Annotated in this window: 46 protein-coding genes and 2 tRNA genes (2 of these 48 cut by a window edge); 39 read left to right on the top strand and 9 right to left on the bottom strand. The window is 34.8% G+C overall.

Annotated features, from left to right (window positions below):
- From QY331_10230 to QY331_10130, 21 genes are all read left to right on the top strand, one after another.
- Positions 1–1,433: the 3' portion of a Ppx/GppA phosphatase family protein gene (locus tag QY331_10230; GenBank protein ID WKZ68329.1), read on the top strand. It extends 121 nt beyond the left edge of the window; 1,433 of the gene's 1,554 nt are visible here — the last part of the coding sequence; the start codon falls outside the window, past its left edge; it ends in the stop codon at positions 1,431–1,433.
- A 138-nt stretch (positions 1,434–1,571) separates the two neighbouring features.
- On the top strand, positions 1,572–2,861 hold the full coding sequence (gene asnS / locus QY331_10225; protein WKZ68328.1) for an asparagine--tRNA ligase: 1,290 nt from the start codon (positions 1,572–1,574) through the stop codon (positions 2,859–2,861).
- Positions 2,862–2,863: 2 nt separating this feature from the next.
- Positions 2,864–3,379, top strand: coding sequence for an NADH-quinone oxidoreductase subunit J (locus QY331_10220; protein ID WKZ68327.1), 516 nt, complete (start codon positions 2,864–2,866; stop codon positions 3,377–3,379).
- A 6-nt stretch (positions 3,380–3,385) separates the two neighbouring features.
- Positions 3,386–3,694 (top strand): NADH-quinone oxidoreductase subunit NuoK, encoded by a 309-nt coding sequence (gene nuoK, locus QY331_10215; protein ID WKZ68326.1) that lies wholly within the window; start codon positions 3,386–3,388, stop codon positions 3,692–3,694.
- Between the two features lies 1 nt (position 3,695).
- Positions 3,696–5,636, top strand: a complete 1,941-nt coding sequence (nuoL, locus tag QY331_10210) for an NADH-quinone oxidoreductase subunit L (GenBank protein WKZ68325.1) — start codon at positions 3,696–3,698, stop codon at positions 5,634–5,636.
- 3 nt (positions 5,637–5,639) lie between these two features.
- Positions 5,640–7,166: an NADH-quinone oxidoreductase subunit M gene (locus QY331_10205; GenBank protein ID WKZ68324.1), complete on the top strand. Its 1,527-nt coding sequence runs from the start codon at positions 5,640–5,642 to the stop codon at positions 7,164–7,166.
- A 91-nt stretch (positions 7,167–7,257) separates the two neighbouring features.
- The gene (locus QY331_10200; GenBank protein WKZ68323.1) at positions 7,258–8,553 is read left to right on the top strand and encodes a sodium:proton antiporter; all 1,296 of its coding nucleotides are present in this window, start codon (positions 7,258–7,260) and stop codon (positions 8,551–8,553) included.
- Between the two features lie 3 nt (positions 8,554–8,556).
- Positions 8,557–8,922, top strand: coding sequence for a hypothetical protein (locus QY331_10195; GenBank protein WKZ68322.1), 366 nt, complete (start codon positions 8,557–8,559; stop codon positions 8,920–8,922).
- Between the two features lie 2 nt (positions 8,923–8,924).
- Positions 8,925–10,355: an NADH-quinone oxidoreductase subunit N gene (locus QY331_10190; GenBank protein WKZ68321.1), complete on the top strand. Its 1,431-nt coding sequence runs from the start codon at positions 8,925–8,927 to the stop codon at positions 10,353–10,355.
- Between the two features lie 56 nt (positions 10,356–10,411).
- The gene (locus QY331_10185; GenBank protein ID WKZ68320.1) at positions 10,412–11,989 is read left to right on the top strand and encodes an NAD(P)H-hydrate dehydratase; all 1,578 of its coding nucleotides are present in this window, start codon (positions 10,412–10,414) and stop codon (positions 11,987–11,989) included.
- Complete coding sequence (locus QY331_10180) at positions 11,970–12,392, top strand: VanZ family protein (GenBank protein WKZ68319.1); 423 nt, start codon at positions 11,970–11,972, stop codon at positions 12,390–12,392. Before QY331_10185 ends, QY331_10180 begins: the two co-directional genes overlap by 20 nt.
- An 88-nt stretch (positions 12,393–12,480) precedes the next feature.
- Entirely contained in the window at positions 12,481–13,134 is a 654-nt protein-coding gene (locus QY331_10175) for an energy transducer TonB (protein WKZ68318.1), read from the top strand.
- 139 nt (positions 13,135–13,273) lie between these two features.
- The gene (locus QY331_10170) at positions 13,274–13,912 is read left to right on the top strand and encodes a TetR/AcrR family transcriptional regulator (protein ID WKZ68317.1); all 639 of its coding nucleotides are present in this window, start codon (positions 13,274–13,276) and stop codon (positions 13,910–13,912) included.
- Between the two features lie 11 nt (positions 13,913–13,923).
- Positions 13,924–15,267 (top strand): TolC family protein, encoded by a 1,344-nt coding sequence (locus tag QY331_10165; protein ID WKZ68316.1) that lies wholly within the window; start codon positions 13,924–13,926, stop codon positions 15,265–15,267.
- Between the two features lie 12 nt (positions 15,268–15,279).
- Positions 15,280–16,320, top strand: coding sequence for an efflux RND transporter periplasmic adaptor subunit (locus tag QY331_10160; protein ID WKZ68315.1), 1,041 nt, complete (start codon positions 15,280–15,282; stop codon positions 16,318–16,320).
- Positions 16,321–16,331: 11 nt separating this feature from the next.
- Complete coding sequence (locus QY331_10155) at positions 16,332–19,715, top strand: efflux RND transporter permease subunit (protein ID WKZ68314.1); 3,384 nt, start codon at positions 16,332–16,334, stop codon at positions 19,713–19,715.
- Between the two features lie 17 nt (positions 19,716–19,732).
- The gene (locus QY331_10150) at positions 19,733–20,512 is read left to right on the top strand and encodes an ABC transporter ATP-binding protein (protein WKZ68313.1); all 780 of its coding nucleotides are present in this window, start codon (positions 19,733–19,735) and stop codon (positions 20,510–20,512) included.
- A gap of 31 nt (positions 20,513–20,543) precedes the next feature.
- Positions 20,544–21,548 (top strand): YdcF family protein, encoded by a 1,005-nt coding sequence (locus QY331_10145; GenBank protein WKZ68312.1) that lies wholly within the window; start codon positions 20,544–20,546, stop codon positions 21,546–21,548.
- A gap of 30 nt (positions 21,549–21,578) precedes the next feature.
- Positions 21,579–22,691 carry a Glu/Leu/Phe/Val dehydrogenase gene (locus QY331_10140; protein ID WKZ68311.1) on the top strand — a complete coding sequence of 371 codons (1,113 nt, stop codon included), beginning with the start codon at positions 21,579–21,581 and terminating at the stop codon, positions 22,689–22,691.
- 118 nt (positions 22,692–22,809) lie between these two features.
- Positions 22,810–23,286, top strand: a complete 477-nt coding sequence (gene nusB, locus QY331_10135; protein ID WKZ68310.1) for a transcription antitermination factor NusB — start codon at positions 22,810–22,812, stop codon at positions 23,284–23,286.
- Positions 23,258–24,568, top strand: coding sequence for an MFS transporter (locus QY331_10130; GenBank protein WKZ68309.1), 1,311 nt, complete (start codon positions 23,258–23,260; stop codon positions 24,566–24,568). The genes nusB and QY331_10130 overlap by 29 nt, the downstream gene beginning before the upstream one ends.
- Here QY331_10130 and QY331_10125 read toward each other — a convergent pair.
- Positions 24,561–25,226, bottom strand: a complete 666-nt coding sequence (locus QY331_10125; GenBank protein ID WKZ68308.1) for a M50 family metallopeptidase — start codon at positions 25,224–25,226, stop codon at positions 24,561–24,563. The genes QY331_10130 and QY331_10125 overlap by 8 nt on opposite strands.
- 77 nt (positions 25,227–25,303) lie before the next feature.
- Here QY331_10125 and QY331_10120 point away from each other — a divergent pair.
- The 3 genes from QY331_10120 to QY331_10110 all read left to right on the top strand — a co-directional run bounded on the left by QY331_10120 (position 25,304) and on the right by QY331_10110 (position 25,886).
- A tRNA-Gly gene (locus QY331_10120) sits at positions 25,304–25,376 on the top strand.
- 98 nt (positions 25,377–25,474) lie between these two features.
- A tRNA-Val gene (locus tag QY331_10115) sits at positions 25,475–25,549 on the top strand.
- Positions 25,550–25,679: 130 nt separating this feature from the next.
- Positions 25,680–25,886: a PGPGW domain-containing protein gene (locus tag QY331_10110; protein ID WKZ68307.1), complete on the top strand. Its 207-nt coding sequence runs from the start codon at positions 25,680–25,682 to the stop codon at positions 25,884–25,886.
- A gap of 49 nt (positions 25,887–25,935) precedes the next feature.
- Here the strand turns inward: QY331_10110 and QY331_10105 are convergent, their stop codons facing one another.
- The gene (locus tag QY331_10105; protein ID WKZ68306.1) at positions 25,936–27,120 is read right to left on the bottom strand and encodes a hypothetical protein; all 1,185 of its coding nucleotides are present in this window, start codon (positions 27,118–27,120) and stop codon (positions 25,936–25,938) included.
- A gap of 13 nt (positions 27,121–27,133) precedes the next feature.
- Positions 27,134–28,477 (bottom strand): multiheme c-type cytochrome, encoded by a 1,344-nt coding sequence (locus QY331_10100; protein WKZ68305.1) that lies wholly within the window; start codon positions 28,475–28,477, stop codon positions 27,134–27,136.
- Positions 28,478–28,721: 244 nt separating this feature from the next.
- Here QY331_10100 and QY331_10095 point away from each other — a divergent pair, with 244 nt between their 5' ends.
- The gene (locus QY331_10095; GenBank protein ID WKZ68304.1) at positions 28,722–29,900 is read left to right on the top strand and encodes a TonB family protein; all 1,179 of its coding nucleotides are present in this window, start codon (positions 28,722–28,724) and stop codon (positions 29,898–29,900) included.
- A gap of 16 nt (positions 29,901–29,916) precedes the next feature.
- Here the strand turns inward: QY331_10095 and QY331_10090 are convergent, their stop codons facing one another.
- A complete protein-coding gene (locus QY331_10090) occupies positions 29,917–31,569 on the bottom strand; it encodes a peptidase (protein ID WKZ68303.1) in 1,653 nt (550 codons plus the stop codon).
- A 212-nt stretch (positions 31,570–31,781) separates the two neighbouring features.
- On the opposite strand from QY331_10090, the gene QY331_10085 reads away from it, so the two are divergent.
- Positions 31,782–33,059: a hypothetical protein gene (locus QY331_10085; protein WKZ68302.1), complete on the top strand. Its 1,278-nt coding sequence runs from the start codon at positions 31,782–31,784 to the stop codon at positions 33,057–33,059.
- 60 nt (positions 33,060–33,119) lie between these two features.
- Here QY331_10085 and QY331_10080 read toward each other — a convergent pair whose 3' ends face one another.
- From QY331_10080 to QY331_10070, 3 genes are all read right to left on the bottom strand, one after another.
- Entirely contained in the window at positions 33,120–34,520 is a 1,401-nt protein-coding gene (locus tag QY331_10080; GenBank protein WKZ68301.1) for a M20/M25/M40 family metallo-hydrolase, read from the bottom strand.
- A 100-nt stretch (positions 34,521–34,620) separates the two neighbouring features.
- A complete protein-coding gene (rpmB, locus tag QY331_10075; protein WKZ68300.1) occupies positions 34,621–34,860 on the bottom strand; it encodes a 50S ribosomal protein L28 in 240 nt (79 codons plus the stop codon).
- 96 nt (positions 34,861–34,956) lie between these two features.
- The gene (locus QY331_10070) at positions 34,957–35,445 is read right to left on the bottom strand and encodes a ferritin (GenBank protein ID WKZ68299.1); all 489 of its coding nucleotides are present in this window, start codon (positions 35,443–35,445) and stop codon (positions 34,957–34,959) included.
- Between the two features lie 100 nt (positions 35,446–35,545).
- Between QY331_10070 and QY331_10065 the strand changes: the two genes are divergently transcribed.
- The 4 genes from QY331_10065 to mtgA all read left to right on the top strand — a co-directional run bounded on the left by QY331_10065 (position 35,546) and on the right by mtgA (position 39,191).
- Positions 35,546–37,303 (top strand): M14 family metallopeptidase, encoded by a 1,758-nt coding sequence (locus QY331_10065; GenBank protein WKZ68298.1) that lies wholly within the window; start codon positions 35,546–35,548, stop codon positions 37,301–37,303.
- On the top strand, positions 37,293–37,919 hold the full coding sequence (locus tag QY331_10060) for a LysE family translocator (GenBank protein ID WKZ68297.1): 627 nt from the start codon (positions 37,293–37,295) through the stop codon (positions 37,917–37,919). Before QY331_10065 ends, QY331_10060 begins: the two co-directional genes overlap by 11 nt.
- A 167-nt stretch (positions 37,920–38,086) precedes the next feature.
- Positions 38,087–38,479 (top strand): hypothetical protein, encoded by a 393-nt coding sequence (locus QY331_10055; GenBank protein ID WKZ68296.1) that lies wholly within the window; start codon positions 38,087–38,089, stop codon positions 38,477–38,479.
- Positions 38,480–38,489: 10 nt separating this feature from the next.
- Positions 38,490–39,191: a monofunctional biosynthetic peptidoglycan transglycosylase gene (gene mtgA, locus QY331_10050; protein WKZ68295.1), complete on the top strand. Its 702-nt coding sequence runs from the start codon at positions 38,490–38,492 to the stop codon at positions 39,189–39,191.
- Here mtgA and QY331_10045 read toward each other — a convergent pair.
- Positions 39,186–39,611: an SET domain-containing protein gene (locus QY331_10045; protein WKZ68294.1), complete on the bottom strand. Its 426-nt coding sequence runs from the start codon at positions 39,609–39,611 to the stop codon at positions 39,186–39,188. The two genes, mtgA and QY331_10045, sit on opposite strands and share 6 nt — an antisense overlap.
- The gene (locus tag QY331_10040; protein WKZ68293.1) at positions 39,598–40,044 is read right to left on the bottom strand and encodes a hypothetical protein; all 447 of its coding nucleotides are present in this window, start codon (positions 40,042–40,044) and stop codon (positions 39,598–39,600) included. The genes QY331_10045 and QY331_10040 overlap by 14 nt, the downstream gene beginning before the upstream one ends.
- Positions 40,045–40,292: 248 nt before the next feature.
- Here QY331_10040 and QY331_10035 point away from each other — a divergent pair, with 248 nt between their 5' ends.
- From QY331_10035 to QY331_09995, 9 genes are all read left to right on the top strand, one after another.
- Positions 40,293–40,709, top strand: coding sequence for an ATP-binding protein (locus QY331_10035; protein WKZ68292.1), 417 nt, complete (start codon positions 40,293–40,295; stop codon positions 40,707–40,709).
- An 11-nt stretch (positions 40,710–40,720) separates the two neighbouring features.
- The gene (locus QY331_10030) at positions 40,721–41,083 is read left to right on the top strand and encodes an STAS domain-containing protein (protein ID WKZ68291.1); all 363 of its coding nucleotides are present in this window, start codon (positions 40,721–40,723) and stop codon (positions 41,081–41,083) included.
- Positions 41,084–41,092: 9 nt separating this feature from the next.
- Positions 41,093–42,709: a PP2C family protein-serine/threonine phosphatase gene (locus QY331_10025; protein ID WKZ68290.1), complete on the top strand. Its 1,617-nt coding sequence runs from the start codon at positions 41,093–41,095 to the stop codon at positions 42,707–42,709.
- Positions 42,710–42,772: 63 nt separating this feature from the next.
- Complete coding sequence (locus QY331_10020) at positions 42,773–46,573, top strand: SpoIIE family protein phosphatase (protein ID WKZ68289.1); 3,801 nt, start codon at positions 42,773–42,775, stop codon at positions 46,571–46,573.
- Positions 46,574–46,585: 12 nt separating this feature from the next.
- On the top strand, positions 46,586–50,332 hold the full coding sequence (locus tag QY331_10015; protein WKZ68288.1) for a two-component regulator propeller domain-containing protein: 3,747 nt from the start codon (positions 46,586–46,588) through the stop codon (positions 50,330–50,332).
- Between the two features lie 39 nt (positions 50,333–50,371).
- Positions 50,372–50,740 carry a response regulator gene (locus tag QY331_10010; GenBank protein ID WKZ68287.1) on the top strand — a complete coding sequence of 123 codons (369 nt, stop codon included), beginning with the start codon at positions 50,372–50,374 and terminating at the stop codon, positions 50,738–50,740.
- Positions 50,741–50,787: 47 nt separating this feature from the next.
- Positions 50,788–56,394: a GAF domain-containing protein gene (locus QY331_10005; GenBank protein ID WKZ68286.1), complete on the top strand. Its 5,607-nt coding sequence runs from the start codon at positions 50,788–50,790 to the stop codon at positions 56,392–56,394.
- Positions 56,395–56,404: 10 nt separating this feature from the next.
- Complete coding sequence (locus QY331_10000) at positions 56,405–57,556, top strand: SpoIIE family protein phosphatase (GenBank protein ID WKZ68285.1); 1,152 nt, start codon at positions 56,405–56,407, stop codon at positions 57,554–57,556.
- A gap of 24 nt (positions 57,557–57,580) precedes the next feature.
- On the top strand, positions 57,581–57,671 hold the beginning of the coding sequence (locus QY331_09995) for a SpoIIE family protein phosphatase (protein WKZ68284.1). Its footprint extends 3,584 nt past the window's final position; 91 of the gene's 3,675 nt are visible here — the first part of the coding sequence; the start codon lies at positions 57,581–57,583; the stop codon falls past the right edge of the window.

Genomic DNA, 57,671 nt, shown 5'->3' with positions numbered 1-57,671 from the left:
GTTTAGGTGAAGGTTTTTCCGGTGATATAAAAAAGTTATCGGCCGAAGCGATAGAAAGAGCTGTAATTGCAATTAAACGTTTCAAAGGAATTGCCGAACTTCATAGTGCAAATGTAAGAGCTGTCGCTACAAGTGCAGTACGCGAATCGTTAAATAAAAATGAATTCATTGAAAAAGTCTTGAATGAAACGGGGATTGAAGTTGAGGTAATTTCCGGACAAGAGGAAGCTAGATTAATTTATTTAGGAATATTGCGTGCCGTTCCGGTTTATGAAAAACGAGCACTATGTATAGATATCGGTGGTGGAAGTACCGAATTAATTCTCGGTATAAACGGTAAAATTGAATTTTCCAGAAGTATAAAAATTGGTGCGGTAAGATTAACACAAAAGTTTTTTCAAAAAGAGAAACTATCCAAATCGGCAATTAAAGAATGTAAAAAGTGGATTGAAGGTGAAATCTATCATGTAACTAATTACATAAATAAATATAGGTTTGAAGTCTGTGTTGGTTCGTCAGGTACAATTCAAACTGCCGGCAATATAATTGCAGAACTTTCCAACAGGGAAGTAACACCAAACCGCATACTTAACAATTTTGAATTCACAAAAGATGAACTAAACAAAGTTGTAAATGAGGTTCTTAATTCTAAAACATTATCGGATCGTAAAAAGATAAAAGGAATGGATTCCAAACGTGCGGATATATTCCCGGCGGGAATATTAATTTTACAAACAATTTTTGAGCAGCTTAATATTGACAAACTGACAATTTCGGAATATGCACTTCGTGAAGGAATAGTTGTTGATACATTACAGAATTTGAACATAGAAAAACATCGTCCGCGGTTGAGTGATATTAGATATGAAAGCGTTTTGCAGCTTGCCAAAAATTGTTACTTCGATAGTGAACATTGTTTTCATGTAGCTAATTTTTCAGCTAATCTTTTTGATGATCTAGAAGACTTACACAAACTTGACGGAAGCACACGTGAATATTTAATTGCTGCATCATTACTACATGATGTTGGTCATCATATTTCGCATAATCAGCATCACAAACACAGCAATTACATAATTCGCAATAGTGAGTTAATGGGATTTAATGAAAACGAAATTAATATTATTGCCAATGTTGCAAGATATCACCGCAAAAGTCATCCCAAACAAAAACATCAAGAATTTGCTTCACTTTCTTCCAAAGATCAATTAGTTGTAAAGAAGTTATCGGCAATTTTAAGAGTTGCGGATTCTCTCGATAGATCGCACAAACAAAAAGTAGAATCAATTTCCGCAAAAGTTGTTAATAATACTGTTGAGCTTCATCTTAAGCTTAAGGATAAGTCAATCGAAATAGAGCTTTGGAATTTAGATAGAAGAGAGAAGTTATTTGAGGATGTGTTTGAGAAAACTCTAGTTATTCATAGAACTTAAATCAGATTTAATGTACTATTAATTGCAGCTTTATATCAGAATTCATTAAAGCATTCATAAATAGAAATCTTTTGCTTTTATAGCACACCCTCTTTATATTTGAAAATTCATATTTCAGAAAAAATTTAGACATTTCTTATGATTTATATCAAAAATTTAGCAGATCATGTAGGTGAATCAGTTACTCTTAAAGGTTGGTTATACAATAAGAGATCGAGTGGAAAATTACAATTTTTAGTCCTCAGAGACGGAACCGGAATTGTTCAATGTGTTGTCTTCAAAGGCAATGTTTCCGAAGAATTATTTGAAGAAGCTAAAAAACTTACACAAGAATCTTCATTTGAAGTTACCGGAACAGTCAAAAAGGATGATCGTCAAGTTGGCGGACATGAAATTGATGTTACCGATTTAAAAATCATTTCTATCGCAAACGAATATCCAATCACACCGAAAGAACACGGAATTGAATTTTTAATGGATCATCGTCATCTCTGGTTACGTTCGCGTAAACAGTGGGCGATTATGAGAATTCGACACAGAATTGTAAAAGCAATTCGAGATTTTTATGATTCTCGTGGTTTCACTCTTTTCGATCCTCCGATAATCACACCAAACGCGGTTGAAGGTACCTCGACTCTTTTTGAAACTCCATATTTCGATCTTGGGAAAGCTTACTTAACTCAATCGGGACAACTTTATGCGGAAGCCGGTGCGATGGCGCTTGGCAAAGTTTATACATTTGGACCGACTTTCAGAGCAGAGAAATCAAAAACTCGTCGTCACTTAACCGAGTTTTGGATGGTCGAACCTGAAATGGCATTCTATGATTTGAACGACGATATGAATTTAGCCGAAGAGTTTATTGAGTATATAGTCCAAACTATTTTAGAAGAACGAAAAGAAGAATTAGAAATATTAGAACGAGATACAACAAATTTGGAGAAAGTTAAGAGACCGTTCCCAAGAATATCATACACCGAAGCTGTTGAGATTCTTAAAAAGAAAAATCACGCATTTGAGTGGGGAAATGATCTCGGCGGTGCTGATGAAACCGTTATCTCCGAAGAGTTTGATAGACCGGTAATGATTCACAGATATCCGGCTGCTGTAAAGGCTTTTTACATGAAACGAGATCCCGATGACGAAAAATTAGCACTTGCTGTTGATGTTATTGCTCCGGAAGGTTATGGTGAAATTATCGGCGGTAGTCAAAGAGAAGATGATCTTGATAAATTGTTGGAAAGAATAAAAGAACATGATCTTCCACAAGAATTTTTTGAATGGTATTTGGATTTAAGAAAATACGGTTCTGTTCCTCATTCGGGTTTCGGATTAGGACTTGAAAGGACAGTTAGTTGGATTTGCGGTCTTGATCACTTAAGAGAAGCAATACCATTCCCACGAATGATTTATAGGAATACGCCTTAATTATGATTTTAGAGTATATCCTTTTTGGCATACTTGGCTTAGTCGCAGTTGTTGCATCGGTTGCAATGATAACACGACCAAACCCGGTAATGAGCGCTATCTTTCTTGTTCTAAATTTCTTCGCACTAGCGGGTTTATATTTATTATTAAATGCACAATTCATAGCAGTTGTTCAAGTTATTGTTTATGCCGGTGCAATAATGGTTCTATTTCTATTTGTACTTATGCTGCTTAACACCGAGAGTGAACATTCATTGCTTAAGGAAAAGAAAACTCTCAAGTTGATGGCTATAGCAATAGCGATTTTGGTTTTTGTCCAACTCGGTTATATCATTTTTTATTCCGCTCCTTCGCAAGGATTACCTCAAGAAGTTTCAGAAAGTATTGCAGCAGGAAAGATTGAAACAATTGGAAGAGAACTATATACAATTTATGTTCTTCCGTTTTTAGCTTCGGGATTTTTATTGTTAGCCGCTACAATCGGTGCTTTAGTTCTCGCAAAGAAAAAATTTGAGTAAGGTGTTATGAGTTCTATACCAATGGAATATTTTTTACTGATCAGTGCTTTCATGTTTTCTGTGGGAGTTACGGGGGTATTGATCAGAAGAAACGCGATAGTTGTATTTATGAGTATCGAGTTAATGTTGAATTCCGCAAACCTAGCACTCGTTACTTTCTCATCTTATTTGGGTGATCCAGCCGGACAAGTTTTCGTATTTTTTGTGATGACTGTTGCAGCAGCCGAAGCAGCAGTCGGTTTAGCAATTATCATAGCAATTTTCAGAAACAAATTAACTGTCAATATTGATGAAATAAATATCTTCAAGTGGTAGAATGATAGACCTAATTTATTTGACAATAGTGCTGCCTTTAATCGGATTTCTTATCAACGGATTATTCGGTAAGAAAATCGGTAATGAAAAAGTTATTGGAATAATTGGAAGTGCTACGGTTGGAATATCATTTGTCATATCATTGTTGGCTCTCATAGAAACAATAAATCTTCCCGTAGATCAACGCACTAATATTGTCACACTCTTTACATGGATGACTGTCGGTTCGCTGAATATAAGTTTTTCTTATTTAGTTGATCAATTATCTTTAGTTATGGCACTGATTGTAACGGGTGTTGGATTTCTAATTCACGTTTACTCAATCGGTTACATGCATGGTGACAAAGGGTTTTTTAGATTTTTTGCTTATATGAATTTGTTCATCTTCGCAATGATGAATCTGATACTCGGTGATAATTTTGTAGTTCTCTTTTTAGGTTGGGAAGGAGTGGGACTCTGTTCCTATTTATTAATCGGTTATTACTACGACCAAAAATTTGAAAAGGGGACAGTACCCGAAGCAGCAAAGAAAGCTTTTGTTGTAAATAGAATTGGTGATTTTGGATTTTTACTCGGTATGTTTCTTATTTACCAGACTTTTGACAGCCTCAATTTTCTTGAAGTATTTGCCCACGCAAAAATTATCTCGGGTGCGGAAACTACATTTAGTTTTATCGCTCTGTTTTTATTTATCGGTGCAACAGGTAAATCCGCGCAGATTCCATTATTTGTTTGGTTACCTGACGCAATGGCGGGTCCAACTCCCGTATCTGCTTTAATTCACGCTGCTACAATGGTTACCGCGGGTGTTTACATGGTTGCTCGTGCTTCAATCATTTTTGCATCGGCTCCGGCGATACTAATAGTTGTCGCGGTTATCGGATTATTAACCGCAGTTTTTGCGGCAACAATCGGTTTGGTTCAAACAGATATTAAAAAGGTTCTTGCTTACTCTACTGTAAGTCAATTAGGTTATATGTTTTTAGCTGCCGGTGTTGGTGCGTTTGGGGCTGCAATCTTTCACGTTATGACACACGCATTCTTTAAAGCTCTTCTCTTTCTTGGTGCCGGTTCGGTTATTCATGCGATGCATCATCAACAAGATATTAATAGTTACGGCGGTTTAAAAAAATATATGCCGGTTACTTTTTTAACCTTTATTATTGCCGCGTTTGCAATATCCGGATTCCCCGGACTATCAGGTTTCTTTAGTAAAGATGAAATACTTTGGTATTCTTATGCAAACGGAAATTTTGTGTTTTGGTTATTGGGTGCATTAACAGCTGTGTTAACTGCATTTTATATGTTCAGATTGGTTTCACTTACATTTTTCGGAAAAGAGAAATTTAGTCACGATAAATATCATCCGCATGAATCTCCGAAAGTAATGACAATCCCTCTAATTGTTCTGGCGATTCTTTCCGTAATTGGCGGATGGATAGGAATTCCCGAAGTGTTCTCCGGTGAACACGGAAATATTTTTCATGGTTGGCTAGCTCCGATATTCAAAGATGCGGAAGCTAAATTAGCATTATATAGTTTGCACAGTCATTCCGAAGAATTATTATTAATGGCGATATCGGTAACCGCAGCTTTACTAAGTATGTTTGCTGCTTACAAAATTTATACTCAACGAGCTGAGATTGCTGATAAAGTTGCCTCATCATTTAAGGGTATTTACACTTTGCTTTACAATAAATATTATGTTGACGAAGTTTATGAAGCAACAGTAATTCAACCGATTCAAAAAACATCGGAAAAGTTTTTGTGGAAAATTGCGGATAATAAAATTATTGATGGTTTAGTCAATGGTGTTGCACAACTAGTTGATTCAATTTCAGATGTTATTAAAAAAATGCAAACCGGTGTTGCACAATTTTATGCATTTATAATGATGGGTGGAATTGCCGTTGCCTTATTCTGGATAATTATAAGTTTATAGATTATGGAAAATTCTCAGATACTTACATATTTATTATTCACACCAATCATAGGTGCTCTCATAATTTTATTTATGAAAGAATCTCATGCCAGGTTCATTAGAATATTCGGTCTGGTAATCACGGTTTTTGCTTTCGTTATTTCACTTTTCCCGTATTACTATTTTGATTACACAAATCCCGATTTCCAGTTTCTTCATAAAATAACATGGGTTGAGAGTCTCGATATTAGTTATTATGTAGGTGCCGATGGTATCTCAATCTTACTAATTTTATTAACAACATTTATTACACCAATCACATTGTTATCAAGTTGGAAATCAATTAAAAAGAATATAAAACTTTTCACAATGATGATGCTGCTTTTAGAAGCGGGTATGTTGGGAGTTTTTGTTTCTTTGGACGTGTTTTTATTCTACGTCTTTTGGGAAGCAATGTTAATACCTATGTATTTTATAATTGGTATTTGGGGTGGAGAACAAAGAATTTATGCATCGGTTAAATTTTTCATTTATACGATGTTCGGTAGTTTACTGATGCTTGTTGCAATTATTTGGCTAACTGTTGAAGCTTCGGAATCACTTGGAGTTTTCACTACAAATTTAATTACACTTTACCAAGAAGCACCAAATTTTTCATTTGAAATTCAGAAGTGGATGTTTCTTGCTTTCTTTTTCAGTTTTGCAATCAAAGTTCCGATATTTCCGTTACATACATGGTTACCCGACGCACACGTTCAAGCTCCAACCGCTGGTTCGGTTATACTTGCCGGTGTTTTACTTAAGATGGGTACTTACGGTTTAGTTAGATTCAATCTACCTCTGTTTCCGCAATCGACAGTTGAATTTGCTCCGTATATTTCAGTGTTAGCTGTGATTGGAATTATATACGGTGCACTTGTTGCCATGGTTCAAACAGATATGAAAAAACTTGTTGCCTATTCATCCGTATCGCACTTAGGCTTCGTTGTACTTGGAATTTTTGCTTTAACTATTGAATCAGTTCAAGGTGCTGTTATTCAAATGGTAAATCACGGACTTTCTACCGGAGCTTTATTCCTTTTGGTTGGAATCATATATGAGCGAACTCACAATCGTGAGATCGCATATTATGGAGGCATAGCTAAAATTGTTCCTCTTTTTGCTGTTGCTCTTATGTTTGCATCACTTTCTTCTGTTGGATTGCCTGGTTTGAACGGATTTATAGGTGAGTTTTTAATTTTACTAGGTTCATTTCAATCACAAGTTTTAGATAGTTGGTGGTTTACAATTTTTGCTGCGACCGGAGTAATTTTTGCAGCAGTATATTTATTATGGATGTATCAAAGAGTAGTATTCGGTCCTATAAAAAATGAGAAACTTAAAAATGAATTAACGGATCTTACTTCGAGAGAAGTTATTGTACTTTTGCCAATTTTCATTTTTATTGTTTGGATAGGAATTTATCCCAACACATTTTTAAGTTTATCTGAAGCACCTGTTGAAGCAATACTTACTCATGTAAAGAACTATACTTTTAATTTTCTGAATTAATTTTTTATTCATGCTAAAGAAAAGTTTTTATCTGCTCTTATTTATTTTTTTTGGAACACCAATTTTTGCATCCGAAGGATCTGGCGCCCAATTGTTACAATACTGGTATATCGTTCTTCCTTTTGTAATATTATTATTGATGATAGCAACCGGTCCTTTGTTTTATCATCATTTTTGGGAGAGAAATTATCCAAGGATTGCAGTTTCATTAGGATCGGTAACTGTTCTATTCTATTTAATTGTGTTAGAAGACACTCACAGTTTAGTTCATACACTTGCTGAGTACTTGTCTTTCATAGCATTGCTGGCGTCGCTTTTTGTTGCTTCCGGTGGAATTCTAATTAAAGTAGATAGAAAAGCAACACCAATGCTTAATGTTCTCATCTTAGTGTTTGGTAGCGTTATCTCCAATGTAATTGGAACTACAGGAGCTTCAATGTTATTGATTCGTCCTTTTATTAAAATTAACAAGGATAGAATCAAACCTTATCATATTGTTTTCTTTATATTCTCGGTAAGTAATATTGGCGGAGCTTTAACACCAATTGGTGATCCACCTTTGTTTCTTGGTTTTTTACGAGGTGTTGAGTTCTTTTGGGTAATTCAACATGTATGGTATATATGGTTGCCAACTTTATTTGTTATTTTGGGAATATTTTTTGTAATTGATTCACAAAATAAACTTGGGGCTGACAAGGAAATAAATCACACTGGCAAAATTGAGTTTAAGGGATTAAAAAATCTATGGTTTCTTCTCATTATTATCTTGTCAGTATTTTTGGACCCGGGTGTAATAAGCTGGGTGCCAAGCTTAGCACCGCTTCCTTTCGGTCTAAGAGAAATAATAATGTTCACAGTTGTATATTTCTCCTATAAAAAAGCTGATCAGGAAGCTCTAAGAGGAAATGAATTTGATTTTGAACCGATTAGAGAAGTTGCTTATTTATTTGCGGGTTTGTTTGCTACAATGATTCCGGCGCTTCAATTAATTGCTTACGAAGCAAATATTTTTGGCGATAAATTAGATGCTGGTTTGTTTTATTGGGCAACCGGTTCACTTTCTGCATTCTTGGATAACGCTCCGACTTACTTGAATTTTTTGAGTGCCGAAATGGGTAAGTTTGCCATGAACGTTAATGATAAGTCTGAAGTATTACGTTTTGAATTCGAACATCCGATTTATCTTCAGGCAATTTCGGTGGCTGCGGTATTTTTTGGTGCAATGACGTATATTGGTAACGCTCCAAACTTTATGGTGAAATCTATTAGTGAAAAAGCTGGAATTAATATGCCAAGCTTTTTCGGATATCTGGTTAAATATTCTGTTCCAATTTTACTTCCGGTATTTGCGATTATTTGGTACATATTTTTTTACGGTAATGGGTAAAAAATGAAAACAATTAAAGATGCAATTCATGCTAATAGAAATGCTCTTCACTATGGCAATAGACTTATTTTACCTTTCCCGGTTGATATACTAAAAATTGCTATAGAGAAAGATATTATCACCGACTTTAGTTCAAGTAATAAAGGAGCGGAATACATAGTACATGAAGATTTCACAGAATTATATTTTCATGATTATGATTCGCTTGAAAAGATAATCTCAAAATATGAACTTATAAAAATGGTTGTGGTTGAAAGAGGAAAGGATATCTTTATTAAAGATAACAGGAGAAAAATAAGCATAGATATTCTTGAAAATCATCAAACAGAAATTAAAGAACTAGGGGAAGATCAAATTTTTATTGACTAATTATGACAGCTAACACAGAAATATTTCAACTTTTACCGCACGTTGTTCTAGGCATTGGAATTATCATATCGATAGTTATCGAAATCTCAACCAAGAAAAGTGAAGTTATCCTCCCTTGGCTATCAATAACTCTCTTTCTATTTGCGGGAGCTCATTCCATTATAACTGTTCATGATAATCAAGTTTTATTTAATGGTATGTTTGCAATTGGAGGTATAGCATCGATATTTAATTTTATTTTTAATATCGGCGCGGCAATAATGGTTCTGAATGCCGTTGATTATATTAAAAAATACGGAAGTTATTTTGGTGAGTTTTATATTCTTCTCCAATCATCTGTTTTAGGTATGATGTTGATGGCTGGTGCAAGAGATTTGTTTATGATTTTTATTGGATTAGAATTAATGTCTATCTGCTTTTATGTTCTTGCCGGTATTAATAGAAAAAAAGTTGAAAACAACGAAGCTGCATTAAAGTATTTCTTGCTCGGGTCATTTGCAACCGGATTTATAGTTTTTGGTATTGCATTGATCTACGGTTCAACTAAAACAACAAGTATTGATCAAATTGTTTTTGCATTCGAGTATTTCAGCGGAAAAGTATTGTTTATTACCGGGTTTGTTCTTTTCATTGTTGGGTTTCTATTTAAGATTGCAGCGTTTCCTTTTCATATGTGGGTCCCCGATGTTTATCAAGGTGCAGCAACACCTGTTACAGGATTAATGTCCACAGCCGGTAAAGCAGCTGCCTTTAGTGTTTTAATAATTATTCTTTCCGCAATATTTACTCAAAATCTCCCGAATAATTTTGAAACTATTTTTGCTGTCGTTGCAACATTGTCAATGTTGTATGGAAGTATTGTAGCACTAGCTCAGAATAACTTAAAGAGAATGCTTGCTTATTCTTCAATATCGCATGCAGGTTATATGAGCATAGGTTTAGCCGCAGGAAATATTGAAAGTGTTGCCGGAATAATATTTTACCTAACCGCGTACACTTTTATGAACCTCGGTGCGTTTGGAGTAATTGGTTTAATCGAAGGAAGTAACGACGACAATACCAATATCGAATCTTACTCCGGACTAAGTTCAAAAAGTCCTATACTTGCCGGATTAATGGCTCTGTTTATGTTTGCATTAGCAGGGATTCCGCCAATGGCCGGATTCTTTGGTAAGTATTATGTGTTTATTGCAGCAATCAAAGCTGATTTGACATGGCTCGCTGTTGTTGGGGTCATTGCGAGTGCAATCAGTGTTTATTTCTATTTAAGAGTTGTTGTTTATATGTATTTCAAAAATACTGCTTCGGAAATTAAAATCAATAACAGTTTTACCGGACTTTTAGCGGTAATTATATCAGGTTTACTAGTCCTCGTTTTTGGAATTTTACCCGATACTTTGATGAGCATTATCAGTTCGGTTTTATCATACTAATAAATTATTCCCCGCAATATTATTATTTTTGTGATATAACAAATTAGGTATATATCATGATACCACTTTATTCAACAGATCATGTTAGAAAAGCCGATCATTATGTAGTCGAGAAGTTAAATATTCCAAGTATTGCGTTAATGGAAAATGCCTCAAGATCAATTTTTCAAATTGTACTGGAAAAATTCCCTGAACTAAATCGAAATCATTTAATCGGAATTTTATGCGGGTCAGGGAATAACGGTGGTGATGGTTTTGTACTGGCTCGTCATCTTATCAACAATGGATTTAATGTAAAAGTTCTTGTAATATCAAAAGCAACTAACTTCTCGAAAGATGCTAAGATAAATTTCATTATCTTAAAAGAGCTTATCAGAAGAGCCACCGGTTCTTCAATTGTACAATATAGATCGCAAAGAGATTTAACAAAATTTAGAGACTGCTATATAATTTTTGATGCTCTGCTAGGTACTGGGTCAAAAGGTAAGTTACGTGAACCATTGAGAAGTATAGTCAGCTCTGTTAATGATTTTGATTCATATCGAATTGCAATCGATGTTCCTACAGGATTAGATTTAGATTCTTCAAGTGGAGATCCAATTTTTAATGCTGATTTAACTATAACTCTTGCAGAATTAAAAAGCGGGTTATTTTATGGCAAAGGCTATGTATATTCTGGTGAAATTGAAAAAGGTTACATTGGGATTGGTGACGAGTATTTTTCAAAACTAAATGTAGAAAATTATTTGATTGAACCGGAGGATGCATTCATTGGCTTACCAGTTAAAAAATTGGATGTTCATAAGTATTCCTCGGGAAAAGTTCTTACAATTGCGGGTTCCGGAAGTTTGCCCGGAGCAGCTTTTTATACTGCTAATTCGGTTATCAATTCCGGCAGCGGTGCATCGATATTAGCTTTTCCAAAATCGATTAAATTATTAGCACAATCAAAACTAAAATCTTCTGTAGTAGCAGCTTATGAAGACGATAGTAGCGAAATATTTCGTGAACAAAATATACAAGAACTTAAAGATCGTTTAGATTGGGCAGATTGCATTGCAATTGGACCGGGTTTAGGTCGTGATGCTAAGACAGTAAAAGCGCTTCATGTCTTATTGAAAAAGTATTCCTCTAAAAGAATTGTTATTGATGCTGATGCAATTTTCGCTTTATCGAATAATGAGTATAAAAAGTTTAAGTTGAATTACAAAGTTCTAACTCCACACCATGGTGAGTTTGCACAACTACTCGGAATTGAAATTGCAGAATTACAAAATGACATCTTAGGTTATGGTAAAAAGTTTGTTAAAGAAACCGGGGCTTATCTTGCATTAAAAGGCTCTCCGACAATGATTTTTAGTCCTTCGGGTGAAGCCTTAATTAATACAACAGGAAATCCCGGAATGGCTACATTTGGTTCAGGTGATATCTTAACCGGGATTATCGCATCCTTCATAAGTCAGAATAAAATTATCGAAGAAGCTGTTGTCAGTGCAGTTTATGTGCATAGTTTAACCGCAGATTTATTGTTACAAGAAGTTTCCGAAATAGGAATTAATGCAGATTTAATAATGAATAATATTCCCCATACAATTAAATTTTTAGAGGATTCATTTGCTCAAATTATTGATTAGAAACAAGAAGTGGTTTATATATATTCCTCTTACGGTTCATTGGATTTCGATATTTATATTAACGAGCTTACCAGATAAAGATTTACCATCTGTTAATTTTGATGATAAAATAAAGCATTTCATCGCCTATTTTGTACTTTCTTTCTTTTTGTCCCTTGCCTTAAATGTTCAAAACAAATTTAAGCGGATGAAAGAGAGTTACATTAAATTTGCTTTATTAATAACTCTTATTTACTCTACTTTTGATGAGATTCATCAAGTATTTATTCCCGGAAGAAGTGCTGAGTTTTGGGATTGGCTTGCAAATATGTTTGGAATCTTGCTTGGGGTTTTTCTTGTAAAATCTCTCGTTGAAAGAGATAAAAGTAAGCAATTAAGTAAAAATGGAACAGAAATCGGCTAAGAATTGTAAAATTAATTGCCTATTTATTGACAATAAAGTATGCTTTTTTTAAGTTAATTTCGATGAATTTCGAAACGTGGAGGAAAAAGTGGCATTAAAGAAAAATCCTAAAGTTGACCTGAAAAGAAAGTATAGAAGGTTATTTGAAACGAGCTTAATTATAGCTTTAGCCGTCCTTATAATTGCTTTTAAGTATTTCCCTGAATTTGAAAAAGAAACTTTAGCGTTGGACGGACCGCAAGAATTGGTGCAGGTAGAGGATGTTGAAGCTACCAAACAAGAAGCTGCTCCACCTCCGCCGCCTAAACCTCCGATTCCAATTGAAGCTCCATCCGATGAAGTATTAGAAGATATTGAAATTAGTGATACAGAATTGGATATTGAAGCAGAAGTCGCGGCTCCTCCTCCTCCGGTTGAAGAAGAAGAAGAGGAAGCAGAACCTGTATTCTTCGTAGCTGTTGAACAACAACCTGAACCTATTGGTGGGTTGGAAGGAATTCAAAAAAGAATCGTTTATCCTGAAATTGCAAAAAGAGCTGGTGTACAAGGCCGTGTATTCGTTAAAGCATTCGTTGATGAAAATGGTAATGTTGTAAAAGTTGAGTTATTAAAGGGTATCGGTGCCGGTTGTGATGAGGCTGCCATGGAAGCTGTTAAGAATACGAAATTTACTCCCGGTAGACAGCGAGGTAAATCCGTTAAGGTTCAAGTCTCTATCCCGATTGTTTTCAGACTCCAGTAAAAATTTAAGCGCCTCTTCGAGGCGCTTTTTTTTTATTCCTCTCCAAATATCAATATTAAATTTTTGTTAAGTGACCAACCATTCACAAAAATGACTTGACAGTCATTTTCGGAACTGTTAAGTTTACCAGCACAAATTTATGATTTACTTACCGGCAAATATAGATCAGTTATCGCGAAAAGAAAGAGAGCGTTTTATCAAGCGTGGAGAAATTCTCCATGCTGCTACTCAACTTTTTGCCGAAAAAGGATTTATGAACACAACAATCGACGATATTGCAGAAAAAGCTGAATTTGGAAAAGGAACGATTTACAATTATTTCTCCAGCAAAGAGGAAATGTTTTCAGTCATTCTTGAAGAAATTTCAATCGCATATTTAGAAACAGTTGTTAAACTCGACAATAAAAACCAAAGTTTCTACGATTTTGTTTATTCATTAAGTGAAAATCTGTTCGATTTCTGTGTTAATCAAAAATATGCATTTAAAATTATTGCTAGGATTAGAACAAATACTTCTACTTTTACGTCCAATATCCCGAAAAAAATGATAGAGAATCATGCTGAGATTGATCGCATTTTGATTAAAAGAATTGACAAGGCAGTTAAAGCTAAAGAAATCGAAAAGGTTGATTCGTATTCCCTTATAGCCCTCTATCGAAGTATGATATTCCCATATATTTATAATAAGATGTTCTGTGGAACTGAAAAGGAAATTAATGTTGCGGAAGAAACAAAGTTCATCGTCAATATCTTATTTAATGGTATTAAAAAAAAATGAATGGAGTCATTGTGAGAGTTGTGGTAATTTTTATTCTAATAATAAATTTGGCAAGCTTTACTTTTGCTCAATCCGATCAAATTAGGAGCATAAATTTAGAAGATGCATTAATTCTCGCCTTAGAAAATAATCATGATCTAAAGAAGTCAAAACTTGATTATGAAAAGGCAGAGCAGCAAGTACGTGAAGCTTACGGAACCTCGTTATTTCCATCCATTGATGGAACTTTACAATATAACAGAGCTTTAAAGCGATCGGAGTTTATTATTGAAACGCCTTTCTTTAGCGGTAGATTCCCGGCTGGAACATTTAATACACTCACCTCAACAATAAGTGCGGAACAGCCTTTATTTACAGGAGCTATGTTTTTAGCGGTGAGTATAGCTGAAACATTTGCAGATATTTCTCAAAAAGCCGAGCAGTACTCTCAAGCTGATATTATAAGAAATGTGAAGCAAGCTTACTATACTTACCTTTTATCAAAAGAGTTAACTAAGCTCTCTGAATTACAATTAAATCGTGCCGAATACAACCTGCGTGATGCAAAGGCTTTGTATGAGTCCGGTTTAGTTTCCGAATATGATTATATAAAAGCCAATGTTCAATTTCAAAATATGAAACCGATACTAACTGAAAGTCAGATACAACAGAAATTAGCACTCAATAACTTAAAAATTGTAATGGGAATTGAACTAGAATCTGAAATTGAAGTGAATGACTCGTTGGAATTTAGGAGACTAGAAGTCCCAAGTTTGGAATCCGGTCTCAAATCGGTTTTGGAAAAGAATAAATTACTAAAACAGATGGAACTTCAAACAGAGCTACAAGATTTGAATTCGTCATACCAGTTTAGTCAACATTTCCCAAAACTTAATGCATTTGCAAATTGGCAAGTCCAAGCTCAAGAAAATGACGACAGAGCATTCTCAGATTGGAGATATACAAATTCGGTTTTTGTAGGTGTCGCTTTATCGGTACCGATATTCAAAGGTTGGGAACTTGATTCGAAAGTTCAGCAAGCTGAAATAGATTATAAGAAATCAGTCGAGGATTATCTTAAAACAAAAAAAGCAGTGAAGAATGAATATGAGAATTCAATTTTAACGGTCGAAAAAATTGAACAACAAATTGCTGCCTACAGTGGCGCGGTAAATGAAACCGAGAGAGGTTTCGAAATCGCTTCAAAGAGATTTACAAACGGGTTGAGTTCTCAAATAGAAGTGACAAATGCGTTAGTAGATGTTTCACAAGCTAAAGTTAATTATTTACAGTCAATACACGATTACTTTGTGGAACATGCAAAACTGGATTTACTATTAGGTAAAACAGCAGATGAAATTTTAAATAAGAACTAAAGGAACTTTAGTATGAGACAAAAATATACTGTAATTATCGTCGCTTTTGCATTCGCAATTATGACCCTAACATCGTGTTCGGATGAAAATCCTGAAATAGAAATAGAGAATGTAAAATCCGTAAATGTTGAAATAGAAAATCTGAATTCTCAAGATTATACCGATGTAATAACAACGATAGGAACCGTAAAACCTTATAATGACGCTAGAATTTCACACGAAATGGGTGGTATAGTTAAGCAAATTGTTAACGACAAGGGAGCGTACGTAAATAAGGGCGATACAATATTAATTCTTGATAATGATGCTATGAAAGCTTCCATGAATGCAGCCAAAGCTCAGTACGAATTAGCAGATGCTAAATATCAGCGGCAACAAAAAGTTTTTGATGAGAATGTAGGAAGTGAATTTGAATTGCTTAATACAAAGTACACTCGTGATCAGTTAAAGGCTATGTATGAGCAAGCAAAAATTTTATATGATAAGACATTTATTAAAGCACCGTTTAGCGGACTAGTTGATTCCAGAGCTTTTGAAGTTGGTGAGTTTGTTCCTCCTGCAGTTCAGATAGTTAGAGTTATTGATCCATCAAGACTAAAAATTGAAGCCGGAATTCCGGAAAGATACGCTGCTGAAATTAAACAAGGTGCGAGTGCTAAAATTATTATCAAAGAATTATTTGACGAACCATTTGAAAGTAAAGTGTCTTATGTAGGTAAAGCACTAAATCCGGCTAATAGAACATTCCCAATCGAGATTGTGATTCAAAACAAAAATGGATTAATCAAACCGGATATGTTAGCTGAGGTTTCAATAACAAAGCAAAATTATAAAGATATCATAATCATCCCTGAAGAAGTTATTACACGAACAGACGATGGATATATAGTCTTTGTTGAAAAAGATGGTAAAGCTGAATTGAGAAATATCAATATCTTGAATAGAAATGGTGATGCTGTGGCTGTGAAGAGCGGTCTTTCAAAAGGGGATAGATTAATCGTCGTCGGGTTTCAAAATTTAGTTGACGGCGAAAATGTATCAATTGTAAACTAAGGATTTCTTTTATGAAAATTACAGATGTAAGTATAGATAACAGAACAAGTATATTTATTCTTGTATTTATCATTATAATATTTGGTATAACGTCATATAATTCACTACCCAGAGAAGCTTCACCGGATGTTCAAATTCCTTTAGTTATAGTTTCTACTCCATATTTTGGAGTTTCACCGGAAGATATTGAATCATTAATAACTCAGCCGATTGAAAAAGAAATTAGCACAATAAGTGAAGTAAAAGAATTGCGATCGGCTTCCTTTGAAGGATTCTCTCTGATTCAAGCCGAGTTTCAAAGTGGTTTTGATATTGACGAGGCTTTGCAAAAAATTAGAGATAAAGTTCAAAAGGCTGAATCAGAATTGCCTGACGATGTAGAAAAGCCGGAGATCATTGAAATTAACTTCTCAGAATTCCCGATTATGACGTACAACATAAGTGGTCCGTATGGATTAGTAAAATTGAAAGATATTGCAGATGATTTAAAAGACGAGATAGAAAATATTAATGGTGTCTTAGAAGTTAAGATATCCGGTGGGCTTGAGCGAGAAGTAAAAGTTGACGTCGATGCCAATAAACTGATGCATTATAACCTACGGTTCGATGATATCATTGAAGCAATTCAAAATGAAAATAGAACAATCCCGGGCGGTTCAATCGATTTAGCAACAAAGAGTTTTTTGGTTCGCGTTCCTGGTGAATTTGATAAACCGTATATCATACAAGATCTCATTGCAAAAATGCATGAAGGTAAACCTATTTATATCCGTGATGTTGCTGAGGTTTCGTATTCATTCAAAGATAGAACTACCTACGCTAGAGTAAATGGAGTTGATGCAGTCACTTTAAACATTTCTAAACGTGTCGGTGCTAATATTATCGAGATTGCCGATAAGGTAAAAGAAGTAATTGCAAATGCTAAATCAAGTTACCCGGATGGATTGAATTTCAACTTAACCGTAGATTTTTCTAAGGATATAAAGGAGAGCAATAGAAACTTAGAGAATAATATTTTCTCAGGTTTAGTTTTAGTTCTTATAGTACTTCTGTTTTTTCTTGGAATTAGAAACGCTTTATTTGTTGCAATCGCAATTCCATTAAGTATGTTAATATCTTTCACTTTATTATCTGCTTTCGGTTTTACTCTAAACTTCATCGTACTTTTCTCCTTAATACTTGCTTTGGGTATGCTAGTTGATAACGCAATAGTCGTTATTGAAAATATCTACAAGTTCTTAGAAGAAGGATATGATCTTATTAGAGCGGCAAAGACTGCAACTGCGGAAGTTGCTTGGCCTATTACAACTTCAACACTTACAACAGTTTTAGCTTTTTTGCCAATGACTTTTTGGCCCGGTGTTGTTGGTGATTTTATGTTTTATTTGCCGATTACAGTTATTATAACTCTAACATCGTCCTTGTTCGTCGCGTTGATAATTAATCCGGTTTTTGCATCAAAATTTATGAAGGTGGAAAACCCAAATGATAAAGCCGATACACTTTTAAAGAAATTAATATTACCACTTAATAAACTGACACATTTCTTTGTCGATGTCGCTTTGCCTGTAGTAATAAGATATTACGAAAAGTTTTTAAAAAGTGCCGTAGGTAAAGAAAGAGATAAAAATCAAAAAGTTAATAAGAGAAATTGGTTCGGAATTCTAGCTACAATCATATTAATAATGATTACTAATGCCGCGGTTGAAACACCGGAAATTCCAAACGTACTTGTATTAATAATTAGTACACTTTTAGGGGTTGGAATAATATATCTTTTCTTGAATCCGCGATTGAAAATTATTTCGGGCACTATATTACTTTTAATTATTATTTCATTGGTTTATAGAGAGTTTGATCATGGAGTTGAATTTTTCCCAAATATTGATCCTCCCCGTGTATACGTAAACATTGAAAGTCCTACCGGAACAAACATTGACATGTCAAACAGAATTGCGAAAAGTGTTGAACAAGAATTAAAGCAATTTGCCGAAGTTGATGTCAAAGATTATGTTGCAAATGTTGGGTCTTCAAATAATCCGTTTGATGGCGGAAGTTCAACCCCGAATAAAAGTACAATTACTGTCCAGTATATTGATTATGATTTACGCAGTCAGTCTTCAAAAATAACAACTGATCAGATACGAGAAGCCATTAGCAAAATTCCTGGTGCTGAATATGATATTCAACAAGAGGCAGCCGGACCGCCGGTTGGTAAACCCGTAAATATTGAAATTTCGGGTGATGATTTTACAATGCTTGGGGTTCTTGCCGACCAAGTTAAAGATCAAATAAAAGAAATCCTTGGAGTTGTAGATATTCAAGATGATTACGATGCCGGCCGTCCTGAAGTAAGAGTTATTATCAACAGAGAAAAAGCCGCATTACTTGATATGAATACTTCAATTATCGCTAATTCGATAAGAACAGCAATAAATGGTTTTGAAGCTTCAAATTATAGAGTAAATGAAGATGAATATGATATTACTGTTCGCTTAAAAGAAGATCAGCGGAATAGTATTGATGCCTTAAATTCCCTAAGAATCATTTATAATGATAAAAAGGGAAATACACTTGATGTTCCTCTAAGTAGTGTCGCTGAGATTAGCAGAGATAGAGGACCCGGTTCAATTAGAAGAGTCGATTTAAAGAGAGTTGTTACTGTTTCTTCAAATGTTAAAGAGGGTTTTAACCAAAATGAAGTTTTAGATAACGTTAAAGCTAAACTTGCGTCATTTAATTTACCGCAAGATTATAAAATTGATTACACAGGACAGAATGAGGAGCAAGAAAAAGCTCAAGAATTTCTCGGACGTGCTTTTATGATTGCTTTACTGAGTATATTTCTTGTACTTGTAATCCAATTTAATTCGTTAAGTCAACCACTTATTATTATGGCAGCTGTTATTATATCATTAATCGGTGTTTTAATTGGGTTAACGTTATTCGGAATGGCATTTGGAATTATTATGACCGGTATAGGAGTTATAAGTTTAGCCGGCGTAATTGTAAACAATAACATTGTATTGATTGATTACGTTAATATCTTGAGGAATCGTGGTCTGAGTGTTACAGATTCGGTAATTCGTGCTGGATTAAGAAGGTTTAGACCGGTTACACTAACCGCAATTACAACTATCTTAGGATTAATCCCGTTAACTTTTGGTTTTGGATTTGATCTTTATACACTTTCATTCCAAAGCGGCGGCACAGATGCCGAATTTTGGAGGCAGATGGGTGTTGCGGTTATTTTTGGATTATTATTCGGTACAGTTTTAACATTAATCATTGTGCCAGTTATTTATACCATTATTTATGATTTACCGGATGTCGTTAGAGTGACTAAAGAATCATTGAAAAATTGGTTATCTTCTACCCTAAGTAAAAAAAAATAATCAATTAATTTTCAGTGATGCTTACATTAAAAAAGGTCGCATTCAAGTATAATGATGATCCTGATGGGTTTACACTTAATGATATCTATTTAGTAGTTAATCCAGGTGAGTTTGTTACCATATTAGGTCCTAATGGATCAGGTAAATCAACTCTACTAAATCTTATCCTCGGTATTAGCACTCCAAATTCAGGAGAGATTCTCTTTGAGGGAAAAAATTATAAAACTTTTTCCCGGAAAGAATTAGCAAAGAGAATCTCTTTTGTCCCGCAAAAATATTATTCCGTTTACCCTTTTTCCATTTTTGAAATTGTTGCGATGGGAAGAACTCCTTATCTTAATTTTTTGGGATTCGAAAAGGATGATGATATCAAAAAAATAAATAATGTTTTGGATTTGGTTGGTATCAGTCATTTAAAAAATAAAAGCATTAACTCCGTTTCAGGTGGTGAAGCTCAAAGAGCATTTATTGCGCGTGCATTAGTTCAAGAACCGGACTTAATTTTGCTTGATGAACCAAATGCGCATTTGGATTTGGAACATCAAATTTCAATATTTGATTTGTTGAAATCGTTAAACAACGAGAAGAAATTGACGATAATTATGGTTTCACACGATTTAAATTTATCAGGCTGCTACAGCCACAGAATGATTTTCATGAAAGACGGAAAAATCTATCTTGATGATATTAAACATAAAGTGTTAACTGAAGAAAATATTTCTGCTGTTTTTAATGTTAATGCAAAAATTTATAACTATGGTAACAACATCAATGTAGCTATATTTCCCAATAATTAACCAATATTCATTATGAGATAGCAAATCTAATATGTCAAAATTAATTACAGCATTGTTTCTTCTATTTACTAATCTCATTCTCCAAATTCTGTTTAAATACTCCATCTACGACATTCCACTATCGGATATAAATTTTTCGTACCTTGGAAATATTTTTAATCTACTCTTATCGTTTCTTATAATTCTTGGTGCAGTGCTTTTACATGTAGTTGGCAATGGATATGATAATAAGGTATTCAGAACAATTATTTTTGTTTCAATTCTTGCAATAGTATCCTACGGAATTGGTTATGCGATATCCACATTTGAGTTTGAACCCTTAAACACGTATTTATTTGAAGTTCCTGCCCGCAAGTTTTATTTAGCTGTCATTTTTATTATTAATTTATTTACTCACTACTATTTGCTGGCTTACATTTGGGGAATATTAATAGGAAGACAAAGTAGCGGATCTGTAAGAGCATTTAGCGGAGCTATATTGGCAATTACTCTAACACTCGGGTTTAGCTATTATTTCATTACCTCGCAAAGTTATAAATTAAAACAAATTCAATCAGCTCAAAGCTATGATATTGCAGTAGTCTTAGGTGCAGCAGTATGGAGCAATAATAAACCAAGCACAATTTTCGAAGGCAGAATTAAAAAAGTTCACAAACTCAGTCAAGTTGGCAAAGTTAGAACAGTTCAATTCACAGGTGGAAATGCACCGGGTGAAATATCCGAAGCGAAAGCTGGAGCGGATTATTACAAGGATTTAGGTTCTAGCTCAAGTCGTGTACTAATCGAAGAAGAAACTTCTACAACCATTCAACAAGTAGAATTTACAAGAAATAATTTTTTTAGAAATACACAGCCGCTAAAAGTGGTACTTATTTCGGATGATTTTCACTTACCTCGCGCAATCGAAATGGCTCATTTCTTTAATATAAAAGTTGAAGGTATCGCATCCGATTACAATCTAAATCTAGAAAAATTATTATATTACAGGTTCCGAGAAAGTATCGCTTTGGTACTTTTTTGGCTTTTCGGAATTTAATGGAATAAAGGAATAAACGAGGGAGTTATAATGGAAATTTTTGAAATGATGGAAAATAATGACCACGAACAAGTGGTTTATTGTTCGAATAAGGAATCAGGTTTAAGAGCTATTATTGCAATTCATGATACGACTTTGGGACCGTCTTTAGGCGGTACTAGAATGTGGAGCTATTCAACATCCGACCAAGCATTAAAAGATGTCTTACGATTATCAAGAGGTATGACTTACAAGGCAGCGGCTGCAGGTTTAAATTTAGGCGGCGGAAAAGCTGTAATCATAGGTGATTCAAGAACACAAAAAAATGAATTGTTATTTAGGACTTTCGGAAAGTTTGTTGATGGTCTGGCGGGAAGATACATCACTGCCGAAGATGTCGGTACCGATGTTCGCGATATGGAATATGTAAGAATGGAAACCAAGTATGTAACCGGTATATCTAAGGCATTAGGCGGTTCAGGAGATCCATCACCCGTAACTGCTTATGGCGTTTATGTTGGAATGAAAGCTTGCGCAAAACAAAAGTGGGGGAACGATTCTCTCCGCGGAAGAAAAATCGCTGTGCAGGGCGCAGGTCAAGTTGCTCGTTATTTATGTGAGCATCTATATAGCGAAGGTGCTGAATTAATAATCACCGATATAGTTGAGGATAAAGTAAAACGAATTCTTGAAACAGTAAAAGCACATGTTGTTAAACCGGAAGAAATTTATGACACTGATGCTGAGATCTTTGCCCCTACCGCTCTTGGTGGAATCCTAAATGATGAAACGATTGCAAAATTAAAATGTGAGATTATTGCTGGTGGAGCTAATAATCAGCTTGAAGACGAAAATAAACACGGTCAAATGCTTTTGGATAAAGGCATTTTATATGCCCCCGATTATGTAATAAATGCCGGAGGTTTAATCAACGTATCTAATGAATTAGAAGGCTACCGACAAGATAGAGCAATGAAACAAGCTGAAGCGATCTATGATATCGTTAAAAAAGTATTATTGCTTTCAAAAGAACACAATGTCCCGACGCATGTTGCATCTAATAAGCTTGCAGAAGAAAGACTGCAAAATATTGGTGGAATTAGGAAAATCTATTCCGGGTATTCAAATTTTTCCGGTAGATTAGGCGAATTAACAACAAAGTAAATACTTTATGGTTGTCTCTGTCAATTTGAGACAACCTTTTATTTTTTATTTTGATAAAATAGGTAGCGCACTCTATATTTTTTTTCATCGTTCTATTAAGTTTTGATATATGACATATATGCCTGCAAAGAAAACAATTAGAAGAGTTTTAAGAGAAAAAAGTCTGCAAGTTTTGTATGCGTACGAAATGAGCGGTGATGGTTTGCAAAACCTTCTTGACGGTATTCTCATTGATATTACAACAAAATCTGATAAAGAATTTTCGACAAAACTTGTTAATGCTGTTATTGCAAACCGGAAAGAACTTGACGCGCAAATTTCGGAGAGAGTGAATAACTGGGAAATGGATCGCATCGCTCTAATAGACAGAATTTTATTGAGAATAGGAATTGCTGAAATATTTTATTTCCCGGATATTCCACCAAAAGTTTCAATCAATGAGGTAATTGAGATTGCGAAGGATTATAGTACATCAAACAGCGGTAAATTTATTAACGGAATACTTGACGCAATTTTAACTGATCTAAAACAAAGTGGTAAACTTAATAAAGTCGGAAGAGGATTGATTGACCAAACAATCACAAAAAACACCTGAAAGCAAATTTAAGATTTTTATTTGGACCCTCTTCGATCTCGCCAATACATCGTACTCAATTGTAGTTGTTACCTTTTTATTTGCCGTTTACTTCAAAGAAACAGTCGCAGCCGGTCAGCCGATAGGTGATCTTTATTGGAGTATCGGTACATCAGCCTCAATGATTATTGTCGCGTTTATTTCTCCTATTCTTGGTGCAATTGCTGATTATTCCGCAGGTAAAAAACGGTTTTTACTTTTCTTTACTCTACTCTGTATTCTTTCAACTTCCTTGCTCTATTTTGTGGGAGAAGGGGATATTTTTTGGGCGGTTCTTCTATTCATTCTAGCTAATATCGGTTTTGAAGCGGGACTTGTCTTTTACGATGCATTTCTTCCGGAAATTACAACTCCTAAAAATTATGGAAGAGTTAGCGGATACGGATTTGCGATGGGTTATATCGGTTCATTAGCCTCACTTGCTCTTGCCTTCCCGTTCATCCAAAATGAAATGATCAGAGAAACCTTCCCGATATCTGCATTATTCTTTTTCCTTTTTGCTATCCCGCTATTTATATTTTTAAAAGATTCTCGGAAAGATGTAATTCATACAGAATCATTTGCAAGTATTGGATTTAAAAGAGTTTGGAATACTCTAAGTCATCTTAAGAATTATAAAAACTTAGCCACTTTTTTAATCGCATACTTTTTTTATATAGAAGGTGTTAACACGATTATATTTTTCTCGGGTAATTACGCAAGTACAACTCTTAATTTTTCCATGATGGAGTTGATCACATTCTTTTTAATAGTGCAAACAACCGCAATACTCGGATCGGTAACATTCGGAATACTTGCTGATTCAGTCGGACAGAAAAAATCTATTGTATTGTCTCTCATAATTTGGATATTTACAATCTTATTAGCATTCATGACGAGTTCACCGGATGCTTACTTAGTTAGATATTTCACAGCATATTTTAATTCCGATGTTGTCACCGTTCAAAAGGACGCGTTTTATGTTATTGGTTTGTTAGCCGGAAGCGTAATGGGCGCAACACAATCTACGAGCAGAAGTTTAATGTCAAAATTAACTCCACCTGATCGTAAAACCGAATTTTTTGGTTTCTATTCTTTCTTTGGAAAAAGTTCTGCAATTCTTGGTCCACTTGTATTCGGAATAATTAGCTTCACAACCGGAAGTCAACGTGCGGCAATTCTATCAATAGGTGCATTTTTTGTTGTAGGATTATGGATACTTTCTATGGTGAAAGATCCAAGAAATGAGTCATCGGTTATTTAGCCAGCAGTAATTTTCTTACCAAAAAGTAAATGACTATTATTGAAATCGACATCCAAAACAGTGCAATAAATGTTGAAGGAATAGTGGTCAACGATTCCAACAAATTTGAATCGGTTTTATAAGTACTTCCCGAAAGCAAATCTTCCTTCATATCGATTAATACATAGAACACACTAACTAATCCAATCGCTTGCAGTAAGATTTGATTAGCGATTGCATTAAAATATCTCGGTGAGATAATTAATATAATAGCTGCTAACATTGCTGTAATTTGGCTTACTGTCCCAATTAAAAAATTTGCAGTGAATATCAGAAGCAAAATTGCCAATCCGGTTGTAAACCATATAGAAAGTTTTTTATCAAATGATGAATAAAAAAGTAAAGTGCCGATCGCAATACTTCCTAAATAACCTGATGAAGCAATTAGAATTATGTTTCCGCCTTCTGTAGTTGTAATACCGCCAAGATATTCGGTTACTTCAATAGAAATAATTTTACCGCCTGTAAAAACGGCAACAATTCCGTGACTCATTTCATGAAGCAAAACGACAAAAATTTTAATGGGAAATAGAACGAAGGTATTCCAAGCAAAGAAACTAATTAAAAGAATTCCGAATATGATGGAAAGGTGGAGTATTTTCTGATTTTTCTTAGTCATAAAAGTTTAATGAGTACAAAACAAGTTTACAAATTTATATTGAATTAATCTTTCCGGCTAATTAATTTTGAATATAGGCGGATGTAACTCAGTTGGTAGAGTGTCAGCTTCCCAAGCTGAATGTCGCGGGTTCGATCCCCGTCATCCGCTCAGCATAATATTCATCAAATAAGTAAGAATTTATTTGAAAAATTAACATAAGAGTGGTATAATTGAAGTCTGATTTTTGATTTACTGGAAGTGAAAAAGGGGGCATAGCTCAGCTGGTTTAGAGCGTCTGCCTTACAAGCAGAAGGTCCTTGGTTCGAATCCATGTGCCCCCACAAAACCCGTCAATAGACGGGTTTGTTATTTTAAACACACCTGTTGAACTTATACAATTCCAACCATTAAAAGCCAAAGTAGTATTTTGAAAAGAAAATTTTATATTTGCTAATTGCTCAGCGGAGTTCTATGCGTAAAAAGATAAAGAAAATAATTGTTGCGGTGTTTGGATTCACTATCTTATTGATTGGAATTGTGGTAATATTTTTACCAGGTCCTGCAATAATTATTATCCCGGTCGGACTCGCGGTGCTTGCAACAGAATTTGTTTGGGCTGAAAAATTGCTCGCAAAATTTAAAGAGAAAGCAAATAATTTGTGGAGTAGAAGGAAATAAAAAAGGCGAACAAATGTCCGCCTCTTGTGTACCTCCCTTTAATCTCAGCTTAGAAAGCTGAAATAAACCCTACACCAATTTGACCAAATTCATATTCAATATCATAACTAAATTCACAGAATAATCTAATATTTCTTCTTACTACCCAGCCAATGTGACCAGTAGCTTTTGAAAGATTATATCCGGGCAAGTCGGATTCTTGCCAATTGTATAAAGCTGATGCATACCATTTACTTTTATCACCTTCCGGCGTATAAATTAATTCTCCGAATATTCCTTTAGTCTTAATATCTTCATTAAAGGAGTAAAGAGTTTTGGACAAAGGATGTGAATCATTTCTTAAGAGATACTGCGCATTTAATTCAACAAGATCTTCATAGCTGAGAGTTAGATCAGCACCGGCATACCAAACTTCATTTGTAAAATAATCGCCGCCTTGCTCTAAATCTTCCTTTCCATAATAACCAAAACCACCAATTCGTAAAAAATCGCTCACATCTTGCGAGATTCTTCCGGCAAAGTTTTTATGTTTGTCGTAATCAAAATTTTTCAATGCATCGGCATCACCGATTCCTGTTCCGTTTAATACTTCGACTATTATGTCTGTACCAGTATCAAAACCGTATGTTAACATTATTCCACGATCGTATGCTAGATTTATACGCGACGCGCCGATACTAGTTTTGTAAATATCATAATCGGCAAAAGTTAATCTAAGTTCTCTTTTGAAAAGTGGATCGGAAACTTGAAACTGACCGACATATAAATCAAGTTCGGAACCGAATAAATTATTAAACATAATGAAGGCATCTTCTATTCCCGCAACATGTCCGCGTTCACTGAAGAAAAAATAAAAGTAATAAGCTATATCGGGTGCAATTTCTCCGCCTGATAATAATTTTAGATTATATGGTGCATTAAAATCTGCCTTATCAGAATTATTATTGTTATAGGTAACTAAACCTTCTAATCTTACAGCAAGAGGGAAGTCTCGAATAAGTGATAGTTCATCATCACCTGTATCAACATAATAACGCGGATTTTGTTGATCCGAAAGTTTAAATCCGTTACCGGCAAATTCATCTCCGTAAGCTTTTAGTCTTGGTGCGGGTGCATGACACGTAGTACAACTCATATTATATTTCCGAGCAAAAGCCGGAATTGCTAAAATTGTATCGGAAAATAATACCAATAATATAGATACAATAAATATGTTTACAACAATTCTTTTCATTTTAATTCCTCCATTAATAGAAGACTGTAAATTCTGTGCTGTGTTCACCGACTTTTATTATTTCCATTTCATCTTCAGGTACTTCTAAAAATTCACCAACTGAAGAAACAAGCTTCTGATAGTTAATTGTAGCTTTTACCTTTACTTTACCTTCTGCTATTTCATAGGGCAGTCTGAAAGTGAAAGTTTCCGTCTGAGTTTCTCTTGGTCCAATTCGATAATCTACACCAAGCGATTTAGTATTCCACTGCTGAATTGTCATTCTACCTTGAGGATCGAAATAAGGCATCCTAAAAATTCGATCTCCAACCGGAACGGCATCTCGCTGGACTCCTTTAAAATTTGGATCATCCAGAGCAATGCCCATATCTTGATAAGCTAAAACATCGGCAGCGATTGTATATTCCTCGCCATCAAATCCTTTCTTGTCTACCGGTAGATGATAAACATTCCCTTCTGAATCAGTAGCTTCAACATGCAGCCAAACGATTCTATCTTCAACTGAACCGGTCGGAAATTTATGCCCGGTCTTTTGATTGAAAAGAGCTACAGTGAACTTTACAACTTCACCCGGTTCAACTTCACGGATATCGGGATTAATTCTTACTTCAATTGTTCCTTTTACTTTACCTTCATCATGAGCACCATGGAATAGATGAAGTTTTGTATCTTCATAAGTTAATCCCATTGAAGCACTTTTAAATTTAGTTTTTGTCATATGACAATCTTGGCATTGAACACCTTCTTTGAAATAAGGACCTTCTTTCCATTCAAGGTGAGTTGATTTTACCCAAGCATCATAAGGACTTTTTTCGTTGTGGCAAATACCGCAAAAGTCTCCTGATTTATGAAATTCGGATCGGACAATTTGATGAGCAGGTGAATCAATATCTCCTTTACGAGAACTATATTTTGTTTTTCCGGGAGACATGATGTAATTAAAATTATAGGGAATATCTCCCTCAAAACCAGTAATTGTATGACAAACATCGCATGATACAGATTCATTAGCTCGGGAGTTTTCGTGGGGGAAGGGTGGAGGTGTATCACCGGCAATATAAGCTATCGGTGTGTGGCAACCATTGCAACCGTCTTTCACTTCTGCTACCATCTCATCTCTTTCGGCATGAGGAACGGCGAGTTTGAAGTATTCAATTTCATCCCAATGATGTGTGTATGCTTGCGACATCATCGCTTGCTGCCATTGTTGGTAAAATTCTGTATGGCATGAAGAACCACAATATTGTGGAGTTTCAAAATCATCGTATGTAAAATCACCAGGTTGAGTCGCTCTTTGGGGATAGATAGAAAGTGAGAGGATGAAAAAGAAGATAGAGGTTAATATCTTTTTTAGCATTATTATCTCCCTATTATGTTTTAATTAGTATTAACTTATAGAATTAATAAAAGATAATCAAATCCAGTGTTCTATTTTTATTTTGGAATAATAAAGCAATTTCACGGTTTTTTACATTTGTATTACGGCTAGTTCTTTATAAATTAGCAATTCAATTTTCAGGTAAAATCAAACACACATTATGAATTTTATTCGAATTTTTATTTTTCTTATCTCTATTATTATCACATCTGCACAGACCGGGGTGTTCAAATCCTATCATCTAAATGGAAAGAAAAGTGCTGAGATTTCATATTCCGATGGAATATACGACGGAACATCTTATTGGTTTTATGAAAATGGGAATTTGAAAGAGACTAAGACTTTTAGCAATGGAAAGCTTAATGGTTGGTATCGTGCATATTATGAATCCGGTTTGCTTAAAGAAGAAAAATACATTAAAGAGGGAGTTACCGACGGAATTCATAAACTATATTTTGGAAATGGCGCGCTTAAATCAGTACTTAGTTATGAAAATGGAATTCTAGTTAAGCGAATAGATTTCGAGTATGATCCATATTACCAAGCTCCAATCGAAGATTATCGAGCCGGGAATCAACAACAGATTGTTCAGAAAAAATCTGATGAATTTTTATGTGATGTTAAAATATGTCCGGCACCTTTGGGTGGAATGGAATCAATTTACGAAAAACTGATTTATCCACCGGATGCAATAGCCTATGGTTTAGAAGGTGAGGTGAGACTTCTAGCGACTATCACTAAAGATGGTAATGTAAGTGAAACAAAAGTTTTACGCGGAATTGGTTTAGGATGTGACGAAGCTGCTGAGAATGCGGTTAAGAAGACTAGATTTTTACCCGGACAAAATGAAAGCGGTCCAACCACATCTAATCTGACTTTAACAATTAAATTTAAGCTGGTAGATGGCGAACCGATTGTTAAAACAAAACCAACTCCAACCTATGCTACAGAAAGAATTTCTGAACCGGAAATTGGACCGAATGTAAGTCCGGCAGCTACAAAAATTTCAGAAGAACCTAAAACTGAGATTGTTGAAAAAGATGTAACTTCAAAAGTTGATCCGACTCCACAATCAGCCACTTTAAAATCTTCATCAAGAAATAGTTTTGAATGTACGGACGTTGATGTTTGTGCTAAACCAAAAGGAGGAATTTCTTCAATTCTTAATAATTTTAGAATTCCAAAACGTGTAAGGGATAATAATATCAAGGGTGAAGTTGTTGTCCTCTGTGTTGTCGATGATAAAGGTAAAGTTAGAAAAACAACAGTACTGCAAGACCTTCCCGAAGGTGCCAGCATTGCGGTTGAAGTAGCTATACTTGATACAAAGTTTGAACCTGGGATTAAAAATGGCAAACCGGTACGATCATCAGTAACTGTAACCGTACCGGTCGATTATTAATTCTTTCTTAAACTTTTTATTGATTCGTCTCAATTTCAAAAATCGGCCAAATATCAACCGGTAAATCAGTTAATTTTGATTTTAATTTTTGCATTGTTGGTGAATCAACAGCATAATCTGCTAATATTTTTTTTGCCCCGTCATAATCACCGGTTGCTTGTATCATTAAGACTTTAGTCCCAAGCGCTTGAAGAACGCCATAGACTTTTTCAAAGTTTACCTTTACAGTGTTTGTTGATTCGTTGTATTCGTAAGCCCCATGTTCCAATAAGTAATTGAAAATAATCGCATTTGCACCGCCGTGCGCTGCATCTACACCGAATCTTACAGATCTGAATATCCCGGCTAAAAATGTTGACCAAAGTTGATTCTCGAATTCTTTTGGATAAACTCCTTTCTCAATCATTAAGATATTGTTGTACATTCCAAGAATATCCGCTTTGCATTCTTCCAATTTTGAATAAGTTTCCTTCAATTCAATTTTTACTTCGGTATCTCTTCCATCAACTTTTATGAAACCGGGACCAACACCGTGTGACATTTCATGCATTAATGTATGATTAAAAAATCCGTCGAAAGTAACATATTGCAATTGTTCCGGATCCATTACTTTCTCGGCGATCGGATAGAGAAGTTTATCGAATTTTGCTTCATGAATATTTTTGAGCATTACTTTTTTCGAACCTTTAGCCTTTCTTACGCGTTCATCATTTGGTAAATTGAATGCTAAAGTTTGAACTCCGGCTTTTGTATCACCACCGCTGAAAACTTCTTGGGCGACAACGATTGGAGAATCAGAACCGCGATCAAAATTTTTATGTTCATTTGGAATCGGAAGATTGTCTTCCATTTCTTTTAAGTAATTAGCGAAGATCTTAAGCTTTTCAGTTTCTGCCGGATCGACTATTGTCAAGAAGCATTCAAACGCAGCTTTATAATTAAATAGTTCATCTTCATAAACTTCGTAAGGACCAATTATTACTTCTATCGCATGATCTTTTAAATCCATCCAAGCCATATCGCTTTCGTAATAATCATTAGTTCCAAAAGCAGCTGCTCGTTTTGTTAAATAATTTTTTAGAGTTTCATTATCCGCGTATTCTGCAGCTTCAAGTAAAAGTTTTGATGCTTGTTCTAATTTAGTTTTATAAAACTCAGAATAGGGGACTGCAACCAGACCGTTTCCGTTTCTTCTAATTACCGTAAACTCAGAACGAAAAGCTTTTTCATCATTTGGATTATCTTTTATCCATTGCTCAAATTCTTCCTTGGTGATATCTTCCGGATAATAATTTGCTCCGTCCGGTTTTGTGTGACCTTCAATAAATGGTTTGTTTTCGTCAAGTCTGTCAAATGGTCCGAAGTTAATTGTAAAATATTGTAATCTAAGTTTATCTAGCTCATCGGAAGATGTTTCTAGTTTCTTTTTTATTTCATGATTTTTTGAATAGACTTGTTCCAAGAAAAGATCATCCATTATTTTTGCAGCTTCGTATAATTTTTGTAAAACTATTTTCTGTCGTTCATCTAAAAGTGACTCATCATAATTGACATTTGTCACAGCATATTGAGCAATTTTATTTTCCAACATAACTTTTTCTTCCTCTTGTTTATTACTGCATCCGGTAAATATGATGATCATTATGAAAAGAGTTATAAGATAACGCATCCTCAACCTCGTTTTTGTTATGATTTATTTCTACAAAATAACGAAAATCTATCAAAAAATTGTTAGCAACTGGTACGAACAGTATTGTTCACAAAAATATACAATTAATAGAGATTTGCACAAATAAATGCATAATTCGTATAAAAATGCTCGTTTTACAATTGGCACTTTTATTGGACTTAGAATGATAAACGCAACCAAAGGAGGATAAAATGAAAAAGTTAATCTTAATATACGCCTTAGTGATTGCCGGTATTTTTAGTACCGAGACAAAAGCCAATTACGGTGAAGTTAACTTTAATTTCTTTTACCATAATCTAAATTCGTACGGTGAATGGATTGAAGTTGATTATGATGTAATCGTATGGAGACCTTACAATATAAGCAGAAGTTGGTCACCGTATTCTGTCGGAAATTGGGAATATACAAGATACGGTTGGTATTGGAATTCATATGAACCATTCGGCTGGGCAACTTATCACTACGGAAGATGGTACTATGATGATTTTTACGGTTGGGTTTGGGTACCCGGTTATGAATGGGGTCCATCTTGGGTTGAATGGAGATACAGTGATAATTATATAGGTTGGTCACCTTTACCTCCATATGCCGAATTTCGATTAAGAGTTGGGATTTATTTTTCGATAAATTATAGAACCAGCTATCATCATTGGAATTTTGTTACATATAATAGATTCTGTCACAGAAATGTTCATTCATACTTTGTGGGACCGTCATATAAAAACAGAATATTTAACAATACCAAGTATAGAACTAATTACTATGCGGATAGAGGTAGAATTATAAACGGTGGTATAGATCGTAATTATATTGAAAGAAGATCAGGTTCGCGCGTTGTTGAAAGAGAAATTCGTAATACTACCGATTTACGTGATTATACCGGATCAAGAGGAAATGTTAATAATGATAGAGTAATTGCTTATCAACCGGATCAGCGTGAATTACAAAAATTTAGAGATGCGGACGTTAAAGGAATAAAAAGAGCAGAGGGTAAAAGCAGTCTAAAACGTGAAGCTATAACTTTTAGAAATGAAGAACCGAAAACTCGAGAAGTATTAAGAAGAGAACAATCGGATGAACGAGAGATTACAAGAAATGCTGAGAAGAGAAACGAACAAGTTAGCATAACCGAAAGATCTCAGAAACCGGTTGTAAAAGAAAATAGAACTGCTCCGGAAGTAAAAAGAACAAATCCGGTTCAACAAAGAACAATAGATAGAACTGAGAATAAGAGTAAACCGGAGGTTAGATTACAAGAAACTAGAAGAATTGATAAACCGTCTCAACCTGTAAAAAGAAATGAAACTAGAATTAATTCACCACAAGTTAATTCAAGTAAGAAAAGTACTTCAATTAATAGGAGTGGAAATACGGATCGGTCTAGTAAGGTATCTAAACCGGTAAGCAGCAAAAGGGAAGAGAGCAAATCTTCGCCAAGAAATACTCCGACCAAAAAGAAAAGAAATTAAATTTCCTTCCTCTCCTTAATTGAATAGTAGTTGTAAGCCGGGCAGAAATGCCCGGTTTTTTTATAAGCCTACTTCACTTAACAAAAAAGTCAGAATTGTAATAGCCGCAGTTCCAAGCTGCATTTCACGCGGATGAACTTGATCAAATGTATCATTATCTGAATGATGAACATCAAAATATCTTTGAGGATCGGGATAGTAACCGAATTTTGCTTTCACATTTTTGATTCTTGAAATATCGACTCCGGTTCCGCCCGGTCTAATCCAATCTATAGTTGCCTTGTTTAGTATCGGTAGCCATTCTTGTAAGTTTTGCAGAGTGATTGAATCAGCATCGGTTGTAAATCCGCGTGGAGTGAAAACACCACGATCCGATTCGATTGCAGCTAGATGAATTTCATTTGCATTATGTGAAGAATCGGCATAAGCTAAAGCTCCTTTTATACCGTTCTCTTCATTTATAAATAAAACGCATCGTATAGTTCGCTTAGGTTTTATCTCAAGACGCTTGAAAAGATCCAAAACTTCCATTGTTTGAATACATGGACCACCGTCGTCGTGTGCTCCGCACCCCTTATCCCAGCTATCCCAATGTCCACCGACAACAATAATCTCATCGGGAAATTCTGTGCCTTTTATTTCAGCAATTACATTATAAGAATCAACCATCCCATAGTTATCGCAATCCATTTTAATGTTGATTTGAAGATTGGGATCTTCTTTTATTGCTTCACTTAGAAAATCTGCATCTATTAGTCCAATCGCTGCCGCCGGAATTTTTGCTAGTGAATCTACATAGCCCAAAGTTCCAACGTGAGGAACATTATCATATTTAGAAGTTACGGAACGAACAATTGCAGCCACTGCACCATATTTGGCTGCTTCACTTGGTCCGCTTCCTCTTTGATCAACTGCATTACCATAAGCCGCGAAAGTATTTACTAACGAATTCTTATATGGACGATTGAAGAAAACTATTTTACCTTTTACTTGATCAGCTTTTTCGGCAAGTTCAGAAAATGTGTGAATTTCTATAACTTCCGCAGTTATTCCATTCTCCGGAGTTGGAACACTTCCGCCGAGTGAAGCAATTTCCAATTTTCTATTATTATATTTTTCTGATTTCGTAATTACCGCTGATTCAATTGTACCTCTATCCCATTTCGGAACCATCACTGGCTGTAACCAAACTGAATCCAAATTCATCTTTTCAAATTTTTCCTTAGCCCAGTAAATTGCCTGCATTGATTTTTCGGATCCACTTAATCTCGGACCGATTGTTTCGCAAAGTTCCGCAAGCCAATCATATCCAACCATATCCGTTAGTGAAGTTGCAATAATTTTATCCGCAATTTTGGAATGCTCTTCAAGTAATAATTTTGATGGAGTTGTTTGGGCACAAGAAGTACTAGTTAGAATGGAAAAAATAATTAATAAATAGATAAGAATTCTGGAATACACATTAACCTCTTAATTACTAAAAAATTTTTCAAAGTTAATGACTTTAAAGCAAAAAAGCCTGTCAATTGACAGGCTTTTAAATCATCAATAAAAAGTAAGACTAGTTTACTTTAATTTTTTTATCAAGGATCATTTTTGCTAATTCAGCAGTGCCATTTTTAGAAATGGTTTTTAATGCACTTGTAGTAACTTTAACCGTTACAAATTTATTCAATTCTTTGACCCAGATTCTCTTTTTCTGCAAATTCGGTAAAAATCTTCTCTTAGTATGATTATGAGAGTGAGAAATACTATTTCCACTTTTTGGTCCAACACCAGTAATCTGACATCTTCTGGCCATTTTAGTCTCCGTTTCTTGAAATTTTACAGACTTCAAATATAACAAAATAGAAATAATAGCAAAAGAGAAAAATCATCTAAAAGTGCAAAAAAATGACTATTGTCGACTGCCGAGTTCCCGGTCAAGTAAAAATAATCCGTTTTTATTATCTCCGATCATTTCGAACTTATTTACAATATCTTCAACCGAAGACACTTCTTCAACTTGTTCGGTTACAAACCAATGTAAAAATATGTTTGTGGAATGATCTTTTTCCGTTAAAGCTAAATCTGCAAGATCATTAATCATTTTTGTGATTTTCTTTTCATGGGTTAGGGCTTCTTCAAAAGCTTGTTTTGGTGAAGTCCATTTACCTTTTGGTTTGTCGATAGCTTGTAAATCTACTTTTGCTCCTACACTGTTCAGATATGTATAAAATTTCATCGCATGAGTATATTCTTCAGTGGATTGCTGGCTCATCCAATGAGCGAATCCTCTCATATTTGTGTTTTCGAAATGAGCCGCCATTGACAAATATAAATACGAAGAAAATAACTCAGCGTTGAGTTGTTTATTGAGTGCATCTTGCATTTTTTTAGAAATCATTATCGCCTCCAATTTATTATCTTTGTTGAAATATTTTATAGAACTTAAAATATGATTTTATATCCTATTATTCAATCATTGTAACTACGGGAAACTTACTATGAAAACCTTTTTGTTAATATTCGTTTTAACCGCATCTCTATATGGAGAACCGATCGACTCTAAATGGATAACGGAATTTGAAAAATCTAATTTCTTGAACACCGCTGATTATGAAAACTCAATAAAATATTTCGAACAATTCGCGGATCAGTTTGATGAAATTGAAATGCGAGAATTTGGAGTTAGTCCACAAGGGCGAAAATTATTTTATCTAATCATCGATAAAGAAGGGGACTTCGATCCAAAAAATAGAACTAAGCCAGTTGTATTTATAGAAAACGGAATTCATTCGGGCGAAATTGAAGGTAAGGATGCATGCAAACTTCTCTTAAGAGAAATCTTTATTGAAGAAAAAAATAAACATTTACTTGATAATGTAACTCTGATAATTGTGCCGGTATTAAACGTTGATGGGCACGAAAGAAAAAGTAAATATAGTCGGATCAATCAAAATGGTCCGGAAGAAATGGGATGGAGAACTACAGCTCAAAATTATAACCTTAATAGAGACTTCACTAAAGCCGATGCTCCTGAAATGAAAGCTCTACTAAAATTATTTTCTACGTGGAAACCGGAAATCTTTATTGATTCGCACACAACGAATGGTTTGGATTACCAATATGTAATGACATATGGAATTGAAAAATTTCAGAATACAAGAAAGGTCATCGCGGATTGGGTTAAAAATGATTTCGTAAAACTATTTGAGTCGGATATGGCTGAACGTGGATTCTTAACAGCTCCATATTTTTCTTATTTATCAAAAGATTACTATTCAACCAATCCGCTTGAAGGTGTAACCGAGTGGGTTTCAACACCACGCTTCTCACACGGTTATGCAGCTTATCAAAATAGAATTGGATTATTGTTGGAAACGCACATGTTAAAACCATATAAAGATCGAGTATTTGCAACAAAAGCAGCATATGAAATTGTACTCAAATTAGTCAATGATAACCCGAATAAATTTACGGATCTGATTAAACAAGCTGATCAAGAAGCAGTTAATGATTACTTCATTAATAAAAAATATATACCATTAACATTTGCTTCAACTGAAAACTATGAAAACTTTCTCTTCAAAGGATATGAATTAAAAAAATACAATAGTGATATAACCGGAACCGAGTTAACAACTTATTCCGATAAAAAGTTTGAACTCCCGATTCAATATTTCAATGAAAAGAAAGTCACGGATTCGGTATCTGTTCCCGATGGATATATCATTCCCAAAGAATGGACTCAAATCGTTGATATTTTGAAATTACACGGAGTTATGATCGAGGAAATTGAGAATGCAAAAGAATACGTTATTGAAAGATATAATTTTACCGAAGTAGAGTTCTCAAAAAATTCATTTGAGGGAAGACAGACAGCTAAAACTAAATATGAATCATCAATTGATACTATTAAAGCAAAAGTGGGGGATTATTTTATATCGACAAATCAAAGATTAGTCCCGCTCATCGTATTTTTAATGGAACCCAAAAGTTCGGATTCATTTTTAAGCTGGGGATTTTTCAACCAAATATTTGAACGAAAAGAATATTTCGAATTCTATTCAATGGAACCAATTGCAAAAAACATGTTCGAAACAAATGAAGAATTAAGAAATGAATTCTTGATGAAATTGGAAAACGAAGAAGAATTCAGAAAGAGTGCTTATGCAAGGTTGAATTTCTTTTATGAAAGATCACCATACTTTGATGAAAAGTATAAGATATACCCGATACTAAGGATTATAAATGAGTTATGATTTTTTCCCGATGCTGCTAGCCGGTATTACTCTTGGATTTTCAGCCGGTATTTCGCCGGGACCGCTTATGGCATTAACGATTTCTGAAACTCTTAAGTCCGGAACGCGAGCCGGTTTGTTTGTAGCTTTCGTTCCGTTAATTACAGATTTACCTATAATCGTCGGATCTATTTTTATAGTTTCTAAATTACAAAACATAAATTTATTGTTAATTGTTATTTCAGTTATCGGGGCACTATATCTATTTTATCTTGGTTACGAGAATATAAAAATAAAACATGTTGTAATGAGTGAATTCAAAACGAATAATTCTTCATTCAAAAAAGGAGTGATTACAAATTATACAAATCCGAATCCGTATATTTTTTGGATTACAATCGGAGGACCGATTTTAATTACTTCCTTTAATTATTCCTTAATTAACAGCATAACATTTCTATTTACTTTTTACTTCTTCTTAGTCGGTGTTAAAGTTATAATTGTATTTATTGGTACAAGATTCAAAGTATTCTTCGGTAGCACTAAATATATTTTTATAATCAAGTTTATGGGTTTGCTATTAATTCTATTCGGAATGATTTTATTGTATGATGCAATTGTTTTAATCAATCTATAAAAAATCTATTTGGAAATATGAATAAATACAACTTCTTTTATATATTCTATTGATTAATAAAAAGAAATGGGATAATCATGAAATATTTTACAATAATCACAATTCTGGTTTTAAGTTTTGTATTAATAAATTGTTCTTGTAACTGCGGCCAGGAGGATATTGACTTAATGGTGCATATGAAATTTGAATATAAAGACGAAGTAAACACTTTTGAAAATTACTTGAAGAAAGATTTGGTGCAAGACGGAGTTGCCGATACAAGTTTTGCTTTTTCAATTGAACAAAAACATCAAATTTTAGCAGTAGCTAATGAGATCGGATTTTTTGATTTGCCTGAATCGATTGAATCCACGGTGGATTTTGAGCAAGAACCATCACCGGGTGAGCAGATGTTAAGAATTAAATATGAAGATTGGGATCATACCGTAAAATGGTTTTCACCAATAGGCAAGTCTGACAACGAGACGAAAATTAAAAAACTCTCATATTTTATTATGAAGATAATTATTGAATCACCTGAGTATAAAGCACTTCCAAAACCAACTGGTGGTTATTTATAAAATTTGAAAGATGAAAAAAATAATTAAGAATCTAATTTTATTTTTGTTTTCCACAATACTTACATTTATCATTTTATCAACAATTATTGTTTTCATATTTTATTGGTTCAATCCTCCGACTACAGCTTTCATTCAAGCTAAATCCACACACAATCTATTTGTTTCGGTGAATGATTATGAATATGAGTGGAAAAGTTTAGACAAAGCTTCTTTGTATTTTCCTCTTGCTGTTATTGCTTCAGAAGATCAAGCTTTTTTTGGCCATAGCGGCTTCGATTTCAAACAAATACAAAAAGCAATGGATGATATCGAAAGAGGCAGAAGGTTCAGAGGTGCGAGCACAATTTCTCAGCAGACTGCCAAGAATCTTTTTCTTTGGGAAGATCAATCATACATTCGTAAAGGATTTGAAGCATACTTTACACTTTTAATTGAATTGCTTTGGAGTAAGAAAAGAATTCTAGAAGTATATATAAACGTATGTGAACTTGGTAAAGATGTTTATGGTGTCGAAGCCGCTTCACAGTTGTATTTCAGAAAATCTTCGGAGAAAATAAATCAAGCTGAAGCGGCATTATTAGCGACGGTCCTACCTAAACCGTTGGTGAGGAATCCGGCTAGACCTTCACATTATATGATAAATCGGCGTGAAGATATAATGAGACAGATGAATAATATAGGCGGTAGGGAAATGTTGAAAAATGAACTATGATGCTTTGCTATTCTTTTGTGAATCTAACAAGCATGTTCTGCAAGTACAATCTTCGTAAATTTCATCATACCCATAATCAATTGTAATTTCTTCTTCCGGATAAATATCTCTAGCCGAAACTAAGTTTAATGATTCTTCATCTCTATCCAGAACTTCACAGTTAGGGTCGCAATCATGATTTATATATCTAATCTTACCGAATTTATTTGTATCGATGTAGCATTCATCGCCATTCCAAAAAATATAAACATTGTTCTCTTCTTCCTCACGGCGTTCGCATTCGTTACCGTCAATAACTTCGCCTTCAATCACTAATATTAATTCACCTTTGGGAATAAAAGAAGCTGCGAAAATACCTTTACCGTGAATTTGTGAGTCACGAACTTCAACACAATTTTCCCAATTTCTACTGTATTTCATTTGTTTCCTTCTTAACATCCCCGGTTAGCTTAACAATTTTTTGGAAGATGACTTCTTCGGTGGAACCACGCATAATTGGAAAGTTATATTTGTATGTAGGAATATCTGTCTTTCTGCTGTAATCAAAACTTTTAAGTACATTATCTTTTTCATCGTAGTAAATTATTTGTATCATACTGTAACGCTGATATTCCTTACTGAATAGATAATATGTTTTCGTTTTATAAATTCTTCCATCAACTGATTCAATAATAATCGGGGGATTATGTTTTTCCATCACCCAAACATAAACATCGTTTCCTTTAAACCCGCTAAGATCACGTTTCTCCATATAAGTGACAGAATGACCGGATCGAGTTATCAACTCCCATTCATCTTCGGACTGTGCATTTAGACATATAAAAATTACGAGTAACAATAATAGTTTCTTCATATTAACATTCTCTATAATTAATGAGCACAAAGATAAGAGTAATAATTTGTTTTAGAAAGTATGAACTTCATTAAATTTTTATTTGAAAGATCATATTTGCAAAAGAGCAGAAAATTAAAAGACATTGAGATGCCTTTCTGAGATATTATTTTGTAATTAAATATGTGGATATCAAGTCGGAAATAGTTAACTTTCATAGATAATCTTCATTTAGTGAATTAAATACCTAAACTAATATAGGTTGACACATGGACAAAAACATCAAACTGGAAATTAAACTTCCAAAGATTCCTGACATTGAACTTGTTGCATTAGAAGGTCTTGAAAGAATGGGAGGTCATCTCGGTATATCGGATGATAAGATTGGTGAAGCAAGAATACTTGTAACAGAAGCAATCATTAATGGTCTTGAACATTCTGGTGAAGAAAATCCTTATGTAAATGTTGAGTTTACCATGACAAAGGAGAAACTGATAATCCTTGTAACTGATTACGGTAAAGGATTCGAGCCTGAAAAAGTAGCCGATCCGGAAATTGGTTCTAAAATTCACAGCAGCAACAAGCGCGGCTGGGGTTTAAAGCTTATGAAATCAATGTCCGATGATTTCATAATCGAATCCGGTAACAATGGTACAAAAATTACAATTATTAAAAATTTAGTCTAAGAGGAGATAATATGGTTTCTGAATTTAAGTTAAACTCGGAAGTTAAAAATGATTGTGTAGTAATTAGTACTTCCGGTTATGTAAATAACCTCGGGGGACAAAAAATAGTAGATGAGTTTAATTCACATCATCAAAATGGTTTGAATAATTATGTGCTCAATCTTGCTGAATCTAAAGTCGTTAATTCTATAGGAATTTCATTTCTTATCGAAGTAATAGAAAAGTTGAATGATTCAAGCGGTAAGTTGGTCTTTACAAATCTCGATCCTTCGGTTGATAAAACATTTACAATAATGGGACTCTTCCATTATGCTGAGAAAGCGCAAAGCGTTGAAGATGGAATTCAACTATTAACAAATAATAAAGCCAGTTAATAAATATTGATGACTGAATCCGAAAGTTATAACGCTCTGCTTGATCGGCTTTCGCTTCAAGTAAATTCTTTCCAGGAAGGCTTTAGAATTCTTTCCAATTCCAGAAGTCTTACTGATATTGGGAAGAATTTTGTTCATTTATTGAGAGGCAATTTACTAGTATCCGATATTAATTTGTTTCATAAATCCAGCGAAGATGAAGAGTGGATTAATTTGTATATCCAAAAAGTTGAAAGCCAATCATACACATCCAATTTAAAAATTTCAGAAACACTTTACATAAACTATGCAATGGAGTTGGACTATAAAGTTTATTCGACTTTAAGATGTATTGATAATTCTTTCTTTGGAATAATTGTCGGTAGAAAAATTGATAATACGGAGTTTAATTCACTTGATGCAATAACACTTCAAATTTTTACTCGTTTACTTGATAATGCTTATCAATCCCATCTTGCAAGAGTTCGCGAGAAGAATTTAATCTTCTCACTTAACCATAAAGTTCTGCAATTAAATAGCCTGGTGGATACAGGTATCGAGATATCTAAACTGGAGAATAATACACAGCTTCTTGAATTAGCTTTGGAGAGAGCGGTTGCATTAACTAATGCATCAAAGGGAATCATGAGAATTATTCGTGATGAAAAAGTAATCGCAACACTTCGTCTTCCGAATACAATCAATGTTGCCGAAACACTTAAATCAAAAGATAAAATTGAGACACAAGTTGACTATAGAGGTTACAGCTATATCGTAACTTTAGTTGACAAAGAAAGCCGAGATGGTAATGCTAAGTTTGATGACACAGACGAAATACTATTAACCGCATTTGCACGACAAGTCCACAGTGCTGTTGAAAACAAAGAACTTCATAAAGAAGCTCTGGAGAACGAAACTATAAAGAAAGAATTGTCGGTAGCTTCAACAATTCAAAAGAAAATTATTCCTGAAACTTTGCCGGTAATTGACGATTACGAAATTGCCGGTGTAAATATTTCGTCAAAAGAAGTTGGTGGAGATTATTACGATTGCAGAGTTCTTCCGAATGGTAATGTTGCAATGGTAATGGCCGACGTTGCGGGTAAAGGTGTCCCGGCATCGCTGCTAGTCAGTTCACTTAGTGCTTCGCTTCATGCATATCTAGAAACAGAAATATCCTTAGATGATCTTGCAGTAAAACTTAACAAACTTATTTACCAATCTTCCACAGCCGATAAATTTATAACATGTTTTATCTCCATCCTTAACCCCTCAACCGGCGAACTGGATATTATAAACGCCGGGCATAATCCTTCACTTCACTTAAGAAAAAATAAGGTTCTTGAAAAAATAGAAGCCGGTGGAATTGCTCTCGGTATGTTCGACATGGGTTTGCCTTTCAAATCCGAGAAACGAAGAATTGAAAAAGGTGAAAGAATATTAATGTTCACCGATGGAATTCCCGAAGCAATGAATGAAAACGATGAAGAATACTCAGATGAGCGTTTGGAAAAATTTTGTATAGATAACTGCTTTCACGATGCAGAAAAATTTATAAATGAACTTGTTGCCGATGTTCGAAGCTTCACAAAAGATACACCCCAAAGCGACGATATTACAGCACTTTATCTTATAAGAAAAAGTTAAAAAAAAATTATTTGATAAATGGACACAATCTCCATTTATGATTCAAACTTAAGTGAGGGTGTAATGCATAAGAACTATCTTCGTAACAATCTCATCAGAACTCTCTTTTTTTTACTTATTACCTTCAATCTAATTACGTTAGCTCAGGATGACTACTTGTATGAAAATATATCTGTAGCCGAGGGTTTGTCAAGTTCCAGTTTAAATCCATTTGAAAATATTTATCAAGATAAGTATGGTTTTATGTGGTTTGGCACTCAAGATGGCTTGAATAGATATGATGGTTATGATTTTGTTATTTATAAAAACATTCCTAACGATTCGACAAGCTTACCATCGAGCAATATTCAAACTATCGCAGAAGACTCAGAAGGTAATTTATGGATCGGTACACCCGGAGCAATGAGTGTTCTGAACAGAAGGGAAAACAATTTTACAACTTTTCCTATTGATCAAGGTAATAATAATTTACAACAAGATGTCGCAATCTTCCGTACACTCGTAGATTCTAAAAATAACTTTTGGATTACCACCCAGGGCAGAAGTGTTCAAAGATGGAATGTTTCGCTTAAAAAATGGCAGATAGTCCCGGTTATGATGAGAGTGGAAGGGGTTGATACTCTTGTAAAAAGTTATTCTGCACCTACCATAGGCATACGTGAATTACGTAATGGAAACTTACTAGTATCAACATTTAACAGTGGAATATACTTTTATAATGAAAGTAGTAATCTCTTTGAACCGTTTAACTTTGCCGGGAATGAAGTTCCTGATGGCATAGTCGAAATTTATGAAGATAGAGGCGGGGCTATTTGGCTTGCAGGTAGAGAAACTCTTATCGAGTATAATCCGAAATCATTTAGTTTCGAATATAAAAATGATCTGGATAGATTTAGGTCAATTGCCGGTGAAGCGTTCTACTTTAATATAAATGAACTTGAAGACGGAAATTTTCTATTATGTTCTATACCACATGGATTAGTAAAATTTGATCGTACATCAGAAAAATTTGAGATAGTTAAACTAGGTGGTGAACTTGATCAGAGAGGTGTCGGAAAATTCGCTTTCAATAAGTTCATAGATAAGTTTGGTGTTTATTGGGTTGGAACCGGAGGTAACGGAATTCTAAAGTTTGATCCAAATCGTAAACCGTTTAGACATTATTCTTTCCCGAATGATAATCCAAACCAAACTGCACGACCTATCACTTCAGGTGCTAATCTAAATAAAAACAATACTAATGAAGTCTTGATCTCTACTGATAGGTTTGGGTTTTTCAAATTAGATCTAATCGAAAAATCAATTGACCGCGTTAATATTCCGATCCCATCAATTTATACGGATTCAGCTAATGTTTATTCTTTTGTTATTGATGATAATAAAAAACTATGGTTTTCCAACTCGATACACAAAATATCAAGCTATGATTTAACAAACGGGAAAACAGAGACTTTTAGAATTATTCAAGGAAATATGAACACTGGTGGTGGAGAATTTATAAGAAGGATGGAATACCTTCCTAAAAATAAACTAATGCTTTCAACATCAATCGGTGGCTACATATTTAATACAGAAACTAAAAGGCTTGAAGAATTGCCTTCCACAATGAATAGAAAATATAGTGAACAATTTATTAACGATGTAAAAAGTTTTATTAAAGAAAATGAAGCTGTTGTTTCTATGACGAAAGCAGGAGAAGCCGTAGAACTTTCTCAGAAAATTTCTATCACAGAAGAAACTGATTTTTTAGTCATTTGTATGGGTGAAGGAAATCACCCTGTTGGAATATTTGATTTCGGCGGGATTACAAACTCATCCGGCGAATCGATTTGGGTGATGGACGAAATTAAAAAAACATTTCATGCTGATGGCGGTTATAAGAACCGATTGAGCATCCATACAGTTAATCTCAAGCCAGGTGAATACACTGTTTTTTACAAAACCGATGTTGGTCACTCTTATGATAATTTCAACGTCCAACCTCCCTCAAATCCTGAATGGTACGGAATTCAATTGATTAGAATAGATCCGGATAAAATAGATGATTTGAAATCTAAAATTGCTATTGAAGAAAAAAATAATGTGGTCCCCGATATCTATGGTATTTCTTTTGCTTTAAGCAGTAGAAAGTATCCAAGTGATTTGTGGGTCGCAGCAAACTCCCTTGGTATTGTTAGATATGATCTTACTAATGGAAAGTTTAAACAGTATCCGATTGATGTTCACAATTCAACTAACTTCGGGACGGATTTTATTTTTGAAGACAGTAAAGGACGATTGTGGGTAACAGTAACTCCATCAGGTTTTTATCGTTTTTTGCCCGAGGAAAATAAATTCATTTCAAACGCTTCAATTCCTGATTTGCCAAATACCGGAATAAACGGAATGATCGAAGATTTTCAAGGAAGTCTATGGATAAGCACAACAGGAGGAATCACAAAATTATCTGAACATGAAGACGGAAGTTGGTCGACTTCTAATTATGACAGTAAGGATGGTGTTACCGGTGGATTTGGAAGAGGAACTCTTATAACTAGAGACGGCGAGATTTTATTCGGTACCTTTAATGGATTGACAGCATTCTATCCAAGTACTGAAAACACAAGTGAACCAATTCCGGTCATCTCCAATATTAATGTTTCCGACATATCAGTTTTCAATTCAGAAAGTAAAATTAATCTCGAAAAATCCATCTTTGATATCGATCAGTTAAACTTATCTTATGCACAAAATGACATCTCTTTTGAATTCTCTTCGCTCCACTTTTCCAGACCTTCAAAAAATAGAGTCAGTTATATGTTGGAGGGTTTTAATGAGAATTGGATTTTTACTGATAAAAATTTCGCATCATTCACAAATCTTGATCCGGGTGATTACAAATTAAAAATTAGAGCATACAGTGGCTTTGGAATTCCGAGTTCATCTGAAAGAGTTTTGAATATTACAATCGCCCCGCCTTGGTATAGAACTACAATTGCTTACATTAGCTACGGATTTCTATTCATCGTTTTAGTCTTTGGTATAGATAGAGTACAGAGAAGAAGAATTCTTCGACAGGAAAGAGAAAAACAAAAAATTCAAGAAGCAGAACTTAGAGCTGTTGCAGCGGAAGCACAGGCTAGAGCAATTCAAGCCGAGAATGATAGAAAATCCAAAGAATTAGAAGAAGCGAGACAACTACAGTTATCAATGCTACCAAAAAAATTACCGGACCTTCCAAATTTGGATATCGCTGTTTATATGAAAACCGCGACCGAAGTTGGTGGTGATTACTACGACTTTCATGTTGGAATGGATGGAACACTTACTGTTGTTGTAGGGGATGCAACCGGACACGGAATGAGAGCCGGAACAATGGTAACCGCAGCAAAAAGCTTATTCAGCACACATGCTGCTAATCCGGATATACTCTTTACGTTTAGTGAAATATCAAGATGCATCAAGCATATGGATATGCATTTGTTGACAATGTGTATGACAGTTATGAAAATCAATCAGAACAAAATGATTATGTCCACGGCCGGAATGCCGCCCACTTTAATTTTCCGTAATCATACTAAACAGTTAGAAGAAATCACATTAAAAGGTATGCCGCTTGGCGCAGTTGAATCTTTCCCTTATGCTATCAAAGAAACCGAACTAAACACCGGTGATACCTTGCTAATGATGAGCGATGGATTCCCTGAGCTGTTCAACAATGAAAAAGAACTCTATGGATATGAAAGAGTCCAGAATGATTTTCATAAAGTTGCCGAAAAATCACCGGAACAAATAATCGAACGACTTAAAGCAAATGCTTTTGAATGGAGTGGTAATTCTGAACCTGATGACGATGTGACTTTCGTCGTAATAAAAGTGAAATAAATGAGGTCAATTTTGAAAAATATCAGAAATATAAAATTATTGCTAATTGCCTTATCTTTTATAGGCGGGACGCAACAGAGCTTCAGTCAAACTGCAAACGCGTTTGAATCTATTTCAATTAAAGACGGACTTTCTCACAATGAAATTTGGGCTTTCGAGCAAGATAAATACGGTTATATGTGGATTGCTACCGCAGACGGATTGAATAAGTATGACGGTTATTCATTTACTATCTATAAAAATGATCCGAACGATTCAACTTCTATTCCCGCAAATCTTGTATCGTATGTGTTGGAAGATAAAAACGGAGTTTTATGGATATCTACCAGTAACGGCATTGCAGAGTTTGACAGGAGAACCGAACAGTTCAAAAGTTATCGCTTTGCAAACTCGACGAGAGAAAATGCGAATTTTGTTGCTTCTTTATATGAAGACTCAAGAGGAATACTTTGGGTCGCCTGTACAGATGGCATTAAAAGTTTTGATAGAAAAACTAAAACATTTAAGTCGTATGAAGTGTTACGACGTGATAACACGATTGCAGCTCAATCTGCTCCGGCATACACTCTTGTAGAATCACCGGTTGGTGAACTCTATGTCTCTTCGATTGCATTCGGTCTGATGAAATTCGATTATGAAAATGATCTTTTTGCAATGTTAAAATTAAAAGATGATTTTCAAAAGAAACTTCAATTCAGTGTAGTATTTTCAACATTGTACGACAGCGATGGAAATATTTGGTATGGATCGCGCAATGGTCTTTATAAAGTTGACCCAAAACAACTTACTGGTGAAGAAGTTTTCAATCCTATATTGGGTAGAAAATTTGCAAGTGCTTCAGCATTGTACGAAACAAAGAATCGTGAAATATGGATTGGAACATTCACTGACGGATTATTCCGTTACTCATTAGATACCGGCAAATTTGACCGGCTGCCTAATCAAAGCAGGGGACTTTATGGTTTTTATACCGACAAAACCGGCCTGCTATGGATGGGGTCCTTCCAAGGCATTCTTAAATATAATTTTGATAAAGCTCCTTACGAACTTTATACGTTAGAAACTTCCGGTAACGACTCTAAACCAATGATTATTAGTTTCTCATTATCAAACTATGAGCCGGATAAAATGTGGTTGGGCTCTAATATGGGATTATATTTATTCGACAGAGTTCAAAAAACTTTTGTTAAAAATTCATCTGCATTGAATCGTATTAATAGTATCGGTGAGTTAATGATTGAGGATGTTGTTGAAACTGCTAACGGAAAATTATTCTTGGGTACAACACGTAACGGATTAATTGAATACGATCTTAGCAACGGAGCTATTAAAAAACACTTGCCGGTTCAATACAGCCGAACAAGCATTCACTTTGGAGATGTAAACGTTCTTCTAAATGATTCAAAAAAAAGATTATGGATCGGACAAGTTAACGGTTTAAGCATATTGAATGATGACAATAAAACCTTCACCCGGCTTCCAAACTTTGAGCACAGACAGTACAGTTTAGACTTACTCTCGTTTCTAAATAAATTAAGAGATTCAAGATCACCTTTATCGCAAATAATTGAGGTAGGTGATTATGCAGACCTTTCAAAGGAATTTGTTATAGCGGAAGATTCTTACGTTTTAATTTCCGGGATAGGAGAAGGCAATCGTCAATGGGGTATGGTTGATTTCGGAAGTCTGGAATCTACAGAAGGTGGCACACTTTGGACAATGAAAGAACTTGAATCTACATTCAAGGCGAGTGGTGCAGTTAAGAACCGACAGCAAATCGGAATCATTAAGCTGCAAAAAGGAAGATACAAATTGAATTTTTTAACCGATGATAGTCATTCAGTCGCTTCGTATAATCAAGTTGCTCCGCAGGACAGTCTCTATTGGGGCATTGAACTTTATTCTTTATCTAACGACGAGTATTCAGAGTATCATCCAATACTATCAGAAGATCAAAATCGAACTTATATGGTTGGGACTAATGTGATGTCGCTATTTGAGTCATCGGATAATAAAATTTGGGCTGCTGCTTTTGGTGGTTTAAGTGAGATTGATCCTGAAACAATGTTCATTAGGAATTATACAACAGGTGGAGATAGCGGTCACTCAATAAGCAACGTATCTGTTCACGATGTTTGTGAAGATAGCTTTGGAAATATCTGGATAGCCACAGAAGACGGATTAAATAAAATTGATAGAGAAAAAAATGTAATCCAAGTGTTCCGTGAAAAAGATGGTCTTCCCTCTAGTAATCTTCGCGCTCTTGTATTGGATGACGATGGTAATCTATGGGTAAGCAGTATTAAAGGAATTTCAAAAGTAGAAATCAATGACAGTTCCAAAGCTCCTATTTTTATTAATTACGATGTTCGCGATGGATTGCAGGGTTATACATTCATCGGAAATGCTGCGATAAAAGATTCAAACGGGAAATTGTACTTCTCCGGTCCGGATGGATTCAATGCATTCAAACCTGGAACTACTGATAAATCTTTACCAAAAATTGTTTTTACAAATATTTCTGTTTCGAATAAATCTGCCGACAATTTATTTAATGATCTTCTTGAGACAAAAGATCTAGACGAAATCGCTGAACTTAATCTTGCATATAATCAAAATGATATTTCTTTTGAATTTTCATCTGTTCATTTTGCCAGACCTGATAAAAACCGTCTCCAATATAAAATGGAAGGTATTGATGAAGAATGGCACGACGGATCAAGAAGAATAGCAACTTATACAAATTTAGATCCCGGTGATTATGAATTTAAAGTAAGAGGATCAAACGGTGATGGATTTTGGACCGAAGAGCCGAAAACCATCAAGGTGTCAATAACACCCGCTTGGTGGAATAATACTTACGCTTATATCGGTTATGGATTGATTTTCTTCGGTTTCCTTTTTGGTGTAAGAAAATTTGAAATGGAAAGACGTTCGAAGATGAGTGAATATAAACAGTCCAAACTGAGAGCCGAAGCAGCCGAACTAAAAGCAAAAGCAGCCGAAGCGGAAAGAAAATTACTTGAAGCGGAAAATGAACGAAAGTCCAAAGAGCTTGAAGAAGCACGCTCGCTGCAGTTGTCAATGTTACCGAGAGAATTACCTCAATTACCGAATCTTGATATTGCAGTCTATATGAAAACCGCCACAGAAGTAGGCGGAGATTATTACGACTTTCATGTGGGCATGGATGGCGTACTAACAGTTGTTCTAGGCGACGCAACCGGGCATGGTATGAAAGCCGGCACTATGGTAACAACTACCAAAAGTTTATTCAATGTTCTTGCGCCTAACCCGAATATTGTAGAGACATTTCATGAAATGACGAGATGTTTAAAATTGATGCACCTCGAAAAACTTTCAATGTGTATGTCTATGTTGAAAATCGCGGGTGGTAGAGTTCAAATGTCATCCGCAGGAATGCCGCCGATATTTATTTATAAAAGTGATGAACGCGTAATTGAAGAACATGTAATTAAAGGAATGCCGCTGGGCACGATGCAGGATTTCCCATATGTGCTTAAAGAATCCGAAATAAATTCGGGCGATTCAATTTTAATTATGAGTGATGGTTTCCCGGAATTATTGAATGATGAAAAAGAAGCATTCGGATATAAAAGAGTAAGAAATTTATTCGAAGAACATTCGGCAAAATCTCCCGAAGATATAATTAGTGTTCTGCGGAAAACCGGAGATGATTGGATAAATAATCGTGAGCCGGATGATGACATAACTTTTGTCGTAATTAAAGTAAAATAATTAATAAAACTTTGTGAAATTATTAAGAGGGATGTATCAATGAAGATAATGGTAGTTGATGACGAAAAAGATATAAAGTTACTATTCGAACAAAGGTTTAGAAAAGAAATAAAGGAAGGAAAACTTGCTTTTCTTTTTGCATTCAGTGGTGAAGAAGCAAAGGATTATTTGCAATTGAACGGAAGCGAAAACCTCAATCAAATTCTCTCCGATATAAACATGCCGGGCATGAACGGTTTGGAATTATTGAAGTGGATAAAAGATAATTATCCCGAGTTAAAAGTCGCCATGATTACAGCCTATGGCGATCAAAATAATTACAAACAAGCTGTTGAATACGGTGCCGATGATTATATGACTAAGCCGATCGATTTTGTACAGCTCAAGGGAAAAGTGCTCCCTCAATAGTGAATCAATAATTACCAAAAATAGTAAACCAATTTAATGGAAAAAGGATGAAAGCAGCTACACAAAAAACGAATGTAATATCGGATGAGAATGAATTACTTAAAAAACAATTAGCTCAAAAAGAAGCCGAACTTGCTATCATTAGTACCGTAAGTGAAGCAATCTCGCAGCAATTGAAAATAGCTGATATTATAAAAATAATCGGTGATAAAATTCGGGATATTTTTAAGTCGGAAGTGACCGAAATTCTATTATTAGATCCGTCTACTAATATGATTACAGTTCCCTATTCTTTCTACCGAGAATATCAAATAGCAGAGCCGTTCCCTTTAGGTGAAGGATTAACATCTAAAATAATTCAAACCGGTAAACCTTTAGTGCACGGAACGTTTGAAGAGGGAGTAAAACTTGGAGTTCTTGTTCAATCAGAAGAAGAGAAAACCGAAACTTATATAGGTGTTCCAATTATTGTTAACAATAAAGTTATAGGTGTTGTTAGCATACAAAGTTACAAGCAGTATGATTACAGTGATGAAAAAGTTCGTCTTCTTTCAATCCTTTCGACTAATATGGGAATTGCACTTACAAATGCAAAACTGTTTGATGAAACGAATAGACTACTGAAAGAAACAGAACAACGGACCGCGGAACTAGCCGTTATAAATAGTGTACAGCAGGGTCTGGTTGCCGAAATGGATGTGCAAGGTATTTATGATCTGGTCGGGAATCGTTTACGCGATTTGTTTGATGCACAAGTTACAGGTATTTATACTTTCGATCAGGAAAACGAGACAGAACACTTTATGTATTTATTTGAAGACGGTGAAAGATTATATCCTAAACCACGCCGGTTAAATGAAATCAGAAAGTGGATAATTAATAAGGGATCTCATCTATTAGTTAATGAAAATGCCGATGTAAAAATTTATGAATTAACCGGTGAAAGACATGCGCCGGTTCCCGGAACACGGCTGCCTAAATCTTTACTTTTTGTACCCCTTATAGTCGGTAATGAAGTAAGAGGTTGCGTTAGTCTTCAAAATCTGGATAGAGAACATGCTTTTACCGATGCGGATGTTCGACTACTTACCACGCTTGCAAACAGTATGAGTGTTGCGCTTGAAAATGCAAGACTGTTTGATGAAACTGTTCACCTACTTAAACAAACCGAACAGCGAAAAGCCGAACTGGCGATTATCAATAGCGTTGGTGAAGCAATGTCAAAACAATTGGATATTAATACAGTTACCAAGATTGTCGGAGATAAAATAAAAGAAATATTCAAAGCGGAAGTAACTGAAATTCTTTTGTTAGATCATGAAGCCGGAGTTATAAATGTCCCGTATTCTTATTACAAAGGATACCAGATTGTCGAACCATTTGAATTAGGAGCGGGTTTAACTTCGAAAGTTATTAAATCAAAAAAACCGCTTCTGCTTTTAAACTTCGAAGAACAAAAAAATTTCGGTGCTATAGTTGATGCCGGTATTGGCGAAGCGGATATTACCGAAACTTATCTCGGTGTTCCAATCATGTTTAATGATAGAATTCTTGGAGTTGTTAGTATCCAGAGTTATGAAAAGAATGCATATGATGATAATAATGTTCGGCTTCTATCTACTTTATCAAGTAACATGGGTGTAACACTTCAAAATGCAAAACTTTTTGAAGAGACAAAAAGATTATTAAAAGAGACCGAACAACGTTCAGCCGAACTGACAATTATTAATAGTGTCGGCGAAGCAATGTCTAAGCAGCTTGATGTTTTGACGGTTACAAAAATAGTCGGTGACAAAGTAAAAGAAATTTTTAATGCCGAGGTTACGGAAATTCTTTTAGTTGACGAAGAAACTAAAATGATCGAAGTTCCTTACTCATACTATAATGGGTACCAAAAATTTGATCCTTTCCCGCTCGGAGAAGGATTAACTTCAAAGATTATCAAATCTCGAGAACCTTTAGTATTTGGTTCTTTGGAAGAACAGGTTAAAAACGGTGCACTAACATTTTCGGAAGAAGATAAAACCGAATCTTATATGGGAGTGCCGATAGTATTTGAAGGAAAAGTACTTGGAGTTGTAAGTGTACAGAGTTATAAAAAGAGCGCTTATGATTCTAATAATGTGCGGCTTCTATCTACTCTATCAACAAATGTTGGTGTAACACTACAAAACGCAAAACTGTTCGAAGAAACAAAAAGACTTTTGAGCCAAATGCAGCAGCGTAATACCGAACTCGGAGTTATTAACAGTGTTCAAGAAGGATTAGTTAAGCAAGTTGAATTGCAGGCGATTTATGATTTAGTCGGCGATCAAATTCATAAAATATTTGATACGCAAGTAGTTGCAATTGCTAGTTTTAATCATGATGACAATACCGAATCTTTTAATTATTTGATCGAAAAGGGGGAAAGATTTTATCCAAAAGGCAGAAAGTACGATAAACTTAGAGAACATCTAATAGAGAACAAAAAACTGATTTTGATAAATGAAAATTATTCAGAAGCTGCAAAAAAATACGGAATGAAAGTGGTGGAAGGAACAGAGATGCCCAAATCACTTCTCTTTGTTCCGCTTGTTGTCGGTCAAGTGGTTAAAGGTTATATCTCTCTTCAAAACATTGACCGCGAAAATGCATTCAGCGAATCGGATGTTAGATTATTAACAACGTTGACAAATAGTATGAGCGTTGCACTAGAAAATGCTCGCTTATTTGACGAGACAACAAAACTTCTCGAAGAAACAAAACAACAAGCAATTGAGCTCGGAATTATCAACAGTGTTGGAGAAGGTCTCGCAAAGCAAATGGATTTCCAATCTATAATTGATTTGGTTGGTGAAAAAATTCGAGAAGTATTCAACGCACAAGTTGTAAGTATATCAACATATGAGAAAGAGACTGAACAAATTCATCATCGTTATGCTGTGGAATTGGACAAGCGTTATTACTTCGATAAACCTCAAGCAATTGATTCGGATAGAAAAGAAATTATCGAAACCAAACGACCTTTGATTTTCGGTACCGCACAAGAAGTGATTGAACATAGTGGAGAAGAAGTGGTTGCCGGAGAAATGCCTGAGTCTTTTATGGGTGTTCCAATTATCCGTAATCAAGAAGTTACCGGTGTTATTACCGTTCAGGATATTCATAAACAAAATTTATACACTCAAAAAGATGTTCGACTTTTAATGACGCTCGCATCAAATATGGGTGTTGCTCTTGAAAATGCGAGACTCTTTGAAGAAACAAAACATCTATTAAACGAAACACAGCAAAGAAACGTCGAGCTTTCAATTCTTAATGCAATTCAAGAAGGATTAGTGATGGAAATGGATTTTAATTCCATCATTAATCTTGTCGGTAATAAATTCAGAGAAGCGCTTGGATTCCTGGATCTAGGAATTAGAATTTATGATAAAGAAAAAAATATTCTACACTTCCCTTATGAGTATGAGCATGGTGAAAGGTTATTTATAGATTCAATGGAACCTACACCACTATCGAAATACGTTCTTGAAACCGGTAAAACTCTTGTGCTCAAAAAAGCTACCGATGAAGAATTTGCTAAACTGGGAATAACAGAAGATACTACTATTCCCGGAACCGATTCAAGTAAATCACTTGTATTTGTCCCGATCATTGTTGGATCGGAAGCAAAAGGATTAATCCTAGTTGAAAACTATGAAAAAGAAGATGCCTTTAGTGAATCGGAAGTAAGATTGCTTACAACGGTTGCAAATAGTATGAGTGTCGCACTTGAAAATGCAAGATTATTCGATGAGACAAACAGATTGCTTAAAGAAACAGAACAACGCACTGCCGAATTATCAGTGATCAATAGTGTACAGGAAGGTTTGGCAAAAGAACTTGATATGAAAGGAATATATGAACTTGTCGGTGAACGTTTATGTAGTTTATTCCCGGATTCTCAAACACTAGTTATTCGTTCATTCGATCATGATAAAGGCTTGGAAGAATGGCAATACGCAATAGAAAAGGGAGTAAGATTAGAAGTTGCACCACGTCCATTCAATTGGGCGAATAAGTTAATGATAGAAACAAAGAAGCCCTTAGACATAAGAGAAAATTATATTGAGACGGCACAAAAGTATGGTGGCAAAGGTGTAACAAAAGGAAAGCCGCCTAAATCTGCAGTATTTGTTCCCATCATAATAAACGATGTCGTGAGAGGTTCGATCAGTCTTCAAAATATCGATAAAGAAAATGCGTTTGATGATGCTGATGTTCGATTAGTTACAACTCTCGTTAACAGTATGAGCGTTGCACTTGAAAATGCGCGATTATTCGATGAGACATTGCGACTTCTTGAAGAAAGCAAGAAACGAACAGCGGAGTTAAGTACTGTAAATAGTATCAGTCAGGCGATTGCCGGTCATTTGGAAATAGATAAACTGATTAATCTTGTTGGTGATAAAGTACGCGATCTTTTCAACGCCAATATAGTTTACTTAGCTATGCTCGAAAAAGAAACTGACATAATTAATTTCCCTTATGGTTATGGTGAAGAATTCCCACCGCTTCCGTTAGGTGACGGATTGACATCGCATATAATTTTGAAAAAGGAGCCCCTCCTTATAAATAAAGAAGCTGAAAAGAAGACAGAAGAATTGGGAGTGGAGCGTATCGGAACTCCCTCAGCTTCTTACCTCGGTGTTCCAATTCCGGTCGGGGGTGAAATCATAGGTGTACTTAGTGTACAAAGTACTGAAAAAGAAAACGTTTTTAATGAAGATGATATGAGATTACTTAGTACTATTGCAGCACACGTTGGAATAGCCATAAATAATGCGAATTCTTACAAAGAATTGAACACAACTTTAGAAAATTTAAAATCTACTCAAGACCAACTTGTTGCACAAGAGAAACTTGCGTCACTCGGTCAGCTAACTGCAGGTATTGCACATGAAATTAAAAATCCATTGAACTTTGTTAACAACTTCTCTGAACTTTCCGTTGGATTGGTTGAAGAATTATTTGAAGAGTTTGATAAGCTAAAAGAAAAAATCAGTCAAGATTCACTTGAAGAAGTAAAAGAAATTTTAAGTACGTTAAAACAAAATTCGGAAAAAATTAAAGAACATGGTAAACGTGCCGATAGTATTGTTCATAGTATGTTGCAACATTCAAGAGGGAAGACAGGTGAAAAGCAGCCAACGGATCTTAATGCAATGCTTGATGAAGATCTTAATTTGGTTTATCACGGTATGCGTGCTCAAGACAGTTCTTTCAATATCAAAATCGAACGTGAATATGATAAAGATTTAAAACCAATTAATATCATTCCCCAAGATATGAGTAGAGTATTCCTAAATATTCTATCAAACGGATGTTATGAATCGCATCGTAAAAAAATGGAATTGAATTCAGATGAACCCGCAATCATAAAAGTTTCAAGTCATGAAAACGGCAATTTTGTTGAGGTGCGAATCAGAGATAACGGTCACGGAATTCCTAAAAAGGTTCAAGATAATTTATTCACACCGTTTTTCACTACAAAACCTTCGGGCAAAGGAACCGGTTTAGGATTATCTATAAGCTATGATATTGTCGTTAGAGAACACAACGGTGAAATTTTATTTGAAACTGAAGAAGGTAAATACACAGAATTTATAATTAGACTTCCCAAAAAATAACAGAAGAATTATGAACAACACAATTCCAAAAATATTAGTAGTAGATGACGAACCCGATCTTGAGTCATTAATTAAGCAAAAGTTTAGAAGAGAAATTAAGGAGGGGAAATACAATTTCTCTTTTGCGAATAATGGTGTTAAAGCTCTGGAAAAATTAAACGAAGACAAAGAAATTGAACTGGTTCTAACCGACATCAATATGCCGGAAATGGATGGACTTACTCTTCTTTCAAAAATAAAAGAAATGAATAACCCGCTTCTTCATTCTGTTATTGTTTCTGCTTACGGTGATATTTTTAATATCCGTACTGCTATGAACGGAGGAGCTTTTGATTTCGTCGTTAAACCCATCGACTTAAGTGATCTCGAAATCACAATTAAAAAAGCAATTGATAATCTTGGCACATTTAAAGAAGCGGTAAAATCTAGAGACGAACTAATTATTGTTCGGAAAGAGCTGGAAGAGGCGAGAACTCTGCAATTATCAATGCTTCCGAAATCAATTCCTCAAAACGGCAAACTTGATATCGCTGTTCATATGAAAACAGCAAGTGAAGTAGGCGGTGATTACTATGATTTCTCCAAGAAAAATGACGGTTCATTAAATGTTGCAATTGGAGATGCAACCGGACACGGAATGAAAGCCGGTATAATGGTATCCATAATGAAAACATTGTTCATTTCTGATTCGGATGAAATTGAGCTGGAAGATTTTTTTGATGTCTCAAACAGAACAATCAAATCTCTCAATCTCGGAAGAATGATGATGGCTTTTGCAATGTTAAATATAAAAGAGAACAAGATAAAGTTTATTAATGCCGCGATGCCTACAATATTCGTCTATAAATCGGCTGATAAAAAAGTAATCGAATATGTAAATCAAAGTATGCCGCTCGGTGCTTTATCTGAATTCGATTTCAATATAAACGAATTTGAAGTCGATTCGGGAGATGTAATTCTGCTATTAAGCGACGGATTGCCGGAATTGTTTAACCATAATAAAGAAATGTTTGGATATGAACGCGTTGCCGGTTTATTAGAAGAACATTCCGATAAATCCTCGAATGAAATTATTGAGACGTTAAAATTAAACGCAGCTGAATGGGCAGGTGAATTAGAATCCGATGACGATATAACCTTTGTTGTAATAAAAGTAAAATAATTTTAAAACTTAGCAGAACTATAAATGAAAATAATCAGAAATATATGCGTGATATTAATCCTCTTTTTTTGCATCGGTAATCTTTACTCACAAAATAAATACAAAACATTCGGCA

The sequence above is a fragment of the Melioribacteraceae bacterium genome, from assembly GCA_030584085.1.
GTDB lineage: Bacteria > Bacteroidota > Ignavibacteria > Ignavibacteriales > Melioribacteraceae > SURF-28.
Note: the sequence above shows the minus strand (reverse complement) of the source record. Positions and strands in the feature narration are given on the sequence as shown.

What these genes read in the sequence shown, in the direction of transcription:
- asnS (WKZ68328.1), top strand. Translation starts at nt 1,572, where the DNA reads ATGATTTATATCAAAAATTTAGCAGATCATGTAGGTGAATCAGTTACT.
- QY331_10220 (WKZ68327.1), top strand. Translation starts at nt 2,864, where the DNA reads ATGATTTTAGAGTATATCCTTTTTGGCATACTTGGCTTAGTCGCAGTT.
- nuoK (WKZ68326.1), top strand. Translation starts at nt 3,386, where the DNA reads ATGAGTTCTATACCAATGGAATATTTTTTACTGATCAGTGCTTTCATG.
- nuoL (WKZ68325.1), top strand. Translation starts at nt 3,696, where the DNA reads ATGATAGACCTAATTTATTTGACAATAGTGCTGCCTTTAATCGGATTT.
- QY331_10205 (WKZ68324.1), top strand. Translation starts at nt 5,640, where the DNA reads ATGGAAAATTCTCAGATACTTACATATTTATTATTCACACCAATCATA.
- QY331_10195 (WKZ68322.1), top strand. Translation starts at nt 8,557, where the DNA reads ATGAAAACAATTAAAGATGCAATTCATGCTAATAGAAATGCTCTTCAC.
- QY331_10190 (WKZ68321.1), top strand. Translation starts at nt 8,925, where the DNA reads ATGACAGCTAACACAGAAATATTTCAACTTTTACCGCACGTTGTTCTA.
- QY331_10185 (WKZ68320.1), top strand. Translation starts at nt 10,412, where the DNA reads ATGATACCACTTTATTCAACAGATCATGTTAGAAAAGCCGATCATTAT.
- QY331_10170 (WKZ68317.1), top strand. Translation starts at nt 13,274, where the DNA reads ATGATTTACTTACCGGCAAATATAGATCAGTTATCGCGAAAAGAAAGA.
- QY331_10160 (WKZ68315.1), top strand. Translation starts at nt 15,280, where the DNA reads ATGAGACAAAAATATACTGTAATTATCGTCGCTTTTGCATTCGCAATT.
- QY331_10155 (WKZ68314.1), top strand. Translation starts at nt 16,332, where the DNA reads ATGAAAATTACAGATGTAAGTATAGATAACAGAACAAGTATATTTATT.
- QY331_10150 (WKZ68313.1), top strand. Translation starts at nt 19,733, where the DNA reads ATGCTTACATTAAAAAAGGTCGCATTCAAGTATAATGATGATCCTGAT.
- QY331_10145 (WKZ68312.1), top strand. Translation starts at nt 20,544, where the DNA reads ATGTCAAAATTAATTACAGCATTGTTTCTTCTATTTACTAATCTCATT.
- QY331_10140 (WKZ68311.1), top strand. Translation starts at nt 21,579, where the DNA reads ATGGAAATTTTTGAAATGATGGAAAATAATGACCACGAACAAGTGGTT.
- nusB (WKZ68310.1), top strand. Translation starts at nt 22,810, where the DNA reads ATGCCTGCAAAGAAAACAATTAGAAGAGTTTTAAGAGAAAAAAGTCTG.
- QY331_10125 (WKZ68308.1), bottom strand. Translation starts at nt 25,226, where the DNA reads ATGACTAAGAAAAATCAGAAAATACTCCACCTTTCCATCATATTCGGA.
- QY331_10110 (WKZ68307.1), top strand. Translation starts at nt 25,680, where the DNA reads ATGCGTAAAAAGATAAAGAAAATAATTGTTGCGGTGTTTGGATTCACT.
- QY331_10105 (WKZ68306.1), bottom strand. Translation starts at nt 27,120, where the DNA reads ATGAAAAGAATTGTTGTAAACATATTTATTGTATCTATATTATTGGTA.
- QY331_10100 (WKZ68305.1), bottom strand. Translation starts at nt 28,477, where the DNA reads ATGCTAAAAAAGATATTAACCTCTATCTTCTTTTTCATCCTCTCACTT.
- QY331_10090 (WKZ68303.1), bottom strand. Translation starts at nt 31,569, where the DNA reads ATGCGTTATCTTATAACTCTTTTCATAATGATCATCATATTTACCGGA.
- QY331_10085 (WKZ68302.1), top strand. Translation starts at nt 31,782, where the DNA reads ATGAAAAAGTTAATCTTAATATACGCCTTAGTGATTGCCGGTATTTTT.
- rpmB (WKZ68300.1), bottom strand. Translation starts at nt 34,860, where the DNA reads ATGGCCAGAAGATGTCAGATTACTGGTGTTGGACCAAAAAGTGGAAAT.
- QY331_10070 (WKZ68299.1), bottom strand. Translation starts at nt 35,445, where the DNA reads ATGATTTCTAAAAAAATGCAAGATGCACTCAATAAACAACTCAACGCT.
- QY331_10065 (WKZ68298.1), top strand. Translation starts at nt 35,546, where the DNA reads ATGAAAACCTTTTTGTTAATATTCGTTTTAACCGCATCTCTATATGGA.
- QY331_10060 (WKZ68297.1), top strand. Translation starts at nt 37,293, where the DNA reads ATGAGTTATGATTTTTTCCCGATGCTGCTAGCCGGTATTACTCTTGGA.
- QY331_10055 (WKZ68296.1), top strand. Translation starts at nt 38,087, where the DNA reads ATGGTGCATATGAAATTTGAATATAAAGACGAAGTAAACACTTTTGAA.
- mtgA (WKZ68295.1), top strand. Translation starts at nt 38,490, where the DNA reads ATGAAAAAAATAATTAAGAATCTAATTTTATTTTTGTTTTCCACAATA.
- QY331_10045 (WKZ68294.1), bottom strand. Translation starts at nt 39,611, where the DNA reads ATGAAATACAGTAGAAATTGGGAAAATTGTGTTGAAGTTCGTGACTCA.
- QY331_10040 (WKZ68293.1), bottom strand. Translation starts at nt 40,044, where the DNA reads ATGAAGAAACTATTATTGTTACTCGTAATTTTTATATGTCTAAATGCA.
- QY331_10035 (WKZ68292.1), top strand. Translation starts at nt 40,293, where the DNA reads ATGGACAAAAACATCAAACTGGAAATTAAACTTCCAAAGATTCCTGAC.
- QY331_10030 (WKZ68291.1), top strand. Translation starts at nt 40,721, where the DNA reads ATGGTTTCTGAATTTAAGTTAAACTCGGAAGTTAAAAATGATTGTGTA.
- QY331_10025 (WKZ68290.1), top strand. Translation starts at nt 41,093, where the DNA reads ATGACTGAATCCGAAAGTTATAACGCTCTGCTTGATCGGCTTTCGCTT.
- QY331_10020 (WKZ68289.1), top strand. Translation starts at nt 42,773, where the DNA reads ATGCATAAGAACTATCTTCGTAACAATCTCATCAGAACTCTCTTTTTT.
- QY331_10010 (WKZ68287.1), top strand. Translation starts at nt 50,372, where the DNA reads ATGAAGATAATGGTAGTTGATGACGAAAAAGATATAAAGTTACTATTC.
- QY331_10005 (WKZ68286.1), top strand. Translation starts at nt 50,788, where the DNA reads ATGAAAGCAGCTACACAAAAAACGAATGTAATATCGGATGAGAATGAA.
- QY331_10000 (WKZ68285.1), top strand. Translation starts at nt 56,405, where the DNA reads ATGAACAACACAATTCCAAAAATATTAGTAGTAGATGACGAACCCGAT.